Annotated in this window: 49 protein-coding genes and 1 pseudogene; 16 read left to right on the top strand and 34 right to left on the bottom strand. The window is 71.1% G+C overall.

Annotation, left to right across the window (positions count from 1 at the left end; translation table 11 throughout):
* Positions 1-237: 237 nt before the first annotated feature.
* Complete coding sequence (gene purH / locus ACXN5W_RS18790) at positions 238-1,830, bottom strand: bifunctional phosphoribosylaminoimidazolecarboxamide formyltransferase/IMP cyclohydrolase (RefSeq protein WP_473159618.1); 1,593 nt, start codon at positions 1,828-1,830, stop codon at positions 238-240.
* A complete protein-coding gene (gene purN, locus ACXN5W_RS18785) occupies positions 1,827-2,447 on the bottom strand; it encodes a phosphoribosylglycinamide formyltransferase (protein ID WP_473159617.1) in 621 nt (206 codons plus the stop codon). Before purN ends, purH begins: the two co-directional genes overlap by 4 nt.
* Before the next feature lie 286 nt (positions 2,448-2,733).
* Here purN and ACXN5W_RS18780 point away from each other — a divergent pair, with 286 nt between their 5' ends.
* Positions 2,734-3,438 carry a DUF4190 domain-containing protein gene (locus ACXN5W_RS18780; protein ID WP_473159616.1) on the top strand — a complete coding sequence of 235 codons (705 nt, stop codon included), beginning with the start codon at positions 2,734-2,736 and terminating at the stop codon, positions 3,436-3,438.
* A 37-nt stretch (positions 3,439-3,475) separates the two neighbouring features.
* Here the strand turns inward: ACXN5W_RS18780 and ACXN5W_RS18775 are convergent, their stop codons facing one another.
* A complete protein-coding gene (locus ACXN5W_RS18775) occupies positions 3,476-4,633 on the bottom strand; it encodes a cell division protein PerM (RefSeq protein ID WP_473159615.1) in 1,158 nt (385 codons plus the stop codon).
* A 493-nt stretch (positions 4,634-5,126) separates the two neighbouring features.
* Between ACXN5W_RS18775 and ACXN5W_RS18770 the strand changes: the two genes are divergently transcribed.
* Positions 5,127-5,378, top strand: a complete 252-nt coding sequence (locus ACXN5W_RS18770; RefSeq protein ID WP_473159614.1) for a hypothetical protein — start codon at positions 5,127-5,129, stop codon at positions 5,376-5,378.
* A gap of 272 nt (positions 5,379-5,650) precedes the next feature.
* Here the strand turns inward: ACXN5W_RS18770 and sucD are convergent, their stop codons facing one another.
* The 4 genes from sucD to ACXN5W_RS18750 all read right to left on the bottom strand — a co-directional run bounded on the left by sucD (position 5,651) and on the right by ACXN5W_RS18750 (position 9,539).
* Positions 5,651-6,538, bottom strand: coding sequence for a succinate--CoA ligase subunit alpha (gene sucD, locus ACXN5W_RS18765; RefSeq protein ID WP_473159613.1), 888 nt, complete (start codon positions 6,536-6,538; stop codon positions 5,651-5,653).
* Between the two features lies 1 nt (position 6,539).
* Positions 6,540-7,718 (bottom strand): ADP-forming succinate--CoA ligase subunit beta, encoded by a 1,179-nt coding sequence (gene sucC, locus ACXN5W_RS18760; protein ID WP_473159612.1) that lies wholly within the window; start codon positions 7,716-7,718, stop codon positions 6,540-6,542.
* Between the two features lie 184 nt (positions 7,719-7,902).
* Entirely contained in the window at positions 7,903-8,775 is an 873-nt protein-coding gene (locus tag ACXN5W_RS18755) for a hypothetical protein (RefSeq protein ID WP_473159611.1), read from the bottom strand.
* Positions 8,776-9,134: 359 nt separating this feature from the next.
* Positions 9,135-9,539 (bottom strand): cobalamin B12-binding domain-containing protein, encoded by a 405-nt coding sequence (locus tag ACXN5W_RS18750; RefSeq protein ID WP_473159610.1) that lies wholly within the window; start codon positions 9,537-9,539, stop codon positions 9,135-9,137.
* A gap of 429 nt (positions 9,540-9,968) precedes the next feature.
* On the opposite strand from ACXN5W_RS18750, the gene ACXN5W_RS18745 reads away from it, so the two are divergent.
* The 3 genes from ACXN5W_RS18745 to ACXN5W_RS18735 all read left to right on the top strand — a co-directional run bounded on the left by ACXN5W_RS18745 (position 9,969) and on the right by ACXN5W_RS18735 (position 12,265).
* Complete coding sequence (locus ACXN5W_RS18745) at positions 9,969-10,676, top strand: M23 family metallopeptidase (RefSeq protein WP_473159609.1); 708 nt, start codon at positions 9,969-9,971, stop codon at positions 10,674-10,676.
* 350 nt (positions 10,677-11,026) lie between these two features.
* Positions 11,027-11,839: a M23 family metallopeptidase gene (locus tag ACXN5W_RS18740; RefSeq protein WP_473159608.1), complete on the top strand. Its 813-nt coding sequence runs from the start codon at positions 11,027-11,029 to the stop codon at positions 11,837-11,839.
* A 135-nt stretch (positions 11,840-11,974) separates the two neighbouring features.
* Complete coding sequence (locus ACXN5W_RS18735; protein WP_473159607.1) at positions 11,975-12,265, top strand: hypothetical protein; 291 nt, start codon at positions 11,975-11,977, stop codon at positions 12,263-12,265.
* A 224-nt stretch (positions 12,266-12,489) separates the two neighbouring features.
* Here the strand turns inward: ACXN5W_RS18735 and ACXN5W_RS18730 are convergent, their stop codons facing one another.
* Positions 12,490-13,074 (bottom strand): P-loop NTPase family protein, encoded by a 585-nt coding sequence (locus ACXN5W_RS18730; RefSeq protein ID WP_473159606.1) that lies wholly within the window; start codon positions 13,072-13,074, stop codon positions 12,490-12,492.
* Between the two features lie 235 nt (positions 13,075-13,309).
* Between ACXN5W_RS18730 and ACXN5W_RS18725 the strand changes: the two are divergent.
* Positions 13,310-13,441, top strand: a pseudogene (locus ACXN5W_RS18725) (hypothetical protein); the annotation flags it as partial.
* Positions 13,442-13,660: 219 nt separating this feature from the next.
* Here the strand turns inward: ACXN5W_RS18725 and ACXN5W_RS18720 are convergent.
* From ACXN5W_RS18720 to pcrA, 4 genes are all read right to left on the bottom strand, one after another.
* The gene (locus ACXN5W_RS18720) at positions 13,661-14,206 is read right to left on the bottom strand and encodes a hypothetical protein (protein WP_473159628.1); all 546 of its coding nucleotides are present in this window, start codon (positions 14,204-14,206) and stop codon (positions 13,661-13,663) included.
* Between the two features lie 509 nt (positions 14,207-14,715).
* Positions 14,716-15,240: a hypothetical protein gene (locus ACXN5W_RS18715; protein WP_473159605.1), complete on the bottom strand. Its 525-nt coding sequence runs from the start codon at positions 15,238-15,240 to the stop codon at positions 14,716-14,718.
* Between the two features lie 129 nt (positions 15,241-15,369).
* On the bottom strand, positions 15,370-15,846 hold the full coding sequence (locus ACXN5W_RS18710; protein ID WP_473159604.1) for a hypothetical protein: 477 nt from the start codon (positions 15,844-15,846) through the stop codon (positions 15,370-15,372).
* Positions 15,847-16,150: 304 nt separating this feature from the next.
* Complete coding sequence (pcrA, locus tag ACXN5W_RS18705; protein ID WP_473159603.1) at positions 16,151-18,670, bottom strand: DNA helicase PcrA; 2,520 nt, start codon at positions 18,668-18,670, stop codon at positions 16,151-16,153.
* Positions 18,671-18,914: 244 nt separating this feature from the next.
* On the opposite strand from pcrA, the gene ACXN5W_RS18700 reads away from it, so the two are divergent.
* Both ACXN5W_RS18700 and ACXN5W_RS18695 read left to right on the top strand, forming a co-directional pair.
* Entirely contained in the window at positions 18,915-20,765 is a 1,851-nt protein-coding gene (locus ACXN5W_RS18700) for a bifunctional metallophosphatase/5'-nucleotidase (RefSeq protein ID WP_473159602.1), read from the top strand.
* A 262-nt stretch (positions 20,766-21,027) separates the two neighbouring features.
* On the top strand, positions 21,028-21,447 hold the full coding sequence (locus ACXN5W_RS18695; protein ID WP_473159601.1) for a chorismate mutase: 420 nt from the start codon (positions 21,028-21,030) through the stop codon (positions 21,445-21,447).
* A 257-nt stretch (positions 21,448-21,704) separates the two neighbouring features.
* Here ACXN5W_RS18695 and ACXN5W_RS18690 read toward each other — a convergent pair whose 3' ends face one another.
* The 8 genes from ACXN5W_RS18690 to ACXN5W_RS18655 form a co-directional block, all read right to left on the bottom strand.
* Positions 21,705-22,718 carry an ABC transporter ATP-binding protein gene (locus tag ACXN5W_RS18690; protein ID WP_473159600.1) on the bottom strand — a complete coding sequence of 338 codons (1,014 nt, stop codon included), beginning with the start codon at positions 22,716-22,718 and terminating at the stop codon, positions 21,705-21,707.
* Positions 22,711-23,739, bottom strand: coding sequence for an ABC transporter ATP-binding protein (locus ACXN5W_RS18685; protein ID WP_473159627.1), 1,029 nt, complete (start codon positions 23,737-23,739; stop codon positions 22,711-22,713). The genes ACXN5W_RS18690 and ACXN5W_RS18685 overlap by 8 nt, the downstream gene beginning before the upstream one ends.
* A 26-nt stretch (positions 23,740-23,765) precedes the next feature.
* On the bottom strand, positions 23,766-24,731 hold the full coding sequence (locus tag ACXN5W_RS18680; protein WP_473159599.1) for an ABC transporter permease: 966 nt from the start codon (positions 24,729-24,731) through the stop codon (positions 23,766-23,768).
* Positions 24,724-25,650 carry an ABC transporter permease gene (locus ACXN5W_RS18675; RefSeq protein ID WP_473159598.1) on the bottom strand — a complete coding sequence of 309 codons (927 nt, stop codon included), beginning with the start codon at positions 25,648-25,650 and terminating at the stop codon, positions 24,724-24,726. Before ACXN5W_RS18675 ends, ACXN5W_RS18680 begins: the two co-directional genes overlap by 8 nt.
* A 143-nt stretch (positions 25,651-25,793) precedes the next feature.
* On the bottom strand, positions 25,794-27,440 hold the full coding sequence (locus tag ACXN5W_RS18670; protein WP_473159597.1) for a peptide ABC transporter substrate-binding protein: 1,647 nt from the start codon (positions 27,438-27,440) through the stop codon (positions 25,794-25,796).
* A 693-nt stretch (positions 27,441-28,133) separates the two neighbouring features.
* Positions 28,134-29,225: a thioester domain-containing protein gene (locus tag ACXN5W_RS18665; protein WP_473159596.1), complete on the bottom strand. Its 1,092-nt coding sequence runs from the start codon at positions 29,223-29,225 to the stop codon at positions 28,134-28,136.
* Positions 29,226-29,444: 219 nt separating this feature from the next.
* Complete coding sequence (locus ACXN5W_RS18660) at positions 29,445-30,131, bottom strand: response regulator (RefSeq protein ID WP_473159595.1); 687 nt, start codon at positions 30,129-30,131, stop codon at positions 29,445-29,447.
* Between the two features lie 2 nt (positions 30,132-30,133).
* On the bottom strand, positions 30,134-31,369 hold the full coding sequence (locus tag ACXN5W_RS18655; protein WP_473159626.1) for an ATP-binding protein: 1,236 nt from the start codon (positions 31,367-31,369) through the stop codon (positions 30,134-30,136).
* 345 nt (positions 31,370-31,714) lie between these two features.
* On the opposite strand from ACXN5W_RS18655, the gene ACXN5W_RS18650 reads away from it, so the two are divergent.
* From ACXN5W_RS18650 to ACXN5W_RS18640, 3 genes are all read left to right on the top strand, one after another.
* Positions 31,715-33,571, top strand: a complete 1,857-nt coding sequence (locus ACXN5W_RS18650; protein ID WP_473159594.1) for a PspC domain-containing protein — start codon at positions 31,715-31,717, stop codon at positions 33,569-33,571.
* A complete protein-coding gene (locus ACXN5W_RS18645; protein ID WP_473159593.1) occupies positions 33,568-33,879 on the top strand; it encodes a hypothetical protein in 312 nt (103 codons plus the stop codon). Before ACXN5W_RS18650 ends, ACXN5W_RS18645 begins: the two co-directional genes overlap by 4 nt.
* A gap of 221 nt (positions 33,880-34,100) precedes the next feature.
* Complete coding sequence (locus tag ACXN5W_RS18640; RefSeq protein WP_473159592.1) at positions 34,101-35,354, top strand: phosphatidylserine decarboxylase; 1,254 nt, start codon at positions 34,101-34,103, stop codon at positions 35,352-35,354.
* 110 nt (positions 35,355-35,464) lie between these two features.
* Here ACXN5W_RS18640 and ACXN5W_RS18635 read toward each other — a convergent pair whose 3' ends face one another.
* From ACXN5W_RS18635 to ACXN5W_RS18625, 3 genes are all read right to left on the bottom strand, one after another.
* Positions 35,465-36,394, bottom strand: coding sequence for a CDP-alcohol phosphatidyltransferase family protein (locus ACXN5W_RS18635; RefSeq protein WP_473159625.1), 930 nt, complete (start codon positions 36,392-36,394; stop codon positions 35,465-35,467).
* Positions 36,395-36,736: 342 nt separating this feature from the next.
* Positions 36,737-37,657, bottom strand: coding sequence for an NUDIX hydrolase (locus ACXN5W_RS18630; RefSeq protein WP_473159591.1), 921 nt, complete (start codon positions 37,655-37,657; stop codon positions 36,737-36,739).
* A 145-nt stretch (positions 37,658-37,802) separates the two neighbouring features.
* A complete protein-coding gene (locus tag ACXN5W_RS18625) occupies positions 37,803-38,750 on the bottom strand; it encodes an NUDIX hydrolase (protein WP_473159590.1) in 948 nt (315 codons plus the stop codon).
* Positions 38,751-38,895: 145 nt separating this feature from the next.
* On the opposite strand from ACXN5W_RS18625, the gene ACXN5W_RS18620 reads away from it, so the two are divergent.
* Positions 38,896-39,258: a PspC domain-containing protein gene (locus tag ACXN5W_RS18620; protein WP_473159589.1), complete on the top strand. Its 363-nt coding sequence runs from the start codon at positions 38,896-38,898 to the stop codon at positions 39,256-39,258.
* Between the two features lie 16 nt (positions 39,259-39,274).
* Here the strand turns inward: ACXN5W_RS18620 and guaA are convergent, their stop codons facing one another.
* Complete coding sequence (gene guaA / locus ACXN5W_RS18615; RefSeq protein WP_473159588.1) at positions 39,275-40,828, bottom strand: glutamine-hydrolyzing GMP synthase; 1,554 nt, start codon at positions 40,826-40,828, stop codon at positions 39,275-39,277.
* 54 nt (positions 40,829-40,882) lie between these two features.
* Positions 40,883-42,598: an FAD-dependent oxidoreductase gene (locus ACXN5W_RS18610; protein ID WP_473159587.1), complete on the bottom strand. Its 1,716-nt coding sequence runs from the start codon at positions 42,596-42,598 to the stop codon at positions 40,883-40,885.
* A 172-nt stretch (positions 42,599-42,770) separates the two neighbouring features.
* On the opposite strand from ACXN5W_RS18610, the gene ACXN5W_RS18605 reads away from it, so the two are divergent.
* Positions 42,771-43,871, top strand: coding sequence for an LCP family protein (locus tag ACXN5W_RS18605; RefSeq protein WP_473159586.1), 1,101 nt, complete (start codon positions 42,771-42,773; stop codon positions 43,869-43,871).
* A gap of 68 nt (positions 43,872-43,939) precedes the next feature.
* Here ACXN5W_RS18605 and ACXN5W_RS18600 read toward each other — a convergent pair whose 3' ends face one another.
* Together ACXN5W_RS18600 and ACXN5W_RS18595 are read right to left on the bottom strand one after the other, a co-directional pair.
* Positions 43,940-44,206, bottom strand: coding sequence for a hypothetical protein (locus ACXN5W_RS18600; protein ID WP_473159585.1), 267 nt, complete (start codon positions 44,204-44,206; stop codon positions 43,940-43,942).
* Positions 44,207-44,379: 173 nt separating this feature from the next.
* Positions 44,380-45,354 carry a trypsin-like serine peptidase gene (locus tag ACXN5W_RS18595; RefSeq protein WP_473159584.1) on the bottom strand — a complete coding sequence of 325 codons (975 nt, stop codon included), beginning with the start codon at positions 45,352-45,354 and terminating at the stop codon, positions 44,380-44,382.
* 372 nt (positions 45,355-45,726) lie between these two features.
* Here ACXN5W_RS18595 and ACXN5W_RS18590 point away from each other — a divergent pair, with 372 nt between their 5' ends.
* Complete coding sequence (locus ACXN5W_RS18590; RefSeq protein WP_473159583.1) at positions 45,727-46,464, top strand: VOC family protein; 738 nt, start codon at positions 45,727-45,729, stop codon at positions 46,462-46,464.
* A 71-nt stretch (positions 46,465-46,535) separates the two neighbouring features.
* Here ACXN5W_RS18590 and ACXN5W_RS18585 read toward each other — a convergent pair whose 3' ends face one another.
* The 3 genes from ACXN5W_RS18585 to guaB all read right to left on the bottom strand — a co-directional run bounded on the left by ACXN5W_RS18585 (position 46,536) and on the right by guaB (position 50,744).
* A complete protein-coding gene (locus tag ACXN5W_RS18585; protein WP_473159582.1) occupies positions 46,536-47,948 on the bottom strand; it encodes a M1 family metallopeptidase in 1,413 nt (470 codons plus the stop codon).
* A gap of 19 nt (positions 47,949-47,967) precedes the next feature.
* On the bottom strand, positions 47,968-49,086 hold the full coding sequence (locus tag ACXN5W_RS18580) for a GuaB3 family IMP dehydrogenase-related protein (RefSeq protein ID WP_473159581.1): 1,119 nt from the start codon (positions 49,084-49,086) through the stop codon (positions 47,968-47,970).
* A gap of 110 nt (positions 49,087-49,196) precedes the next feature.
* Positions 49,197-50,744, bottom strand: coding sequence for an IMP dehydrogenase (guaB, locus tag ACXN5W_RS18575; RefSeq protein ID WP_473159624.1), 1,548 nt, complete (start codon positions 50,742-50,744; stop codon positions 49,197-49,199).
* A 280-nt stretch (positions 50,745-51,024) separates the two neighbouring features.
* On the opposite strand from guaB, the gene ACXN5W_RS18570 reads away from it, so the two are divergent.
* Entirely contained in the window at positions 51,025-51,423 is a 399-nt protein-coding gene (locus ACXN5W_RS18570; RefSeq protein WP_473159580.1) for a DUF5319 domain-containing protein, read from the top strand.
* A gap of 26 nt (positions 51,424-51,449) precedes the next feature.
* Here the strand turns inward: ACXN5W_RS18570 and ACXN5W_RS18565 are convergent, their stop codons facing one another.
* The gene (locus tag ACXN5W_RS18565) at positions 51,450-52,433 is read right to left on the bottom strand and encodes a LuxR C-terminal-related transcriptional regulator (RefSeq protein WP_473159579.1); all 984 of its coding nucleotides are present in this window, start codon (positions 52,431-52,433) and stop codon (positions 51,450-51,452) included.
* Positions 52,434-52,929: 496 nt separating this feature from the next.
* Between ACXN5W_RS18565 and ACXN5W_RS18560 the strand changes: the two genes are divergently transcribed.
* Positions 52,930-53,319, top strand: coding sequence for a WhiB family transcriptional regulator (locus ACXN5W_RS18560; RefSeq protein WP_473159578.1), 390 nt, complete (start codon positions 52,930-52,932; stop codon positions 53,317-53,319).
* 126 nt (positions 53,320-53,445) lie between these two features.
* Here ACXN5W_RS18560 and ACXN5W_RS18555 read toward each other — a convergent pair whose 3' ends face one another.
* The 3 genes from ACXN5W_RS18555 to groES all read right to left on the bottom strand — a co-directional run bounded on the left by ACXN5W_RS18555 (position 53,446) and on the right by groES (position 57,267).
* Positions 53,446-54,996, bottom strand: a complete 1,551-nt coding sequence (locus tag ACXN5W_RS18555; RefSeq protein ID WP_473159577.1) for a molybdopterin-dependent oxidoreductase — start codon at positions 54,994-54,996, stop codon at positions 53,446-53,448.
* A 211-nt stretch (positions 54,997-55,207) separates the two neighbouring features.
* Positions 55,208-56,848 (bottom strand): chaperonin GroEL, encoded by a 1,641-nt coding sequence (gene groL / locus ACXN5W_RS18550; RefSeq protein WP_473159576.1) that lies wholly within the window; start codon positions 56,846-56,848, stop codon positions 55,208-55,210.
* A gap of 104 nt (positions 56,849-56,952) precedes the next feature.
* On the bottom strand, positions 56,953-57,267 hold the full coding sequence (gene groES / locus ACXN5W_RS18545; protein WP_473159575.1) for a co-chaperone GroES: 315 nt from the start codon (positions 57,265-57,267) through the stop codon (positions 56,953-56,955).
* Positions 57,268-57,671 lie beyond the last annotated feature (404 nt).

Below are 57,671 nucleotides of genomic sequence, written 5' to 3'. Positions count from 1 at the left end.
CGACCGCGTCAGGCAGGCACCGACGATGGCACCAGAAATACCGGGCCGCCTGCCGCGTCGGGTGTTGGACGTCCGGCGGGATGTACGCCAGCCACCTCTACCCGATCGGACGAGGTGGCTGGCGTACATCTCAATGGCAGGGACCCTGCACGCAGCCCCGCCCGGGACGACGCCCCAACCGACGTGGCCCGAACCCGAAGGAACCCCGCACGGCGGCCGGCGGCCCGGGCGGTGGGGTCAGTGGAAGAAGTGCCGGGTGCCGGTGAGGTACATGGTGACGCCGGCCTCGGCGGCGGCGGCGATGACCGCCTCGTCCCGGATCGAGCCACCCGGCTGCACGACCGCCCGCACGCCGGCGTCGATGAGCACCTGGAGCCCGTCGGGGAACGGGAAGTAGGCGTCGGAGGCGCCGACCGAGCCGCGCGCCCGGTCGGCACCGGCGCGCGAGACGGCCAGGTGCGCCGAGTCGACCCGGTTGACCTGCCCCATCCCCACTCCCACGGTGGCCTCGTCCCGGGCCAGCAGGATGGCGTTGCTCTTCACCGAGCGGATCGCCCGCCACGCGAAGACCAGGTCGCGCAGCGTCGCCTCGTCGGCCGCCTCCCCGGCGACCAGCCGCCAGGCGGCCGGGTCGTCGCCGGGCGCGTCCACCCGGTCGGCCAGTTGTACCAGCACACCGCCGCTGACCAGCCGCCACTCGGCGGGCTGCGGTGCCCAGGTGGGCGCCCTCAGCACGCGCAGGTTCTTCCTGCCGGACAGCACCTCCAGCGCGTCCGGGGCGTAGTCCGGCGCCACGATGACCTCGGTGAAGATCTCGGCCACCTGCTTGGCCAGCTCGACCGTGACCGCGCCGTTCACCGCGATCACCCCGCCGTACGCGGAGACGGGGTCGCAGGCGTGCGCCTTGCGGTGCGCGTCGGCGACGTCGGCGCCCACCGCGATGCCGCACGGGTTGGCGTGCTTGATCACCGCGACGGCCGGCGCGTCCGGGCCGAAGTCGTGCACCGCTCGCCACGCGGCGTCGGCGTCCACGTAGTTGTTGTAGGACATCTCCTTGCCGTGCAACTGTTCCGCCTGGGCCAGCCCGGCCGGGGCCCCGGCGTCGGTGTACAGGGCCGCCTCCTGATGCGGGTTCTCGCCGTACCGCAGGGTGGTCCGCCGCCGCAGCGCCAGTCCGGTGCTGGCCGGCCACTCGGGTGCGGCGTCGTCGAGCGCGACGGAGCACCAGTTCGCCACGGCCACGTCGTACTCGGCGATGTCGGCGAAGGCCCGGGCCGCGAGCCCGCGCCGCTCCGCCGCGGTGAAGCCACCGGCGTCGAGGGCACGCTGGATCATCGGGTACGCCGACACCGCCGTGACCACGGCCACGGACGGGTGGTTCTTGGCGGCTGCCCGGACCATGGCCGGCCCACCGATGTCGATCTGTTCGACGCACTCGTCCAGGCTGGCGCCGGAGTTGACCGTCTCGGTGAACGGGTAGAGGTTGGAGACCAGCAGGTCGAACGGCTGGATACCCAGCTCGGCGAGCTGCTTGACGTGCTCCGGGCGGCGCAGGTCGGCCAGCAGTCCCGCGTGGACCCGCGGGTGCAGGGTCTTGACCCGGCCGTCGAGGCACTCGGGGAAGTCCGTGACCACCTCGACGGGCGTCACGGGCACGCCGGCCCGCTCGATGGTGGCGGCGGTGCTGCCGGTCGAGACGATCTCCACGCCGGCGGCGTGCAGTGCGGTCGCCAGCTCGACCAGCCCGGTCTTGTCGTACACGCTGACCAGCGCCCGCCGGATGGGCCGGCGGTCGCTGTTGGCGCTGGTCGCGGCGCTGCGCTCGCTCACGGAATGGTGACCTTTCTTCCGGTGATCGTCCAACCCTCGCGGACCAGGCGGCCGACCTGCTCGACCAGTTGGCGCCGCTCGGCTTCCTTGATGCGTTCGGTCAGGCTCTCCTCGTCGTCGTCGTCGAGCACCGGGACCGCCACCTGGGCGACGATCGGTCCGGTGTCAACGCCGGCGTCCACGAAGAACAACGTCGCGCCCGCCACCTTGACGCCGTAGCCGAGGGCGTCCCGCGGGCCGTGGATGCCGGGGAACGCGGGCAGCAGCGAGTTGTGGGTGTTCAGGTACCGGTCGCCGAAGGCGGCCAGGAAGTGCGCGCCGACGAGCTTCAGGAATCCGGCGGAGATCACCAGATCGGGCTCGTACGCCGCGACGTGCGCGGTGAGCGCCCGGTCCCACTCATCGCGGGTCGGGTACGCCGGCACCCGGTCGACGAAGGTCGGCACCCCGGCGTCGGCGGCCCGGTCGAGGCCCTTGACCCCGTCCCGGTCCGCGCCCACCGCCACGACCCGGGCCCCGTAGCCGGGATCGGTGGTCGCGTCGAGGAGCGCCTGCAGGTTACTGCCGGAGCCCGAGACGAGGACGACGAGCCGGGCTGCCGGCGCGGGCGCAGTCACGCCAGCACCCTATCGGGCCGGTGTGGGCGAGCCGAACGTGACCGGCTGATGGCGTCCAACGGGTAGGCTGCCGGTCTCTCCACCGCATCGATCCGCTGGGTCCGCGCGCCATCGCCGACGCGCTGGGTCCCCGCGCGCGATCATCGATGCGCGACTGACCGGTGCCCGGTGCGGCGCGTTCGTCCGGCCGCCCGCCGGTTGACGGTGTCGTGGCCGCGCGCTGCTCGGCGGCGGACCACACCGATCGTCTACCGTGACCACGTCCCCTCTTCGTGAAGGAGCCGACATGCAGCCCGGCTATCCCGGCCAGGATCCGTACGGCCAGCAGCCGCCGCAGGACCCGTCTGCGCCCCAGTACCAGGACCCGTACGCGCAGCCGCCCGCGCCGCAGCCGCCGTACGGGCAGCCGGCCTACGGGCAGCCCCCCACCTCCGGCCAGCCCTACGGCCAGCCTCCCACCTCCGGGCAGCCCTACGGCCAGCCGGGCTACGGCGAGCAGCCGGCGTCCGGGCAGCCGTACGGCCAGCCCCCCACCTCCGGCCAGCCGTACGGGCAGCCGGGCTACGGCGGACAACCGCCCACCTCCGGCCAGCCGTACGGGCAGCCGGCGTACGGGGCTCCGCAGTACTCCGACCCGTACGCGCAGCAGCCCGGCCAGCCGTACGGCGCGGGGCCGGGCCAGCCGGCGTTCGGGCAACCGGCGTTCGGTCAGCCGGCGCAGGGGCCCAACAACACGCTCGGGCTGATCGGCATGATCCTCGGCATCGCCGGCATCCCGCTGGTGTGCTGCTTCTTCCTCGGGATCCCGGCCGGCATCGCCGGCATCGTCCTCGGTTTCCTGGGCAAGCAGAAGGCCGACCAGGGGCTGGCGACGAACCGCGGTCAGGCCATGACCGGCATCATCTGCGGCGCGGTGGCCGTGGTCCTGGGCATCCTCGCCATCATCGGCCGGGTCGCCCTGGGCAGCAGCAGCTTCATGAACAACTACTGAGCCGTAGTCGATCGATCATGGGGTTGGCGGAGTGGCGTCAACCCCATGATCGGCGGGTCGCCGACGGGCGGACCCGGGACGCGAAGAACGTCCGGGTGAGCGCCACGCCCAGCACGGCGCCCAGGGCCAGCACTGCGGCGGCCACGACGGAAACCTGCCAGGCCACCGGTCCCAGCTCGGCGAGCCGGCCGCCGCCGAGCGACCCTCCCGAGGCCACCGCCGCCAACCCGACCAGCGCGCCGGCCACCGGTCCGGCCAGGGCGGCGGCGGCGAGCAGCGGCCCCCATGACAGGTCGGCGGGTTCCTTACCGGCCGCGCGCACCACGCGGCGGACCAGCAGGGTTCCGGCCGCCGCGCCGGCCAGCAGCGGCACGGCCAGCAGCAGCGCCCCCAACCCGCCCACCGGACCGGTCGGCAGTCCGGCCAGCAGCGGTACGGCGGGCAGCCCGCCGACGGTGACCTCGGTGGCCCGCACCACGGTGCCGGTGCCGACCGCGAACCCGGGGCCGAGCAGGTAACTCGCCGCCCACACCGCCGCGTTGGGCGCGTAGGCCACGCTGATCAGGGTGATCCCGGCCTGGCCGGCGACCCCGGTTCGGTACGCGCCGATCATCTCGCCCGCGTCCCCGCCGCCGGTCGCCACCGCCAGGCCCGCCGCGCCCGCGCCCGCGCCCACCAGCAGCAGCGCCGCGACCACCCCGGTGCGCAGCGCGTCCCGCAGCACCGGCGGCACCCGGGACAGCAGCCCGGCCAGCACTCCCGTCCCGGACAGCGCGCCCAGCAGTGCGGCCACCGCGCCGAACACCCCCAGCGTGAGCCCGGACCGGACCGGCGAGACCGCCGGGCCGGAACCGCCGAGTCCCAGCGCGGCCAGCGTGCCGAGCAATCCGTATCCGATGCCCACCGCCAGCGCCACCAGCAGCGCCTGCCGTCCCGTGCCGTGGTGCCGCGCGCCGATCGCCCGGGTCACGTGCACCCCGGCCCGGACCACCCGCCAGGCCGCCAGCCCGGCGATGGTCAGTGGCACCAGGGCGACCGGGCCGGCCGTGGTCGGCAGGGGCACCCCGTGGCCGAGCAGCCAGGCCGCGAGTCCGGCCCGAGCCGCGCCGCCGGGGGTGGTGACCGGACCGCCGAAGCGGGCCAGCCCCATCCCGATCGCCACCGGCAGGTACGACAGCAGCGCCGCCCAGATCACCGCGACCCCGGCGGCGACCGGCAGCGGGGCACGTCGGCGTCCGGACCTCGAGCGCTGCCGGGGTGGCCGCCGTCCCGATCCGCCGGAGTCGCGGGTGGATGCTTCCCGGGTACGGCCGTCCCCGGGACGATCCTCCGGGCCGGCGCGATCCGAGGTCGACGTGCCGGCCTGGCCCGAGGGCGGCCTGCCGGCCTGGCCCGACGGTGGCCTGCCGGTCCGGCCCGACGGGGGCGCGCCGGACCGGCCGCGATCCGTCCTGGGCCGGTCGCGATCCGTCACGGGACGGTCATCGCCGGGCTCGACGGCGCGGTCGGGCTGCTCGGGAGGGACGGAGGACATCGTGATCTACTCTGGCACGCCCGGCGGGTCCGCTGGGGGCGACACCACCGCCCGCGTCCCAGTTGTACGACATGGGACAGCGGCGGGGGCGTCCGCACGCTAGCCTCTGCCCCAAACTGCGATCATGCATCGCTCGCTTTAACCAGGAGAACAAATGACGGCACCATACCCGCCGGAAAGCGCCCCCGCCGCCGGCAACGATCGCACCACCCTCTGGGGCGTGCTCGGGATCGTGCTGGGACTCTGCTGCGGCCCCCTCGGCATCGTCTTCGGCTGGTTGTCGATCCGGGACGCCAAGACGTTCGGCAAGTCGCCCGTGCTCGGCTACATCGGCATCGTGATCGGCGTCCTCAACATCATCGGCGGCATCATCCGGGTCGCCACGGGGCACACCGGCCTGTCCTGACCGCCGGCGGCCCTCCGCGACCCTGACCGTCGGCGGCCATCGGCGCCATTGGCGGCAGCGCCGCACGGTGGTCCGGTCGCACGGTGGTCCGGGTCGGACGATGGCACAGGATGCGCACGTGGCCGGGCCGGCCGGTGACACAGGGCCGCACGCGGTCCGGGTCGCACAGTTGGTTTGCCCGGACCGGCCGGCCTCGGACGCACCAACGGGAACGGATCAAAAAGCCGGGGGCAGGCGAACCGCCTGCCCCCGGCTCCGTTTCGTCGCCCGGCTCAACTGCCGGACATGATCTCCCGCATCAGCTTGGCCGTCTCGGTGGGAGTCTTGCCCACCTTCACGCCCACAGCCTCCAACGCCTCCTTCTTGGCGTCCGCCGTACCGGCCGAACCCGAGATGATGGCGCCGGCGTGCCCCATGGTCTTGCCGGGCGGGGCGGTGAAGCCGGCGATGTAGCCGACCACCGGCTTGGTGACGTTGTTCTTGATGAACTCGGCCGCCCGCTCCTCGGCGTCGCCGCCGATCTCGCCGATCATCACGATCGCGTCGGTCTCCGGGTCGTCCTGGAAGGCGCGCAGCGCGTCGATGTGGGTGGTGCCGATGATCGGGTCACCGCCGATGCCGACGCAGGTGGAGAAGCCGATGTCGCGCAGCTCGTACATCATCTGGTAGGTCAGCGTGCCGCTCTTGCTGACCAGACCGATCCGGCCGGCGCCGGTGATGTCGGCCGGGATGATGCCGGCGTTCGACTCACCCGGCGAGGCGATGCCGGGGCAGTTCGGGCCGATGATCCGGGTGCGCTCACCCTGGGCCACGTTGTACGCCCACAGGGCGGCGGTGTCGTGCACCGGGACGCCCTCGGTGATCACCACGGCCAGCGGAATCCCCGCGTCGATCGCCTCGACCACAGCGGCCTTGGTGAACTGCGGCGGTACGAAGATGACCGTCGCGTCGGCGCCGGTCTCCTTCATGGCGTCGGCGACACCCGCGAAGACCGGCAGTTCGGTGCCGTCGAAGTCGACGGTCTGCCCGGCCTTGCGCGGGTTGACCCCGCCGACCACGTTGGTGCCGGCGGCCAGCATCCGGCGGGTGTGCTTGGAGCCCTCGGAGCCGGTCATCCCCTGGACGATGACCTTCGAGTCCTTGGTCAGCCAGATTGCCATCTCAGACCCCCGCAGCCGCGAGCTCGGCGGCGCGTTCGGCCGCTCCATCCATGGTGTCCACCCGCTGCACCAGCGGGTTGTTGGCCTGTTCCAGGATCGCCCGGCCCGCCTCGGCGTTGTTGCCGTCCAGCCGGACAACCAGCGGCTTGGTGACCTGCTCGCCGCGCTGTTCCAGCAGGGCCAGCGCCTGGATGATGCCGTTGGCGACCTCGTCGCAGGCGGTGATGCCGCCGAAGACGTTCACGAAGACGCTCCGGACCGACGGGTCGGACAGCACGATCTCCAGACCGTTCGCCATCACGGCCGCGCTGGCGCCACCGCCGATGTCGAGGAAGTTGGCCGGCTTCACCCCGCCGTGCGCCTCGCCCGCGTACGCCACCACGTCGAGGGTGGACATGACCAGCCCGGCGCCGTTACCGATGATCCCGACCTCGCCGTCGAGCTTGACGTAGTTGAGGTCCTTCTCCTTGGCCCGCTGCTCCAGCGGGTCGACCGACGCCTGGTCGACCAGTGCCTCGTGGTCGGGGTGCCGGAAACCGGCGTTGGCGTCCAGGGTGATCTTGGCGTCCAGCAGCAGGACCTTGCCGTCCGCCGTCTTGGCCAGCGGGTTCACCTCGACCAGGGTCGCGTCCTCGGCGACGAACGCCTGCCAGAGGCCCACCGCGATCTCGACGATCTGGTCGGCCACCTCGGCCGGGAACCCGGCGGCGGTGACGATCTGGCGGGCCGTCGCCTCGTCCACGCCGGTGTTGGCGTCGATCGGGGTCTTGACGACCTTGTCCGGCGTCTCGGCGGCGACCTGCTCGATGTCCATCCCGCCGGCGACGCTGGCGATGCACAGGAAGGTGCGGTTCGCCCGGTCCAGCAGGTACGAGAAGTAGTACTCCTCGGCGATGTCGGCGGTCACCGTGATCATGACCTTGTGGACCGTGTGGCCCTTGATGTCCATGCCGAGGATGTCGGTGCTGCGGGCCACCGCCTCGTCCGGACCGTCGGCCAGCTTCACGCCGCCGGCCTTGCCCCGGCCACCGACCTTCACCTGCGCCTTGACGACCACTCGACCGCCGAGGCGTTCGGCGATCGCGCGGGCCTCCTCCGGGGTCGTGGCGACGCCGCCCGCGAGCACGGGCAAGCCGTGCCGCTCGAACAGGTCCCGCCCCTGGTACTCGTACAGGTCCACGTTTGCGCGTCCCGTCCCGTCTCCGCGGCGCGCCGTCGCGCCGCCACCAGCGTGAGAAAAACAGTTTGACGCCTGTTACCGCGATAAACAGGCCATTGGCCGCAGCCTAGCGAGATGGCCGGGACGAGCAACCGAGCGGGTACGTCCTGTGCGGTAATCCACAGCGGTCGGCGACCGCCACCGGTCACTCGACCCGGCAGCGACCGGCAGCGAAGTAGCTGATGGCCTGCATGATCTCCGCCTCGGGCCGGTCGCCGAAGTTGAGCGTGGCGGTGAAGCCGGTTCCGAACACGGCCTTCTGGATGCCGGCGTCCAGGGCGGTGAACGCGCCGAGCCCGCCGGCCGCCCGCTCGTCCCAGGGACGCACGCAGACCATCTTCTCCAGCGCCCACCGTCGCCGGTAGATCCGCTCGATCGCGCCCCAGGGCAGCCAGATCGCCTGGCCCCGGGTGGGCCGGGTCTTGATCCACAGCCCGTCCGGCCCGGCGGCCAGCACCGGACCGCCGGAGCTGATCAGCCAGAGCTGGACACCCAGCAGCGCCAGGATCGGCACGGTCAGGCAGGCGAGGATGCCCAGGACGGCACCCGCGGCGGAGGCGTCGCCGGTCGCGATCGCCATGGGCACGAAGATCAGGAAGAGCACTCCCAGGACCGGGCTCACCACCACCAGCGCGCGTTTGAGCAGGTTCGGCCGGACGACGAAGGGCTGGCCCTCCGGGATCCGCTTGTGGACCGCCCGGGGCGGCGGCGGGGGATAACTCCCGGGCTGGCGGTAGTTCCCCGATGCCCCGTAGTTCCCCGGCGCCGGATGACCGCCGGGCTGACCGTAACCCGCCGGGGGCGGATACCCGCCGGAAGCCGGATAGCCACCTTGCGGCGGCACGGGATGGACATAGGGCTGGCCGTGGCCGGCCGGTGCGCCGTACCCGCCGGGCGGCGGCGGAGGCGGTCCGCCGGGCACGGCGTACCCCGGGGGTGGCGGCGCGGGGGTCCCGCCCTGCGGGGGCGGACCGGCGGAGTCGCCGGGGGGCGTGGGCGGCTGCGCGGGGTAGGTCATGGGTGGACTCCGGGGGGCGGGCAGCGGGGTGACCGGCAGCGGACGGCTGCGCGGGCGGGGCCCGGCCCAGGGTACGGCTTCGGCGCCCGTCCACTCAGCCCCCGCCGGAGATCTTCCGGTGGCCGCGTAACCCCCAACCCGGGTCGTCGTTGAGTCAGGTGTCGGAGCGCTGATCGAGCGTGATGGCGGGAGCGGCCGATGCCCTGTCGGTCGAGGGGTGGCGGCGGGGCATCGTGCATAGAGAGGCCGGACGTGTGAGGGGTGCGTCCGGCCTCTCCCCCTGCCCGAAAGTTGTCGGCGCCGCGCGCCTCAGCAGGGCCCGACGCCACGCGCCTCAGCAGTTCCCGGCGCCACGCGCCTCAGCCGACCGGCTGCCCGAGGTTCGCCCGAACCCATTCCACGATGGACTGGGTGGTGGCACCGGGAGTGAATATCTTGGCCACGCCCAGCCGTTCCAGCTCGGGGATGTCGGCCTCGGGAATGATGCCGCCGCCGAACACCACCAGATCCTCGGCGTCCCGCTCGGCCAGCAGCTCGATGACCCGCTTGAACAGCGTCATGTGCGCGCCGGAGAGCACGGACAGGCCCACCGCGTCGGCGTCCTCCTGGATCGCCGCCTCGACGATCTGCTCCGGCGTCTGGTGGAGCCCGGTGTAGATCACTTCCATGCCCGCGTCCCGCAGGGCACGCGCGACCACCTTGGCGCCGCGATCGTGCCCGTCCAGGCCCGGCTTCGCGACGACTACCCGGATCCGAGAGCTCATCAACGCAACACCTTCCAGGACGTTCGCGGCAGCTACCTGAACGAACGGTAACTCGCCGGCCTGGAGGCCGGGAAGTCGGGCGGCCGAGCGACGCCGTTCGGGTGGAACCCTGATCCCGATCCCCTAGGGGCTTGACCCGAGGGCATTTCAAGGTGGGCCGTTCGGATGACCCCCCGTCCCACATGAGGTTACTCTGCGCCACTAACGACCCCATCTCCAAATAGTTATGATAGGTGTCATATCCACGCAGAATGCCGCACAGCGCGTCAGGAAATCCGCGCTGCAACTTGTGACTCGCCTAGGGGTTGGCTACCGTGTCTGGCGGTCGTCATCTGGTATCCGATCGGTTTGGCGGCCCGGTCAACCGGCTACAGGACGGCGAACACCGGAGCCGGTCTGAGACCGCAACGTCCGATACGGAGGGTGTGCGTGCGTCAGCGCTTGTCGTCTGAGCCCGATCGATATCGCGGCCGTCGTCGCGTGCCCACCCCGCCGCGCAACCGCTACGCGGTTGTCGTCACCGGCGCCTTCGTCGGCGCCGGCATCGTCGCGCTCGGAGCCGGCGCGCTGCCGGACGCGAAGAGCGCCGATCCCGCGGTCCTGGCCGGCCTCAAGCAGGCCGCCGCCGCCCAGGGAGACCTGTCGGATCGCGCCGACGACGCCTCGCGGGCGTCCCGGGCGAACGACCGCGCGGCCCTGACCGACAGCACCACCGCGCAGGACAGCTGGAAACTTCCGCTCGCCGACTACGACCTGATCGCCGGTTACGGCGAGCGGTTCGGCGAGATGCACGCGGGCGTCGACCTCGCCGCCCCGGAGGGCACGCCGTACCTCGCGGTTCACGCGGGCACGGTCACCAAGGCCGGCTGGTACGGCGGCTACGGGTACGCCGTGATCGTGCGACACGCCGACGGCACCGAGGCCATCTACGGGCACTCCTCCCAGCTGCTGGTCCACGAGGGCCAGCAGGTGACAGCCGGCCAGCGGATCGGCCTGGTCGGCAACACCGGCCACTCGTACGGCTCGCACCTGCACCTTGAGGTACACGTCAACGGCGCCCCCACCGATCCGCTCCCGTGGCTGAACGACCGCGGCGTCGACCTCAAGCTCAAGACCGAGAGCCTGTTCGCCGAGTAGGGCCGACCGAGCCCGCCACAATCCTCGAAATCGCCGTCCGGATCGCCTGATCCGGGCGGCTTTTTCGTGCTCACCTTTGAGCATCCCTGGACGATGTGTCTCCGGTCACAGTCCCAGCCATGTCGCCCACCACATCCGCGCCCCGAGCCGGACCGGTCAGTCGGCCGACGACCCGGACATACCCCCGCCCGTCTTGATCGTCGCGCATCGATGAAACCGACCCCGGCTGTTCCGGCGTATCCGCTGTTCACAAGCATGTTCGGCGATTCGCATCCCCCATCCGACACGCGCTCACCTCCGCCAAAACCCGGCTCCGGCCGCGCTCAGCTGGAAAGAAGGCAGGTTCTCCCGTGCATCCCGGCAACCCGTCCGAGACTCCGACCGACGGCCGTGGCCCCGGTACCCCCGGCCGCTCCGGCCCGGCGCACCGGCGTCCCGGCCAGCCTCGCCGGCCCCGTCGCGGCGTTCTGGCACTGACCACCCTGGCCTTCGTCGCCGCCGTGACGGCGGTCGGGTTCACCGCCGTGCGCAGCGCCGCGCCGGACACCGCCAGCAGCGCGGTGGGCAGCCGGCTCGACGAGCGGGCGGCGGCGGCTGACCGCGCCGACCGCGCCGACCGGGAACCGATCCTCACCGCCACCCCGAGCGGGCCGGCCGGCTCGCCCAGCCCGAGCGGATCGGTCGCCCCGACCACCACGCCGAGCCGGAAGCAGACGCCCGCCCCGAAGCGGTCGGCGCGGAAGGCCAGCCCGAAGCCCGCGCCGGCCTGGGTCAGCCCGATGCCGGGCGCCGAGATCACCTCGTGCTTCGGTGAGCGCTGGGGCACCCTGCACGCCGGCATCGACCTCGCCGAGCCGGAGGGCACCGCCATCCACGCCGCGGCCGCCGGCACCGTGGTCAACGCGGGCTGGGAGTTCACCGGGTACGGCATCTCGGTCGTGATCGACCACGGCAACGGCTACCTGACCCACTACGCGCACCAGAGCCGCACCGTGGTCACCGTCGGCCAGAAGGTCAAGCCGGGACAGGTCATCGGCTACGAGGGCGCCACGGGCGACGCCACGGGCCCGCACCTGCACTTCGAGGTCCACGCCGGCGAGTTGTGGAACCAGATCGACCCGGCCCCGTTCATGCGCCAACGCGGAGTCAACCTCGGCTGCTGATGTGCCTGTAGGTTCTCATTAGATCTTTCGGTTTCTCAAGATTATGTCGGTGTAGATGTCGATTCCGACATGTCGTTGGGAATCCGTCGGCGCGGTGCGGTGGTACGAGGGAATCGTTCCGCGAGGATTCTAACCGTGCCCGCCGCGCTCCGTAGTCGTATTGCGTCCGTTGGGGTGATCTATCGCCCGTTCGGCGGTGAGGTGGTCGAGACCACGTTGGAGCGGGTCTCGGTGGAGGAGTTGATGGCGGCCGGGCCGGTGCGGGAGTTTCGCTGGCACCGCTATGCGCCGATGGTTCCCACCAGCCGCGGGCAACGCCTGCTTGACCACCTCGCTCGGCCGGACATCCGCGAACTACTGCGCCGCTACGCCGACGCCAACGCCCGCCCCAAATGCGGACCATACAGGCGTTCCGCCCAGCAGTAACGCACCCGATAACCGCAACGGATACGCCGCCGCTAACCGCCGCGCGGACAGTCAACCCTGCGCTCCACAACCTTCTCGCCGGAACACGACCAGGCCAAGATCATGAGGCCAAGCAGGCTCCGACACTTTCAGCGCGAACCTACATCCGCGACGAGCAGTTCTCACGATTCTGTCGGCGCCCTCCGCCACCTGCGGGAGGTCGCCCACCAGGCCGGCGGACATGCTCAGAATGTCGGTTCCTGCACCTCGGTGAAAGCCCGGAGTGCCCATTGCTTCACCTGTCGACGGCCGCGCAACCGGACCACCACGACCTCCGGGTCGCGCTGCTGGAGAAGGAGAGTGACGCGCTGGCCCGGGCCACCCTGCGTTCGCCACGCCCATCGGATCACGTGGTCGGAGTCGGTCAAGACGGTCCGCAGCGGCGGCTCGATGTTGCCGTTCCACAGGACCTCGCGCCGCCACCTGCGGACCATGGTGCGCGCGATGACTTGCCGCATCACCAAGTGCCGGGGGTGGTCAAGCCACACGACCAGATCGGCCCTGCCATAGAGAATGTCGCCAAGCTTGGCCGTGTACTGCCATTCGGTCACCCAGCGCGGCTGAGCGGCAAACCGCTCTACCTCGTCTACAAAAGTCGGGCGAGGTGCCCAGTTCTCGCCGTGATGCAATGCGTCGAGCTCCATCCGCGGGAGCTGCCATGCCGTGGCGATCAACGAGGCCAGGCTCGTCTTGCCCGCACCGGAGGTGCCTGCGACCAAGACACGGCTTGGCCGCCAGAGGAGCGGATCACGCCAGCTCAGCAGTGGCATGGACGCACACTACGAGGCTCGGCCAGATTTCACCACCTCGCTCGGCCAGACATCCACGAACTGCTGCACTGCTACGCCGACGCCAACGCCCGCCCCTACAGCGCTGTAGGCCCTCATTAGAAGTGGCGGTTTCTCACTGATCTAGCGGTCTACCTGGCGGTTCCGCCAAGTCGCTGAGAAGTGACGGCGAGTCGGAAGGAGTAGGTATTGCTGGCTGTCCGTAAATGATCCGGTCATGTCTACTTCTTTCGAGGAGCGCCGCTTCCAAGCCCTGACCGCCCATCCGAGCGTCAACGCCGCCGCCCAAACACTCGGCCTTCACCACCAGAACCTCTTCCACCAGCTCGACCAACTCGAAGCCGACATCGGCCAGCCATTCATCGACCGAACCAACAACCGCTACCACGCCATGACACCGACACAAGCCCGCCGACACCTGCTCGAACAGCTCCGCCAACCAAGCATCCGCCGACTCCTCGACCGCTGCGCCCCGCCTCACAAAAGCCGGAAGGAGGACAAAACCGTTAAGTCCGATGGAGAACTCACATCACGCTCGGTCAACCAACCAGGCGGAAGGCCTGACCCCTCACTCGCCGAGTCCACGGCGCCGAAGCTCAGAACGGATGTCCGCCGCCGACGACCTCAGCCCCGAAATCGGCATGGAGATGCGCAGTTGATCACCCTTGCACTTACGCAACGGACGACGGCCACCGCGGTCAAGTCGCGTCACCCGCGATTCGTCAGCGGAACCTACGACAACATCCAGCATCGCGACAGGCCACACCCACCGGACACGGGCACTGGTCACGGCCGCATAGGGCACCACGACCACATCGCGCCGCTCAGCAGCCAGATCGACCCAGTCGCCGCCGAACCTCAACCAAGCCGGGCGCGCGCGGGAGAACAGCAGAGAAAACATGGCGAAGAAAATCGTATAGATAGTCACAAAAAAGGCACCGCTTGCAATGACGAGGTTGCCTGGCCTGCCGACGAGTGCCGAGAACAGTAGAGACGCGGAGAGCCACCCGACTACAGCCCCAACGAAGCCGATCGCGGCCGCCGCTGCCACGTAGCGCCACGACGACCACCCAAACACCACATCATCCGGCACGGGGGCATCGCCGATCACCATCAGCTGATCATGGCAGCCGCTGCTGCGCCGATACCAGACCGGATGGTCGACCTAACCGCCATGACTCACGACCGGATGACCACGACCGCACGCCCAAGGTCATCAAGAAAGCGCCGGACCTATGAGAAGAACAGCCCGCCAACCGCCGGAGCCCGCGATCTGGGACCCCAGGTCAGCAACCAACACGACCGCCAGGCCAGATGAGAACCCACAATGGGCCGGTGTAGGTTCTCGTCCTCGGTGACGATTCTTGCGATCCTGGTGGGTTCGGTGGCGGATCCGCCAAGATCGTCCGAACCGGTACGGCATGGCGTCGAACCTGGTCGATGTCAAGGTAGCAGGCTGTGGGCCATGTCGAACGATGGCACGGCTGGGCTTGGTCGGCCGGTCATGGTGCGGTTTCGCGGTGCTGGTGATGTGTTCGCGGAGTCGACCCTGGATCGTGGGTTGCTGGGTTCGCTGATCGGTGGCCCCGGTTCGGGACTTCCGCTGGCTTGAAGGGTCCAGCCTCAACCTGATGGCTCGACCAGGATCTGTCGCGTCCACTCCAGCAGCCGCGTCACCACGAAGACGCCGACAGCGCCGATCTCGGGCGGCCGTCCGTCGTATTCCACCGATGACCAGCAGTCCTCGAACTGGACGGCATACTCGCGGTTGCTGGTGAAGATGGCGGTCACGGTGGCGGTGACCGACGAACCAACCGGATACCGCCGGGAAATGGCCGCCCATTCCTCGCCCGTCCAGTTTGAAACTCGATATCGCTTCGACCGCATTCCGGCGTCCAGGGGGAACAGTCGAACCTGACCCGACCGATGCTGCAGCACCTGGAAGAAGCCCTCGCGGCCAACCAACGGCCACCGGTCCGGGTCCTCCGGCAAGAGCAGGACATCGACGAAACCCGCCGGTTCCTCGCCGAGGTCCACAAAGACCCCGGTGCGGCCCGGCCCCCACGGCACCGCACTCACGCGGCCGCACACCCGCTCACCTCGTGGAAAGCGACACCGCGCCCGGGACAACGCATCAGCCTCGACCACCGGCCTGATCCTTCCACACAACGCCCGCTCCGGAAGCGCTGCGGTGACGCCTGCGCCAACCCTCGTGGCGACGATCCAGCCCGAGCCGCCTCGCTGGCCGCGGGTGGACAAGCGTGCCGGGAATGGCGGCTAGTGAGGTGGATTGATCTGACCGAGATTGCTTCCGCCGACATAGACGCCGGGCGGGACAGTGCGTCCAGGTTTCTGTGGCGGGGCATCTTCAGGCGGCGGTGAAGGCGCTCCGACCTCCCGCCCGCCGCCGCCGAACAGCCAGCCGATCGCGATTCCGGCCAGGCCACTGACGGGTGCCGCGAACTGGGCAACACTCTCGCCCGAAACGCCTTTCATTACTCCAGCTATGATGACACCGAACAATGCGACTATCAGGAGGATCGCAACGAGGTACCTGAGGTTCTCCGTCCTGGCCTGGTGATTGAACGACTTCGACTGAAGTTTGGCACTGCTCTCGAACTTGTCCCGGTCGTTGATTATCGCAATCGTTCTGTTTATGGCCTCCGCCCGATCGACTTCGCCGCTTGCAGCAGCCTGCTGGGCGGCGAGGACCAGGTTCTGCATCTGTTCCGGTGTCAGCTGCGGCTGGGTCATCGCAAGCTTCCCCGCACACCCGCTCGGCGGTAGCTACGAGAGCCGAGCGGAGCGCTGGATGGTCGATCGCTTCGCAAGGTGGGTCGGCCCCCACCCGCCAGCCACCCATCGGCCCACCGGGTCGAAACGATGGCTCCCGCCCCGACGGCCAGGCTCATCGGCAGGCAGCCGACCGGCGAGGCGGCAGCGGCGGAGCCGAGGGTGCGTCCACGCATGCCGGCAGATCGTAGTGACCGCTCATGATTCCGGAACCACACAGACCGGAAGCTGACAGGTCGGGCGGGGTTGCTTTCCGACCGTCAGGTCAGAGCTTCTCGATGGGGGCGTGCCGGAGCACCAGCCACATCGTCTGGTCGCCGAAGTCGATCTGCGCCCGGGTGCTCGGACCGTGGCCCTCCACGGCCAGCACCCGGCCGAGGCCGTACCGCTGGTGGTTGACCCGGTCCCCGGCCGCCACCTTCGGGGCCTGCGGCAGCTCGCTGGCGGTGCTCAGCCGGCTGGCGTCCACACCCAACCGCTGGGCGAGCTGGGCCGCCTTCGGCGTACCTCCGGTGAAGCCGCCGCCGCGACCGACCGCGCCCCGGTCCGCGGCGCCCGACCGACCACCCACGCCGCCGCCGGTGCCGGACCAGGAGGTGTACGCGGCCTCCAGCCGCTCCCAGCGGACCAGGTCGGGTGGCAGCTCCTCCAGGAACCGGGAGGGCGGGTTGTAGGAGGGCTGGCCCCACGCCGACCGGGTGACCGAGCGGGACAGGTAGAGCCGCTGGCGGGCCCGGGTGATGCCGACGTACGCCAGCCGCCGCTCCTCCTCCAGCTCCCGGGTGTCGCCCAGCGAGCGCAGGTGCGGGAAGACCCCGTCCTCCAGTCCGGTGAGGAACACCACCGGGAACTCCAGCCCCTTGGCGGTGTGCAGGGTCATCAGGGTGACCACGCCCGGGTAGGGCAGGTCGTCGTCCTCGGCGCCGCCCGGCGTCGAGTCAGGCGAGACCGGAATCTGGTCGGCGTCGGCCACCAGCGCCACCTGTTCCAGGAAGCCCGCCAGGCTGGCGCCCGGACCGTCCTCCTCGGCCTGCGCCTCGACCCGCTCGGTGTACTCCCGGGCCACGCTCACGAGCTCCTGGAGGTTCTCCACCCGGCCGGCATCCTGCGGGTCGAGGCTCTCCTCCAGCTCGGTGAGGTAACCCGAGCGGGTCAGCACGGCCTCCAGGACGTCCTCCGGCGGCGCGGTGGCGGCCAGCTCGCGTACCTCGTCGAGCAGCGCCACGAAGTCGCCGATGCCGTTGGCGGCGCGGGTCGAGATCCCGGGGGCGTCCCCGGCCCGGCGCAGCGCGGCGCCGAACGAGATCCGGTCCCGGTTGGACAGTGCCTCGACACACGCCTCGGCCCGGTCGCCGATGCCCCGGCGCGGGGTGTTGAGGATCCGCCGGATGCTCACCGTGTCGTCGTCGTTCACCACGGCCCGCAGGTAGGCCAGCGCGTCGCGGACCTCCTTGCGCTCGTAGAACCGGACTCCGCCGACGACCTTGTACGGCAGGCCGACCCGGATGAAGACCTCCTCGAAGACCCGGGACTGGGCGTTGGTGCGGTAGAACACCGCGACGTCGCCCGGCCGGGTCTGGTCGGCGTCGACCAGCCGGTCGATCTCCCGGGCCACCCAGTCCGCCTCGGCGTGCTCGGTGTCCGCGACGTACCCGACGATCTGCTCGCCCGCACCCTCCTCGCTCCACAGCCGCTTGGGCTTGCGGGAGGTGTTGTTGTCGATGACCGCGTTGGCGGCGTTCAGGATCGTCTGGGTGGAGCGGTAGTTCTGCTCCAGCAGGATGGTGCGGGCGTCGGTGAAGTCGCGCTCGAACTCCAGGATGTTGCGGATCGTGGCGCCCCGGAAGGCGTAGATCGACTGGTCGGCGTCGCCCACCACGCACAGCTCGCCCGGTGGCAGGCCGCTCGGGTCGTCGGCGCTGCCGACCAGCTCCTTCACCAGCGCGTACTGGGCGTGGTTGGTGTCCTGGTACTCGTCGACCATGACGTGCCGGAACCGGCGCCGGTAGCTCTCGGCGACGTGCGGGTGGGCCCGGAGCAGGTTGACCGTGGTCATGATCAGGTCGTCGAAGTCCAGCGCGTGCGCCTCGGCCAGTCGCCGCTGGTAGAGCGGGTACGCCTCGGCGACCGCCCGCTCGTTCGGCCCCTTGGCGCGGGCGGCGAAATCCTCGGGGTCGACCAGCTCGTTCTTCAGGTTGGACACCTGCGCGGCCAGTGCCCGGGCCGGGTAGCGCTTGGGATCGAGATCCAGCTCCCGGGCCACCATCTGCATCAGCCGGCGCGAGTCGTCCGCGTCGTAGATCGAGAAGGTGGACTTCAACCCGGCGTGCTCGTGCTCGGCCCGCAGGATCCGCACGCAGGCGCTGTGGAAGGTCGACACCCACATCAGCCGGGCGCGCGGCCCCACCAGGGCGGCCACCCGGTCCTTCATCTCCCCGGCGGCCTTGTTGGTGAAGGTGATCGCGATGATCTCGCCGGGGTGTACGTCCCGGGCGGCCAGCAGGTACGCGATGCGGTGGGTCAGCACCCGGGTCTTGCCCGAGCCCGCCCCCGCCACGATCAGCAGCGGGCTGCCGGAATGGGTGACCGCGTCGCGCTGCGGGCCGTTGAGCCCGGCCAGCAGGGCGGCGGCGTCCAGGCGCACGGCGCCGGGGCGGGTCGGGACCGCCGCGCCGGACGGCCAGGGGCCGGCGGGGGCCGGTTGCCCGGACGACCGGGGGTCGGTGGTGGCCGGCCCCCCGGACGGCCGGGGGGTGCTGGGTGGGGGTTCGAAGAGAGCACGCATCGCCTCGCGAGTCTATGCCCGCAGTCGGACATCCCCCGACGCCCCAACCGCCCCGAGGTAAGGAAGGGCCCCCCGTTATCGCTTCCGGTAGAGCAAGGGCCCCCCATTAACATCGACGCCGCTGGTCATCCCACACCGATCGGCCACGAAGTCGTCACCCGTCTGGTCTGGCGCGTTCGGGCCCGGTCGAGAACGATGACCGGGGAGTTGAAGATCCCTCCCCAGATCCGATTGGACCCACACCATGAGTTTCCCGCGCCCGCGCGGACGGGCGGTGCTGCGCCACCTCGCGGCCCCCGCTCTCGCGCTCGCCGTCCTCGGCGCCGCGCCGTTGGCCACCGGTGGCACCCCCCGGACCACGCCCACTCCGGTTGGGGCGTACGCCCCGGTCTCCGTCTCCTACGGATCGCCGCTCGGCCAGCCGGTCAAGGGGCAGTTCCTCAGCTACAACGACTTCCACGGCGCCATCGACCCGCCGGGCGGCAGCGGCGCGACGGTCAACGGCACCCCCGCCGGTGGCGTCGAATACCTGGCCACCTGGTTGAAGCGGCTGCGCGCCGAGGCCACCGCCGAGGGCCGGGTCACCACCACGGTGGGCGCGGGTGACCTGATCGGCGCCAGTCCCCTGGTCAGCGCCGCCTTCCACGACGAGCCGACGATCGAGCTGATGAACCAGATCGGGTTGCAGGTCAGCTCCGTCGGCAACCACGAGTTCGACGAGGGCGTCACCGAGCTGCTGCGGATGCAGCGCGGCGGGTGCCACCCGACCGACGGCTGCCAGGACGGCGACGGGTTCGCCGGGGCCAAGTTCCACTACCTGGCCGCCAACACGATCGACCGGAAGACCGGCCTGCCGATCCTGCCCCCGATCGACATCAAGTTCATCGACGGCGTACCGGTGGGCTTCGTGGGCGTGACCCTGGAGGGCACCGCCGGGATCGTCAACCCGGCCGGCATCACCAACGTACGGTTCGCCGACGAGGTCGAGACCGCCAACAAGTGGGGTGGCCTGCTGCGGCTGTTCGGCGTCAAGGCCCAGGTGCTGCTGGTCCACGAGGGTGGCTCCCAGGCCGCGCCGCCGAACCCGATCGGCATCTCGGACTGCGCCAACTTCTCCGGCCCGATCGTCGACATCGTCAAGGGGCTGAACCCCGAGTTCGGCCTGGTGGTCTCCGGGCACACCCACAAGTGGTACTCCTGCAAGCTGCCCAACTCCTCGGGCGCGGACAGCGTGGTCACCAGCGCCGGCACCAACGGCCAGCTGATCACCGACATCGACTACACGCTGGACCGGCGGACCGGCCGGTTCACCGACATCGCCGCGCACAACGTCATCGTCGAGAACGGCGTCCGCAACCCGGACGGCAGCTACCAGAAGACCCCGGCCGGGACGTACGTGCTCAACCCCGAGCTGGTCGATCCGGCCGCCAAGCAGCTCGCCGACAAGTACCGCACCGCCGTCGCGCCGATCGCCAACCGGATCGTCGGCTCGATCGCCGGGGACATCGTCCGCGACGTCCAGCCGAACCAGGAGAGCCCGCTCGGCGACGTGATCGCCGATGCCCAGCTGGCCTGGACGAAGAACGACGGCGCCCAGCTCGCGCTGATGAATCCCGGCGGCATCCGGGCCTCCCTGACGTACGGGAACTCCGCCGGGGGCGAGGCGCCGGGCCAGGTCACCTACGGCGAGGCGTTCACCGTCCAGCCGTTCAACAACCTGGTGGTCACCCAGACCCTCACCGGGGCGCAGCTCAGGAACGTCCTGGAGCAGCAGTTCGTCGGGTACGGCGGACAGACCCAGCAGAAGGTCCTGCAGGTGTCGGCCGGCTTCACCTACTCGTACGACGGCACCCGGGCGGCCGGTGACCGGGTCAGCAACCTGGCCCTGAACGGTTCCCCGATCGACCCGGCGGCCAGCTACCGGGTCACCACCAACGACTTCCTGGCCAACGGGGGTGACGGTTTCACCCTCCTGCGGGACGGCACCGGCCGGACCACCGCGCCCGGTTTCGACGTGGATGCCCTGGTCGGCTACCTGGGCGGCAATTCTCCGGTGGCCCCCGGACCGGCCAACCGGATCACCCGGTTGGGCTGAGCCGCGCCGCGCCCCGGCCGGGCACCTCGGCCGGGGCGCGTCCTATTACGTGGAACAGGTTGCGCCCGGCCCGACGGAGTAGGCATACTCGACGACGTGACAAGGCAGGTGCGCAGCTACTTTTACTACGGCTCCGGGAGTCCGGCAGCCGTAGGTCGCGCCTGATCACAGACCTACGAAAAGCCCCGGGCTCCCAGAGCCCGGGGCTTTTCGCTTCGGGAAATCGGGAACTCCGGCGGCCCGACCGCTTCAAGGAGCAGCCATGCCTACGCACCTCGCCGACCAGGCATCCGGTTCCACCTCGCCTGTCCGGACCGTACCGGCTGATCCGGCCGGCCCGGCCGAGTCCGCCAGCACCGTCGGCGGACCAGCCGTACTGACGCCCGGTGGCCCCCAGGCCGCCGGAGCAGCCTCCGGAACCGGCAGCGCGTCGCCGGTGGCGGCCGAGCGCATCACCGCGCTGCGGGACCGGATCGACGAGATCGACAACGCCCTCATCGCGCTCTGGCAGGAACGCGCGGAACTGTCCCGGCAGGTCGGCGCCACCCGGGTGGCCTCGGGCGGCACGCGGCTGGTCCTGGCCCGCGAACGTCAGATCCTGGACCGCTTCCGGGACGCGCTGGGCGCCGACGGTACCCAGCTGGGCCTGCTGCTGCTGCGCGCCGGTCGCGGCCCGCTCTGAGCGGCCCCGACAGCCAACGGAGCCGGGTGGCGCCAGCCAACCGGCCCGCTGCTGAGCGACCGTCAGGGCACCGCACCAGCCCCCGAACGTTGCACAGGGTCTGTCCGGGTGGACAGACCCTGTGCAACGGAGTCGGCGGTATCCGTCGCCGGTGACCCGCCGCGCCGGTCCGGCGCGGGCCCGACAGCCGGTCCAGCCCGCCCGACAGCCGGTCCGGACGGCGGCGACACCGCCGCCGCAGCCGTGGCTGAGGACGGTCAGGCGTCGTGGCTGGCGACGATCTCCCGCTTCTCGGCGAAGTGGCACGCGCTGGGGTGGTCGGTGTCCCGGCGCTGGACGAGCGCCGGCTCCTCCTGGGCGCAGATCTCCTGCGCCTTCCAGCACCGGGTCCGGAACCGGCAGCCCGAGGGCGGGTTGGCCGGCGAGGGTACGTCCCCGGTCAGCCGGATGATCGCCTTGTGCTCCCGGCTCCTCGGGTCCGGCACCGGCACCGCGGACAGCAGTGCCTGGGTGTACGGGTGGGTCGGCCGCTCGTAGATCTCGTCCTCGGTGCCGATCTCGGCGATCTTGCCGAGGTACATCACGGCCACCCGGTCCGACAGGTGCCGGACCACGGACAGGTCGTGCGCGATGAAGACGTACGACAGTCCCAGCTCGCCCTGCAACTTCTCCAGCAGGTTCATCACCTGCGCCTGGATCGACACGTCGAGCGCGCTGACCGGCTCGTCACAGATGATGATCTCCGGCCGCAGGGCGAGCGCGCGGGCGATGCCGATCCGCTGCCGCTGCCCGCCGGAGAACTGGTGCGGGTACCGGTTGATGTGCTCGGGGTTCAGCCCGACCAGGTCCAGCAGTTCCTGGACCCGCCGGCGCCGGCTGCCGCGCGGGGCCACCTCGGAGTGGATCTCGAACGGCTCCCCGATCAGGTCGCCCACCGTCATCCGCGGGTTCAGCGAGGTGTACGGGTCCTGCATGACCAGCTGGATCTGGCGACGCAGCCGGCGCAGCTGGCCGCCCTTCATCGAGGTGATGCTGCGGCCCTTGTAGAGCACCTGTCCACCGGTCGGCGGCTCCAGGCTCATCAGCAGCCGGGACAGGGTCGACTTGCCACAGCCGGACTCACCGACGATGCCCAGTGTCTCGCCCTGGTGCAGGTCGAAGGAGACGCCGTCGACGGCCCGTACCTGTCCGATGGTCTTCCGGAACACCACACCCCGGGTCACGGGATAGTGCTTGACCAGGTTGCGTACCTCGAGGATCTTCTCAGCCACGGTTAACCAGCTCCTCGGCGAAGTGGCAGGCGCTGGCCCGGGTGGGACCGAGCGTCAGCAGCGGGGGCACCTTCTCCCGGCAGACCGGCTGCGCCATCGGGCAGCGCGGGTGGAACGGGCAGCCCGTGGGGATCCGCATGAGGTTCGGCGGCAGCCCCTTGATCGTCCGTAGCTGCTGGCCCTTCTCGTCGATCCGGGGGATCGACTCGAGCAGGCCAACGGTGTACGGGTGGGCCGGGTTGGCGTACAGCTCGTGGACGTCCGCCTCCTCGACGATCCGCCCCGCGTACATCACCGCGATCCGGTCCGCGACGTCGGCGACCACGCCGAGGTCGTGGGTGATCAGGATCAGACCCATCCGGCGTTCCCGCTGCAACTCCGCCAGCAGGTCCATGATCTGGGCCTGCACGGTGACGTCCAGCGCGGTGGTGGGCTCGTCGGCGATCAGCACCTCGGGATCCAGCGCCAGCGACATGGCGATCATGACGCGCTGGCGCATACCGCCGGAGAACTGGTGCGGGTACTCGTTCACCCGCTGCCGGGCGTTCGGGATCTTGACGAGGTCGAGCATCTCGATGGCGCGCTTCTTGGCGGCGCCGCGACCCATCCCCTGCCGGACCCGGAACTGCTCGGCGATCTGGAACCCGACGGTGAAGACGGGGTTCAGCGCCGAGAGCGAGTCCTGGAAGACCATGGCGATGCCGTCGCCGCGGATGCGGCGGCGCTGCTCGCCGGACATCTTCAGCATGTCCCGGCCGTGGAAGCGGATCGAGCCGCCGGTGACGAACCCGGGTGGCGAGTCGAGGATGCCCATGATGGTCTGGGCGGTCACGCTCTTGCCGGAACCCGACTCGCCGAGCACGGCGAGGGTCTCCCCCGCGTCGACGTGGTAGGTCACCCCGTTGATGACCTTGGCGACACCGTCCCGGGTGCGGAACTCCACCCGGAGGTCCTCGACCTCCAGCAGCCGGCCGGACGGACGCCCCGGACCCTCGGCACCCGGTCGGGACCGCTGGGACACAGTTATCTCGGACAACGAACTCTCTCCTAGCGGAGCTTGGGGTCGAGCGCCTCGCGTACGGCCTCGCCGAGCGTGACGAAGCTGAGGACCGCGACGACGAGGAACGAGGCCGGGAAGAACAACAGGAACGGCGAGACCCGGATCCAGGTACGGGCTTCGCTGATCATGACGCCCCAGGACACCACCGGCGGCTGTAGGCCGACGCCCAGGAAGGACAGCGTCGCCTCGACGCCGATGAACGTGCCGATCAGGATCGTCGAGTAGACCAGCACCGGTGCCAGGCAGTTGGGCAGCAGGTGCTTGAAGATGATGCGGCTGTTGCTCGCCCCCATCGCCCGGGCCGCCAGGATGTAGTCGGCCTGCTTGGTGGCCAGCACCGAGGACCGCATGATCCGCATCGACACCGGCCAACTCAGCAGGACCAGCGAGGCGATGACCAGCGCCATGATCTTGAACGTCCCGCTGTCCGAACCCGGCGCGTTGAACGTGCTGAGGATCACGATGGCCCCGAGCACGAACGGCAGGCCGAAGAAGACCTCCCCGATCCGGGACAGCAGCGCGTCGACCCAGCCGCCGCGGAAACCGGCGAGCATGCCGATGGTCCCGCCGACCAGCACCGTACCGAGTGTCGACAGCACCGAGACGATGATCGAGGCACGGGCGCCGTAGATCGTCCGGGCGAACTCGTCGTGGCCCTGGACGTCGTACCCGAACCAGGCGGCGCCGCTGGGCTCGACCCGGCTGCGGTTGAGGTCGCTGGCGTTCGGGTCGATCGAGGTGAACAGCGACGGGAAGGCGGCCATCAGCAGGAACAGCAGGATGAAGGTGGCCGAGATCCAGAACAGCGGCTTGCGGCGCATGTCCCGCCAGGCGTCGCCGAGCAGGCCGCGTGGCTTGTCCTGCCGGCTGGTGTCGAGCGGCGCGCCGCCGACGACGGCGGGCTGGTCGGCCGGCGGGGTGGTCACCATCGAGCCGGTCGTCGGGTCACTCATAGCGGATCCTCGGGTCGAGGGCGGCGTACAGCAGGTCGATCAGGAGGTTCGCCAGCAGGAAGACGATCACCAGGATCACGACGATGGAGACCACCGTCGCGTTCTCCTTGGTGAAGATGGCGCGGTAGACCTGGCCGCCGATTCCGTTGATGTTGAAGATGCCCTCGGTGACGATCGAGCCACCCATCAGGCCACCGATGTCGGTGCCCAGGAACGTCAGCACCGGAATCATCGAGTTACGCAGCAGGTGGACCCCGACGACGCGACGCATGGGCAGGCCCTTCGCGATCGCCGTCCGCACGTAGTCGGCCCGCCGGTTCTCGGCGATGCTGGTGCGGGCGAGTCGGGCGATGTACGCCATCGACGTGCTGCCGAGCACGAACCCCGGGATGATGAGCTGGGAGAACGGCGCGCCGGACGAGACGGTCGGCTTCACCAGCCCCCACTGCACGCCGAACAGCCACTGCAGCACGAAGCCGGTGACGAAGGTCGGCAGCGCGATCAGGAACAGCGTGGACACCAGCACCAGGTTGTCGGCGAAGCCGTTGCGGCGAAGACCCGTGAGTACGCCGGCGGTGATGCCGATCAGCGCCTCGACGAGGATCGCGACCAGGGCCAGCTTCAGGGTGTTGGGGTACGCCTGAGCGATGATGTCGTTGACCGAGCGACCGCTGTACGTGGTGCCGAAGTCCCCCTGCAGCAGCGCCTTCATGTAGTTGCCGTACTGCAGAAACACGTTCTGGTCCAGGTGGTACTTGTGGGTCATCATCTGGACGTAGCTGTCCGGGCACGGGCGTTCGCCGCACTTACCCGCGAAGGGGTCGCCGGGCACCCACCAGATCAGCACGTAGATCATGAAGGTGGTCACGATGAAGACCGGGACTAGTTGGAGAAGCCGTCTCAACAGGTAACGGCCCATGGGTGGTCCTCCAGAAAGAACGCGCCGGCTGCCCGGCACGAGATGGCGAGACGGTGTCGAGGACGCGGATCACGCGCCCTCGACAGCGGGACCGTCCCGGTCCGGCCTTCCGTTCGAAAGGCCGGACCGGCACGTTGAGCCGCCTAGCTGAGCTCGACCGTGGACAGATCGATCGGACCCTTGGAGGTGGTCTCGGCGTGCTTGATCTTCTCGGAGTAGCCCGACTGCTGGTTGTAGAAGTACACCGGGATCGACGGGACGTCCTGGTCGACCACGGCGATCGCCTGGGCGAACTTCTCGTGCGCCGCCTCGACGCTCGGCGCCGCCACACCCTCGCGGTAGAGCGTGTCCACCTGGGTGTTGCTGTACTGGCCGTTGTTCGAGCTGCCGTTGGTCACGAACAGCGGGCCGAGCCAGTTCTCCACGTCCGGGTAGTCCTGCTGCCAGGCCGCCCGGTACGGACCGTCCATCTTGTGCGCGTTGATCTGCTGGCGGAACTGCGCGTTGGTGGCGATCGGGACGGCCTTGGCGTCGATGCCCAGCGTGGTGGACACGCTGTTGGCCACGGCGTCCATCCAGTCCTTGTGGTCCCGGTCACCGTTGTAATAGAACTTCATGGTTCCGGTCCAGCCACCGGCCTGGGCCAGGAGGTTCTTGGCCTGGTCCTTGTTGTACTCGCAGACCGTGCAGTTGCCGTCCTTGGCACCGGCGGTCAGCGGGTTGGCCCAGCTGTTGGCCGGCTTCTTGGACCCGGAGAACACCTTGTCGGTGATCAGTGCCCGGTCGACGGCCAGCGAAACCGCCTTGCGGAGGTTCACGTTCTTGAACTTCTGGTCGTAGAACGGAAAGTCGATCTTCGCGGAGGTCGGCACCGGAACGTTGATGGTGCGGTCGGCGAGGTCGGTCTTCCACTTGTCACCGGCGAGCGCCGAGACCGGCACCTGCTGCAGGAAGTCCAGGTTGCCCGACACCAGGTCCTGGTACGCGGAGTCCGAGCTGTTGTACAGCTTGTAGGTGACGTCCTTGACCTTGACCTTGTTGTCGAGCTGGTAGTCGTCGAACCGGGTCAGCTTGATGTCGGCGTTGTGCTGCCAGGAGACGAACTTCAGCGGACCGTTGCCGATCGGGTGGTTGCCGAAGTCGTCCGGCTTGACCCCGGGCTTGAAGAAGGCGTCCGGCATCGGGTAGAACGCGCTGTAGCCGAGCTTGACCGGGAAGATCGAGAAGGGCGACGACAACGTGACCTCGAAGGTGTAGTCGTTGACGACCTTGAGGCCCTTCATCTTGTCGGTCTTCGGCTTATCGGCCTTCTTCGGGCCGTCCGCGTCCGGGTCCTCGGTGTGGACATCGGCGTAGCCGTCGATGTCGCTGTAGAACGACGCGCTCTTGGCGCCGTTCGGCGAGTAGGCGCCCCAGTTCCAGGCGTCAACGAAGTTGTGCGCCTTGACCTCGGTGCCGTCGTGGAACTTCAGGCCCTGCTTGATCTTGATGGTGTAGACCTTGGAGTCGCCCGTCTGGATCGAGTCGGCGACCAGGTTGACCGGCGCCCCACCGTCGTTCGGGTAACGGACCAGGCCGGCCCACAGGTTGTCGATGACGTTGCCGCCACCGGTCTCGTTCGTGTTGGCCGGGACCAGCGGAGACTCCGGCTCGACGTTGTCGAGCGTGATGGAGCCGCTCGCGGTGCCGCCGCCGGCGTCATCGCTGCCGCCCCCGCTGCCACAGCCTGCCGCGGTGAGTACGAGGGCCGCGCCCAGCGCGACCGCACCCACTCGCTTCGAGACCCTCATTCTCGCCAAGCCTCCTCAATTCCTTCTACCTGGGTTTCCGTCACGCTCCGCACATGCGGGCAGGACGCGCCGACGGTCCACACGCGGTTCGCGGACGCCGGGAAAGGCTGTCACGGAAGAAGCCGGCACCCAGACGCACCGGCGATCCGTTCGGCTCACCCGTCACTCGAAGGCCGGCGCCGAAAAGCCCCGGATCTGCGACGACGGGCAAAGGTTAGCCGTAGCGGTCCGGGCCAGCGAAGGCGGCTCACTCGAGGGGCGGGGCAAGCGGTGCAACTGTGACACCGGCACGCCTCGTACCGAAAGCCGTGTTACCGGAACGTTAGTCGCCCGCCGCCCCTTCGAGATTCCCAGGCTGCTCATTACCTCATCCAGAGCATCCTGGCCAGCGGTTTTTCCAGCACCCTCGGTCGACCCGAGGAAACGTAATATCAATCACCATCAGCTTTTTACCCCCGCGATGACACTCAACGAGATGACTTGCTCACCTGACGTGTTCAACCCGGCGGATCGCGTGGGCCGTAACGGATCGTGCCCGTCGCAACGGGGCACGTTCACCGCGACCGGCGGAGCCAGTTACGGAACGTGTCCACAACGACGCCCGTCATCATTACGGAGCGTGTTCGCCGCCGGCCCACAATGGACGGTGCCCTCGACGCCGTGGCGTCGAGGGCACCGTGAGGGGTACGCGGATCAGACGGTGAACCGCACCCGGCGACGGCGGACGATCAGCACCGCCACCGCACCGGCGGCCAACAGCACCAGGCCGATCCCGACGACGACACCGGTGGACGAGCCGGTGACCGGCAACGCCGGGCCCCCGGCGCCGGCACCCGGCGCGCTGGCGCTCGCGCTCGGCGTGGCCGCCGCCACGAAGCTGGCCTGGGCCTTCGCCGTGACCTGCTCACCCGTGGTGCCACCGAGGATCAGCTTCTGCGCCTTGCCACCGGTGTAGAGGAAGACCCGGCCGAAGGAGACCGATCCGGAACCGGTCGCGGTCACCGAGACCGTGCCAGCGCCCTCGCTGGTCAGCCAGAACTTCTCTCCGTTGGCGGTGCTGGTGATCGCCTTTCCGTCGGCGTCGACCGCCTGGCCACCCTCGACGGTCAGCTTGATCTCGCCGGCCGGACCGGTGACGGTGAACGGGCCGGCCTTCGACCCGACGGCCACCTCGGTCACCTTGCCGGGCTGGATGGTCAGCGCCGGCTTGGGCTCCGGCACGTCGGTGGCGTTGGCCACCAGGTACTTCTGGATGCTGCTGATCACCTGGTACTGCGGCTCGGTGAGATTCCCGCTGGCGACGTACTCGCCCAACTCGACGCCGTCACTGAAGTGCCACACGGCGGTCTGGGTGCCGAAGTACAGCAGCTTCTTCTCGGTCTTGTCGTCGGTGCCCGCCGGCAGGGTGGCGTGGGCCGCCGCGAGCAGCGCGTCGGCGTCCGCGTTCGGGTAACCGTGCGTCAACACCCACTGCACCTTGCCGAGATTCTGCACCTCGGAGGCGTCCCAGGTGCCCTCGGTGTACTCCTTACCCAACGCGATGTTGGTGTGGAAGTCGATGCAGAACGCGGTTACCGACTCGCCGTCGACCTTCAGGTTGAAGGCCGACGTGGTCATCTTCTTGCCATCGAGCTTCAGGGTGACCGAGCTGCCACCCACCGTGGATGGCACACCGGTGGCGGGCGGCTCGGCGGCGGCCGGGCCGGTGGCGCCGAAGGTCAGCGCGGCACCGGCGATCGCGGCCAGGGCGGTTCGGCCCCAGCGCGCGGGGGTGCTTCCGAACATCAGGATGACTACCTCTCCCCAGGGGTCCGCCCCACCTCGTGGGCGGGGCGGCAGGACGCAGCGTCGGCAGAGGCCGGGACGGCGGCGAAGTCGAGCCGAACGGTCGGCCATTCCGCGACGCGAAGGGGATTTCAGCACAGATAGCGTCGTCTGTCAGTAGTGAACTGCCACACTAGTCACATCTGTACCATTGGTACCATCGCTTGAGTTGGGAAAAGTTCACACCAGCCGACGGTCGGCGGCCCACCGGGACAACTCGTACCGGTTGGACATCTGCAGCTTCCGGAGCACGTTCGAGACGTGCGTCTCCACGGTCTTGATGGAGATGAACAGCTCCTTGGCGATCTCCTTGTAGGCGTATCCCCGGGCCAGCAGCCGCAGCACCTCACGCTCCCGGTTGGTCAGCTGGTCCAGCTCCGGGTCGGCGACCGGGGCGTCCGGTCGGGCCGCGAAGGCGTCCAGGACGAACCCGGCGAGCCGCGGGCTGAACACGGCGTCACCATCGGCCACCCGGCGGATCGCGGCGGCCAACTCGTCCGGGGAGATCGTCTTCGTGACATACCCCCGGGCGCCCGCCCTGATCAGCCCGATGACGTCCTCGGCGGCGTCCGAAACACTCAGCGCCAGAAACTTCACCTGGGGATGGCTCCGCCGGACGGCGTCCAGCACCGCGCGACCACCGCCATCCGGCATGTGTACGTCGAGCAGCACCACGTCGGGCGTCGTCGTGCCGATCCGGGTGACCGCCTCCGCCACGCTGCTGGCCTCCCCGATCACCTCGACGTGCGCGCCGAGTTCGGCGCGTACCCCGGCCCGGAACATGGCATGGTCGTCGACGAGGAACACCCGCAACGGACGGTCCGGGATCTGCTCCCCGGCCGCCGGCTCCATAGGCCGCTCGCTCATGGTCATTTGTCCTTTCCTGTGGCGGTACGGTCGCCGGGCGTTGGCAGTGTCAGCCGGATCTCCGTACCCGCGCCCGGCTCGCTGCGGACCTCCGCCCGCCCGCCGTGCCGGTCCATCCGCCCGATGATGGAACCACGGACCCCGTGCCGGTGATCCCCCACGGTCGCCGGGTCGAAGCCGGCGCCCCGGTCCCGGACGAAAACGCTGATCTGTTCCGGTTCGACCTCGGCGTAGAGCGACACCGTCTGCACCTTGGCGTGCCGGGCGGCGTTCACCAGCGCCTCGCGGGCGGCCGCGACCAGCGCGTCGACCCGCTCGTCGGTCTCCCGGTCACCCACGACGACCGCCTCGACGCTGATCGCGTAGGTGTCCTCCACCTCGGCCGCGGCCTGTTCCAGCGCGGCCGCCAGCCGCTCGTTGGGCGAGGCGGTGGGCTTGTACAGCCAGTTCCGCAGCGACCGCTCCTGACCCCGGGCCAACCGCTGCACGGTCTTCACGTCGCTGGCGTTGCGCAGGATCAGGGCGAGCGTGTGCAGCACCTGGTCGTGGACCATCGCGGCCAGCTCGGCCCGTTCCTGCTCACGGATCCGGCCCTCCCGCTCGGCCCGCAACTGGTTGTAGGTCCGCCAGAGCACCGGGGCGGCCACCACGCCGACCCCGGCCAGGCCGACCAGCGCGAAGATCACCCCGTACAGGACGGCGTCGAAGTTCTGCTGCGGTGAGTAGACCGCCGCGATGCCGATGATCCCCACCGCGACCAGCACCCCGCCGCCGATGAAGCGCAGCACGAACGCGCGCCGGTCGCTCTCCTCGACGACCGCACCCAACCACGGCACCGCGCCGTTCCACTGCCGGCGCCGTTCGGGTGCCGACTGGTGCCAGATGACGCCCGCGCCGATCGCGATGATCGCCACCAGCCAGCCCGCGGTGCTGGCCACCCCGACCGAGTCGAACAGCAGCACCTGGATCATGATCATGCCGAGCCCGATGGCCACGAACGGCAGCAGTTGAACGAGATCCCGGCGCGGCGTCGGCTCCGCGGCGCCCGGCCGCAGTGGCACGACCGCCCAGAAGGCCGCGTACAGCAGCAGCCCGAGCCCGCTGAACCCGAGCAGCACCACGAAGGCGATCCGGACCCGCAGCACCGAGATGCCCAGGTGCTGGGCGATCCCGGCGGCGACGCCGGCCACCATGCGATGGTCGCGCACCCGGTAGAGCCGGGGCGACTCGGTGACGATGCTGATCGGTAGCTCCCTGGTCGTGGTGGGGCCGGTCCCGCTGGAACCGGTCGTCGTGGAACCGTTGCCGCTGGACCCCGGTCTGGTGCTGCTGAACCGGTCCGGTGCTGCTGAACCGGTCCGGAAACCGGCGGGGCCGGCCGCGATGCGTTGGTCGGGCCGGCAGGGGCCCAGAACGTCGACCACCACCGGGAACGTCGACCACCACCGGTCACGTCGATCGTCACACGCCGGACGGGCGGCCACCACGGGGACGCCCCGGACTTTGCCCGCCGGGCAATCTCAGGGTCCCGTCAGGGTCGACTCCGGAGGTCACCGGGGCGGCCGGCGGGCCACTATCGGAGCATGACCGACCAACCCGCCGAGCCACGCCGGGACGGGACGCCGGAGGAGACGCCGGGCGCCCCGTCGGCCCCGGCCAGTCCCCCGTCCGCCGAGCGAAGCGAGCCGAGCTTCGGCGGAGCCGACGAGCCGACCCTGCGCGACGTCCACGACCCCGTCGGACCGACGGACGATGAGACCACCGCGCTGATCGCGCCAGCACCGGCCGCCACGCCCTCGGCCACCCCACCGTCACCAACCGCCCCGCTACCAACCGCCGGGGTGCCGCCCACCGCCGCGCCACAACCGGAGCGCGGTGCCGGCACCCTGCCGCCGCCGGCCGCTCCGCCGGGTGGCGCGACGCCACCGCCGGCCGCTCCACCCGGCAGCGCGACGCCACCGCCGGGCGGCGGGGCGGGTCATCCGGGCGGCACGGCCGGATACCCGGGTTCCGGTGCCGAACCGCCCCCGACCGGACCGGGCTGGGAGGCACCCCGACAGCAGGCCGGGCCGCCACCCACGGGCGCCAGCTTCAGTTCCCGGTACGGCCTGGTCCGGCCCCGCGAGGGGCGGTACCTGGCCGGAGTCTGCGCCGCCATCGGCCGGGCCACCAACACCGACCCGGTGCTCTGGCGCGTACTGCTGGCGGTTCTGGGGTTTTTCGGGGGGATCGGGATCCTGGTCTACCTGGCCGCCTGGCTGACCATCCCGGCGGAGGGGGACACCGCCTCACCTGTGGAATCCGTGCTCGGCCGTGGTCGGTCCAGCATGCAGCCGATCACCGTGCTCGTGCTCGGGGTACTGGTTGCGGTGATGTTCGGGCTGATCGTGACGGACCGGTTCCGCGCGGTGCTGCTCGGCGCGGCGATCGTCATCGGGGGCGCGCTCCTGCTCAACCGCAACGGTGGTCGCCGGCTGGGTCAACCGGCCGGGCCGCCCGCCGCACCGGGGGCGCAACCCGGCGCCGGTTGGCCGGGTCAGGGGGGACCCGGCCAACCGGTGGTTCCGCCGCCGGGCGGCGCACCGGGCGAGACCGCCACGGCGTGGTTGAGCCCACCGGCGCCGCCGGTCGCCACCTACCCCGGGCCGACCGGCCATCCGGGTACCGCCGAGTTCCCGGCGGCCACCCCGCTCGGTCCGACGCTGGACCGCGGGTACCGGCCTCCGTTCGCCCCGCGCGGCCCGTACGCGCCGCACGGTCCGGATGCCACCGCGGTGGCCCCGCCGTACCCACCACCCGGCCCGGCACCACGCCCGCCGAAGCCGCCCCGGGAACGTTCCCCGCTCGGCGCCGCCACGTTCTCGCTGGTCTTCGTGGCCATCGGCATCGTCACGGTGCTCGACCTCACCAACGCGGTCCCGGTGACCACCTCGGGCTACTTCGCCGCGGCCCTCGTGACCATCGGACTGGGCCTGCTGGTGGGCGCCTGGTTCGGCCGGGCCCGCTGGCTCATCGCGCTCGGCCTGGTCGCCACCGCGGCGCTCGGCATCACCACGCTGGCCGAGTCGTCCACGATCGACAGCGACCAGGAGGGGCAGGTGACCTGGACTCCGACCAACTACTCCGAGTTGGCGGACCGGTACGCCAACTCCTTCGGCGACGCGACCCTGGACCTGCGACAGGTGGACTTCACCGGTCAGGACGCGCCGGTGGCGGTACGGATCCGGTTCGGTCACCTGCGGGTGCTCGTGCCAGCCAACGTCGACGTGACGGCGACCGCCGACATCAACGCCGGTGAGGCGCGGGTGTTCAACACCCGATGGAGTGGGGTCAACGACCAGAGCCGATCGGTGACCGACCTCGGCCCGGACGGTGCCGGCGGCGGGAAGCTGCGGCTGGACGTCCGTGTCGACGCGGGAGACGTGGAGGTGATCCGATGAAGGCACACCGGACCGACGGGGTTTCGCTGATCTTCGGCGCGCTCTTCCTGATCATCACTGTCTGGTGGCTGGTGGCCCAGATCCTCGATCTGGCGCTGCCGGCGGTGGGTTGGTTCGTGGCCGGCGGGCTCATCCTGCTGGGTCTGCTGGGTCTGCTCGCCGCGCTCCGTTCGGGCAGCCCGGCCACCGGTCGCCCGGAGCCGTCCGGACAGCCGCTGCCGTCCGGCGAGCAGCGCCTGACCGACGAGCAGCGCCCGACCAGCGGCGTTCCGGAGACCGGCGGGCCGGGCGGCGGGCGGCGGCCCTGAGCGGTCGGCGTGGCACCCCCGGCGCGGCCGGGCGGCGGGCGGCGGCCTGAACAGTCGGCGTGGCACCCGGCGCGGCCGGACGGCGGGCGACCGGCCCCACGCGGTCGGTGTGCCACTCCGACCTCGCGCCTATGCTGGCCGATGGAGGTTCCCGGCCCGGCCCGCCGCGCCGGGTCCGCCCGCGTCCGATCGCCCGCACCTCCCAGAGGAGTTCGCCCGAGATGACCCAGTACCCCGTCGCGCCAGGCGGTCAGCCCGCCGGGGCGGTGCCCGTCGGTGAGCGCGCCGCCCGCGCCCTGACCGCCGAGTTCGCCCGGCACCAAGGTCCGAAGAGCGGCCTGGTGGTGGGGGCGGGTCCCGACTCCGCCGTGCTGGCGGCGGCGCTGGACGGGCTGTTGCCGGGCGACACGCTCACGGTCGTTCCCGCCGAGCCGACCGGCGCCGCCGGCCTGCGCGAGCAGGTCGCGGCCCGGGGCGAATGGGTCACCGAGCGGATCCGGGTGGTCGATTCGCTGGCCGAGGCGGAACCGGTCGACATGGTGGTGGCAGCCGAGCCGTTCACCGGAACGGCCGACGAGGCCCGGGCCGCCATCGACGGCCTGGTGAAGTACCTCGCCGAGGGTGGCGTGCTCAGCGTCGTCGCTCCGGCTCCGCCCGGCCGGACCGCCGGCGCCGCCGCCGAACTCGACCGGCAGGCGGTGCTCTTCGGCGTGAGCAGCGACCTCGTGCTGCGGAACCGGCCACCACTGCGGGTGCACCGGTTGCGCTACACCCCGGCTTCGGTGTCCACGGCGGCCCGGCTGGCGCCCGCGTACCGCACCTCCAGTGTGCCGCTGACCCGCGGCATGCACATCGACTCGAACGGGGTGGTCGCCGGTGGCATCGCGGTGGGGCTCGCCGCGCTGGCCCGGCTGACCCGGCCGAAGTCCCGGCTCTGGCTGCTGCCGGCCCTGGCCGCTCCCGTGGTCGCGGCCTTCTTCCGGGACCCGGAGCGGGCCGTGCCCGAGGACCCGTCCGCCGTGGTGGCCGCGGCCGACGGGCAGGTGTTGTCGGTCCAGCGGCTCCAGGACGAGCGGTTCGGTTCGGGCGAGTTCCTGCGGATCGCGGTCTTCCTCTCCGTGCTGGACGTCCACGTGAACCGGTCGCCGGTGGCCGGCAAGGTGGTCGACTACTTCGTGGCCGACGGCGGCTTCGCCGCCGCGATGCGCCCGGACGCCGAGCACAACGTCGCCGCGTACACGGTGCTGGACACCGACCACGGCACGGTGGTGGTGGCGCAGCGTACCGGCCTGATCGCCCGGCGGATCGTCCAGCGTGCGCCGGTCGGCGCCCTGCTGGCCCGAGGGGAACGATTCGGCCTGATCCGGTTCGGCTCCCGGACCGACGTCTACCTGCCGGCGAACGCCGCCGAACCGCTGGTCGGGCCGGGCGACCGGGTGATCGGCGGAGCCAGCGTCATCGCCCGCTGGATCTGAACCGCCGAGGAACCTGACCCCCGAGGAACTGAAACGCCGAACGGGCGTTCCCGCCGAAGCGGGAACGCCCGTTTCCACAGTCACCCGCGGTGCGGCTGGCGGTCAGAAGCTCACGCGGTACGCCGCTGGCGCAGCCACAGCAGTGGCCCGCTGACCAGATAGGCCAGCACCGCCAGGGCGAACGTCACCCGCACGTCGATCAGGGCGCCGACCACCGGCACCAGCCACAGCCACGGCGGCAGCTTGACCAGCCGGGCCAGCTTGGCGTACGGGAAACTCGACACCATGGTGAAGGCGAGCGCGCCGACACCGGCGACCTGGACGAGCCCGGCGACCGGCAGCCCGATCAGGACGGCCAGGGCCAGTACCGCGGCCGCCATGGTGGTGGGCACCCCGCAGAAGAAGCGGCCGTCCTTGGGCGAGACGTTGAACCGGGCGAGGCGAACGGCCGCGCACGCGGCGACCAGGGCACAGGCAACCGCCGCAGCCGGGGTGGAGACGGTGCCGGCCAGCGAGGCGTAGACCACGACCGGAGCGGCGAGACCGAACGAACACATGTCGGCCAGCGAGTCCATCTGGGCGCCGAACGGGCTGGCCACGCCGAGTCGCCGGGCCAGCGCGCCGTCCAACCCGTCGAAGGCCACGCACGCGATCAGGCACAGCGCCGCGATCCGCACGTCGTCGTGCATGGCCAGCATGATGGCGGTGATGCCCAGCATCAGGCTGGCCAGGGTGCAGGCGTTGACCAGCGCGAACCGCAGCCGGCGGGCGAGCGTACGCTCCCCCGGCAGCAACGGGATGGTCATCCCGGTGCCGGACTCGTCCACCGCCGTTGTCGGGCCGACGGCCGGGCTGACCGGCAGCACCGCGTCGAGGGACGACTCGGCCAGCCGGCTGCGCGAGTACCGGCCGGCAAGGCGGTGGCCCTCGCTGTGGTAGTGCTCCGACCGGACGAGACCGGCGACGCCACCCGGTTGGTGGCCGCGCCGCCCGACCCGGACCAGCAGCACCTGGCGGGCGAGCGTCCCGCTCCGCCGCAGACCACCCGCCCAGCGGCGTCCTGCGGGACCCGGGCTGTCCGCCGTACGACGCCGGCGCCAAGGGGCTCTCGGCACGTTTCCTCCATCACCGAACGCCTCATCCGCCCGCCGCGGGCGGCCGTCCGGCTGTCTCCTACCGGGCCCATGACCCGGTAACCGATTTGGGCGGCCTACACCATCGCACAAACCACGGACGATGGCGATAGCTGGCTAGCGGCGCATTTCTCCCGCAAGGCCGTGACCCGGGCAAACCTTTCAGTCTGCGCATAACGGCACATCATCGGATCACGCCCGATCGGTCAGTTTACCGGAGCCATCCAAACCGGTCAGTGGTGGCGGGCGTTATGACAGGTATTGCCTGGTTATCCGGCTGGTCACCCCGGTCAGCGGCAGCTCGGCGAGATCCTCCCGGGCGAACCAACCGGCCGCCGCCGTCGACCCCCCGGCCGCCTCGGTCACCCTGGCCTCCGTGGGCGCGTCAACCGACACCCGGTAGACCACCCGGACCGTGTGCCAGTCCACCGGGTAGCCCTCCGGTCCCAGCGCGGCGGGATTGTGCGACGAGTCCACGTCGAGCAGGCCGGTCAGCCCACCCACCTGCCCGGCCTCCTCCGCCAGCTCCCGCAACAGCCCGGTGGCCGGCTGCTCACCGTGGTCGGTGCCCCCACCGGGCAGGTGCCACCGGCCGGCCCCGGGATAGCCCTCGGCGATCCTGGTCAGCAACACCCGGCCGGTCGGATCGGTGACCAACCCGTACGCCCCGAAGCGTTGACCCCGCCGGGGCACGGCCGGAGCCAGCGTACGGCGCGGGCGGGCACCCGCCCCGGGATGCCTCCGCGACGACAGCGGCGTGACCGGCTGCCCCAGCAGGTCTGCGGTGAACGGCATCAGCGGCAGCCCGGACAGCTCCGCCGAGCCGACCCACCGGACGAGATCGGTGGTGCCCACGGCCTCGGTCCGCAGCGTCCCGGACACCGGCCGGACCTCGAAGACGATCCGGTCCAGGTGCCACTCCACGTCGAGATCCGGCACCTGCCGCACCTCGGCCACCGCGGCCAGCAGGCGGACGGGCTCGACGGTCAGCCCGGTTTCCTCGGCGAACTCGCGGACCAGAGCCGTCACCGGGTGCTCGCCGTGCTCCAGGCCACCGCCCGGGATCTGCCACACGCCGGGCAGATCGCTGTGCGCCGAGGCGCGGGCCAGCAGCACAGCCGACCCGTTCCGGCACAGCCCGTACGCCCCGATCCGCCGCCGCCGTTCCACCCGAACCCTCCGTCCGCCCTGGGCCGCCCCCAGGTCAACACATCATCGGCGAACCCGGAGGGTCAAGGCAGCTCGGACCCCCCAGGTTCGCCGAAGTTGCGTTGAGCCACCCGCCCGGCGCGGACCGGCGGCGCGGACGGGTCGGTCAGCGCAGGCCGGCGGCGCGGACGGCTTCGGCGGTGACCTCGGTCAGCAGGTCAGCGGGCAGCGCGGCCAGCTCGGCGGCGCCGAACCAGCGAGCGTCACAGGTGGAACCACCCACGTCGCGTACGGTCAGCGGCGCCGGATCGTCGATCACCACGCGGTAGAAGGCGCGCACCCCGTGCCAGTCGATCGGGTACCCCTCGGGACCCAGCGATGCCGCGTCCCGATGGCTGGCGACGCCCAGCAGCTCGACCAACCGGCCCTGCTGCCCGGTCTCCTCCACGAGCTCGCGGATGAGCGCCGTGCCGGGCTGCTCGCCGTAGTCGGTGCCGCCGCCGGGCAGGTGCCAGCGCCCGGCCCCCGGGTAACCGTCCGCGATCCGGGTCAGCAGCACCCGGCCGACCGGGTCGGTGGCCACCGCGTACGCGGCGAACCGTTGGGCCCGGTGCAGCCCGTCCGGACCGGGCACGGCGTTGAACGACGGGAAGTCCGGCACCTCGTCCGGGCAGCGGTCGATGGGCGCCGACGGCAGTCCCAGGGCGCGGGCGGTGAACGGCCGCAACGGCAACTGGGCCGCCTCGTCCAGGGTCACCCAGCGGGCCAGGTCGGTCGGCTGCCCGATCCGGTCACAGAGGCTGCCGCCCCGGACCGACACCTGGTAGAGCAACCGGTCCGTGTGGATGGTCACCCCCCGGTGCGGCATGGACCGCATGTCGGCGAGTACGTCCCGCAGGTTGGCCACGCTGACCGACAGGCCGGTCTCGGCGGCTGTCTCCCGGACCACGGTGTGGTGCGGGTCCTCACCATGGTCCACGGCACCGCCGGGCAGCGACCAGACCCCCGGCGTGCCGGACCGGGGCGAGGCCCGGACCAGCAGAACCTTTCCCTCGCCGTTGACGCAGACTCCGTACGCCGCAATCCTGCGAAGCGGCTCCAGCGCGATCGTCACGAGTCTGAATTCTCCTCGGACGTCATGTCTCGACCGTGAACTGAGTCGGATTCCTGACACTAGACTCGCCCCTCAGGGGTCGGTCAGGGTATTGATCCGGGCGCTTCCCGAGGCGGTTCGCCCCGTCGGCGGGGACCGTTGGGGCATGACCTATCCACCCCAGTCACAGGCTCCGTACCGGCAACTCCGCCGACCGACCACCGACCGCATGATCGCCGGGGTGGCCAGTGGCCTCGGCCGCTACTTCGGGGTGGACCCGACCCTGGTCCGGGTGTGCTTCGCGGTCGCCGGCCTGCTCACCGCGGGCGTCGCGCTGCTCGCGTACCCGATCATGTGGTTCCTGATGCCCGAGGAGCCGCCGGACGCGCCCGCCTGGCCGCACGCCACGGGCACCGCGCCCGCCTGGCCGCACGCCACGGGCACCGCGCCGGGTCGGGGGGTGCCGCGCGGGGCCTACCCGCCGGTCGACCCGGCACTCCGGCCGCCGGCGCCGCCCACCGCCGGGTGAGGCGCCGGTACCCCGGTCACTCCCACTCGATGGTGCCCGGCGGCTTGCTGGTGATGTCCAGGACCACCCGGTTCACCTCCGGTACCTCGTTGGTGATCCGGGTCGAGATCCGAGCCAGCACGTCGTAGGGCAACCGGGACCAGTCGGCGGTCATGGCATCCTCGCTGGAGACCGGCCGCAACACCACCGGATGCCCGTAGGTGCGGCCGTCGCCCTGCACCCCGACGCTGCGCACGTCGGCCAGCAGCACCACCGGGAACTGCCAGACGTCCCGGTCGAGGCCCGCCGCGGTCAGCTCCTCCCGGGCGATCAGGTCGGCCGCGCGGAGCACCGCCAGCCGCTCCCGGTCGACCGCGCCGATCATCCGGATCGCCAGCCCGGGACCCGGGAACGGGTGCCGCCAGACCATCGCCTCGGGCAGCCCGAGCGCCAGGCCGAGGGCCCGCACCTCGTCCTTGAACAGCGTACGCAGCGGCTCGACCAGCGAGAATCGAAGATCCTCGGGCAGCCCGCCAACGTTGTGATGCGACTTGATGTTGGCCGTGCCGGTGCCCCCGCCGGACTCCACGACATCCGGGTAGAGGGTGCCCTGCACCAGGAACTCGACGTCACCGTGCGCGGCGATCTCCCGGGCGGCCGCCTCGAAGACCCGGATGAACTCCCGGCCGATGATCTTCCGCTTCAGTTCGGGGTCGCTCACCCCGGCCAGCGCGCCCAGGAACCGGTCCGCCGCGTCGACCACCTTGAGCTTGATCCCGGTGGCGGCCACGTAGTCCTTCTCGACCTGCTCCGCCTCGCCGGCCCGCAGCAGGCCGTGGTCGACGAACACGCAGGTGAGCTGGTCACCGACGGCCTCATGGACCAGCGCCGCGGCCACCGCCGAGTCCACCCCGCCGCTCAGGCCGCAGATGACCTCCTTGTCGCCCACCTGCGCCCGGATCCGCGCCACCTGCTCGTCGATGATGTTCTCCGGCGTCCAGGTCGGCTCGATCCCCGCGATGTCGTACAGGAACCGGCGCAACATCTCCTGGCCGTGCGCGGTGTGCCCCACCTCCGGGTGGAACTGCACGCCGGCCCGCCGACCGGCAAGGTCCTCGAACGCCGCCACCGGGGCACCGGCCGACTCGGCGGTCACCACGAACCCGGCGGGTGCCTCGGTCACGCTGTCCCCGTGGCTCATCCACACCGGAAGCTCGGCCGGCAGGTCCCGCAGCAGCGTGCCGGCGTCGGCGCGGGCCCGCAGCGGGGTGCCGCCGTACTCCCGGCTGCCGGTGTGGGCCACCGTGCCACCGAGCGCCTGGGCCATCGCCTGGAAGCCGTAGCAGATCCCGAACACCGGCACCCCGGCGTCGAGCATCCCGGCGTCGATGCCGGGCGCGCCGGGGGCGTACACGCTGGCCGGCCCGCCGGACAGGATGATCGCCGCCGGGTCCTTGGCCAGCATCTCGGCCACCGGCATCGAGTGCGGGACGATCTCCGAGTAGACCCTCGCCTCCCGGACGCGGCGGGCGATCAGCTGGGCGTACTGGGCTCCGAAGTCCACCACCAGAACCGGGCGCGGGGTACTCATGGACCCGGAGTTTACCGACAGTCACCGACGACCCGGGGTCCGGCCGGCCCTTCCCTACCAGCGGAGGGCGCCGGGGGCGTCGGCCGGAACGGCCGGGTGCCGCGGCGGGACCGGCGCCACCCGCCGGTACGCCGAGCCGAGCGCCGGTCGCGGGTCCGGCTCGCCCCTGTTCGGCCAGCACGACAGGGCCCGCTCGGCCTGGGCGGTGATGGTGAGCGACGGGTTGACGCCCAGGTTGGCCGAGACCGCGGCGCCGTCCACCACGTGCAACCCGGGGTGCCCGAACACCCGGTGGTACGGGTCGACCACGCCGGTCTCCGGGTCGGTGCCGATGGCCGCGCCGCCGAGGATGTGCGCGGTCATCGGGATGTCGAACGGCTCGGTCACCGCGCCACCGGGTACGCCGTCGATCTCCTCGGCGAGCAGCCGCGCCGCCCGGTGCCCCTCGGGAATCCAGGTCGGACTGGGGGTGCCGTGCCCCTGGGTGGCCACCAACCGCCGCCGGCCGGACCAGCCCCGCTGGTAGTGGGTGGTCAACGAGTTGTCGACCGACTGCATGACCAGTGCGATCACCGTACGCCGGGACCAGTCCCGGACCGACAGCATCCGCACCGCCAGCCGGGGTTGGCGCAGCACGCTGCCGAACCACCGGCGGAGCCGGCCGGGACCGCCGTCGACCAGCAGCGACTGGAGCAGTCCCATCAGGTTCGAGCCCCGCCCGTACCGGACCGGCTCGATGTGTGTCTGCGGGTCGGGGTGGAAACTGCTGGTGATCGCCACGCCCTCGGTGAAGTCGAGACCCCGGGACCGGGCCGCCGTCCTCGGCACCGAGGCCCCGAGGATGGCCTCCGAGTTGGTCCGGGTCAGCGCGCCCAACCGGGGGGACAGCCGGGGCAGCGCCCCGGTCGCCCGCATCCGGTGCAGCAGGCGTTGGGTGCCGAGCGCGCCGGCCGCGAACACCACCTGGTCGGCGTGGATCGTCCGGCGGTGCCGACGCGGCCAGGCACCCGTGCGGACCGTCTCGACGGTGTATCCCGGTCCGCCGGGGGCCGGCCGCACCGCCGTGACCGTGGTCAGCGGAAGCACCTCGACGCCGAGTCGTTCGGCCAGCCAGAGGTAGTTCTTGACCAGGGTGTTCTTGGCGCCGTGCCGGCAGCCGGTCATGCACGCGCCGCAGTGCAGGCAGCCGGTCCGCGCCGGCCCGGCGCCGCCGAAGTACGGATCGGGGACCACCTCGCCCGGTCGCCCGCCGAGGTGCACCCCGACCGGCGTGGCGTGGAAGGTGCCACCCACCCCCATCCGGTCGGCCACCGCCCGCATCGCCCGGTCCGCGCCGGTGACCAGCGGGTACGTCGTGCCGCCGAGCATCCGTTTCGCCTGGTCATAGTGGGGGGCCAGCTCCGAGCGCCAGTCGGTGATGTCCCGCCACTGCGGATCGGTGTAGAAGGCGTCCAGCGGCTCGTATAGGGTGTTGGCGTAGACCAGCGAACCTCCGCCGACCCCGGCGCCGGAGAGCACCAGCACCCGGGCACCCTCGGCGGTCGCGCGTCCCCCGGCGGAGCGGAGCAGGGTGATCCGCTGGATCCCGTAGCAGCCCAGCGCCGGTGCCCACAGGAACCGGCGGGCGTCCCACGAGGTCTTCGGGAACTCGTCGTCGGCGAACCGGCGGCCCGCCTCGACCAGGCCCACCGTGTAGCCCTTCTCGGCCAGCCTCAACGCGGCGACGCTGCCGCCGAAGCCGGAACCGATGACCAGCACGTCGTACTGCATGTCGCCATCATTACCGACAAGTAGCTTCCTGGCTACGTCCCGACTCCGCCGACTCGGCGTGGCCGGCCGGAACCACCTGGCCGGGGATGCGAGCAACCTTCCGGTATTCCAGCGCGTCTAGCCGGTGCGGGGAGCCCGTGGATCCGGTCGGACGACGTCGAAGGTGGTCGGCATGGCGAGTTGGTGGCGGAACGGACCGCGACGGACCACCGCGGCGTTGCTGGTGACCGTGCTGGCCGCGCCCGGCCTCGGCGGCTGCGGGCACGGCCGCCGGCCGGCCGCCGGCCCCTCGACCCCGGCGCCCAGTCCGACGCTGTCCGCCAGCCCGAGCCCGAGCCCGACCCCCGCGCTCGGCGCCGGGATCACCGGGCCGCTCACCATCCTGCTGGCCGGGGTGGACACCCGGGTCAGCGTGCCCGGCTGGGTGCCGCACTCGGACGCCGTACTCGTCATGTGGCTGCCACCCAGCCTGGACCACGCCTACCTCTTCTCGCTCCCCCGCGACCTCGTGGTGAACATCCCGGCGTTCCCCAAGGCCAAGTTTCCGGGGGAACACACCAAGCTGACCCACGCGATGAGCTACGGCAGCCGGGTGCCCGGCAAGCCCGAGAAGCCGGACGTCCGGCAGGGCTACGACCTGCTGTCGACCACGGTGCGCCGGTACACCGGGCTCCCCCGGATCGACGCGGGTGCCGTGCTCACGTTCGGCGGACTGACCCGGCTGGTGGACGCCGTCGGCGGCGTCGACCTGACCATCGACCAGCGGGTCGCGTCGATCCACCGCAGGCCCGACGGCCGGATGCGGACCCGGGTCGGTACGCACTATGTCGGTCCGCAGATGGTGTACCAGCCCGGCCGCCGGCACCTGGTGGGCTGGCAGGCGCTGGACTACGCACGGCAGCGGTACACGGCGGGCGGCGACTACACCCGGCAACGCCACCAGCAGCAACTCATCCGGGCCATCATCGGCAAGGTGCTCGACGCGGGCCTGGCCCGCGACCCGGACCGGCTGGGTCAGGTCGTCAAGGCCCTGGGCAACACCCTCACGTACGTCGACGGCGGTCAGCGGATCGTCGACTTCGCCGGCGCGCTCGGCAGCCTGCCGACCGACGCCATCACCCTGGTGGACCTGCCCGGGCACGGCGTGGGCAGCGGCAGCGGGTACCGGGGCGAGGAGCTGGAACCGATCGCCGGAAAGTTCCTGACCGCGCTGCGGACCGGCCAGGTGGACAAGTTCCTGGCCGCCCACCCGAAGCTGGTGAGCCATCGCTGAGCCACCGGTGCCTCAGCCGTCGGGCTTGGCGGTTCCGGGTCAGCAGCCTGGGCTGGTGGTGCCGGGTCTCAGCAGCTTGGGCTGGTGGTTCCGTCCGGCTGTGGGGCGCCTCGCGCCGAGCGCATCCGTTCCGGGGTCCAGTAGTCGCTTCCCGCGGTTGAGGTGCCGGTCGGCCCGACCGCGATCGAGGTGCTGACCGGCCCGGCCGCGTTCCCACCCGCGGCCGGGCACCCCCCGGCCGGGTCGGAACGCACGGCGAGCAGCCGCACCGCCACCGGCACGCCGACGGCGACGACCAGGGCCAGCAGACCCACCACCACCCATCGGCGCCGCATCGGGACCTCCTCGCGCCTCACGACCGTCTCGCGTACCCCAGGACTGTTCCGGACCGGCCTGCCTTGGACGCACCGCGACTCTTGGACGCACCGCGCCGGCCGCTCGTTCCCGCCGCCCCGGCGACCGGGTGGGCCGGGGCGTGGTCAGCCCCGGCCCGGTCGGTGGTGGGACGCTACATGTTCTGCACCGTGTTGAAGAGGCTGCCGGCCGTGTCGTCGCTGAAGTACGGGCTCTGCCACTTGTAGACCTGGGTGCGATCGTTGTTGTGCCAGAACATCCAGCTGTTGACGCCGTTCAGATAGGCCCAGAAGGTGGCGCCGTAATTGTCGAGCCACGGACCACCGCTCGCACCGCCGGTCATGTTGCACCCCAACATCGGGAAACCGCCGTCGTTGCTCGTGGTGCCGTAACAGTAGTACAGGCCGCTACCGTTGAACGGTGGGTCGGCGGGATAGCCGAACATGTACTCGTACCGGCCGTAGCCGTAGTTCCATTCGATTCCCTGGCCACCGACCGCGTCCACGATTCGTTGACCATTCTTGTTCTGCATGACAACTGCGGCGACGTCGTACGCGCGGTTTCCGTCGTTGATCCAGCCGTTCTTGGTCCACAGCTGGTAGGCGTTCCAGGTGCCGTACGGCGAGCCGCCGTGGTAGTCGGGGACGAAGGCCCAGCGGTTGACGTCGAACCAGCCCCGGCCCGACCCGCCACCGTGTACGCAGTGCCCGGCGGTGAACACCAGCCGCTTGCCGTTGCTGTTGACCGTACTGCCCGAACACGAGTGGTTCTCGCCGTGGTCGTCGACGAAGAAGACCCGGCCGGACATGGTGTGGATGCTCGCGTCGAGAACGGTGGCACCGACCGGGCTCACACCGTCCAGCTTGACGTGCCCGCCACCGCTGCGCGGCAGTACGGCCGGGGTCGTGGACGGCGCCGCCGGGGTGTCGACCGGCGTCGCGGCGGCCATCCGCTCGGGGGTCCAGTACTGCTCGGCCCGCCCACCGGCGAGGGCCGCGGCCCGGGACGATCCGGCATTCCTGGCGGCCGTCTCGGCCGCCGTAGTGGGCGCGGCGTTCGCCGGGCTCGACAGCGTCAGTCCGGCGATGACCGCACACGCGGTCAGCACTGTGATGCGCTTACGCGACATCCTTTACCCTCCCCAGTTCCGGTACGGGTTCGGTACCCGCTGCCCGTCGACAAAGGTCATTACCGGCGACTCAAAATTGATCCGCGGCGCCCGATCTTCCAGGACCGCGGCCGGGACAGGTGTCGACAATGGCCAGTCTTCGGGGTGAACCGTAGCGGGACAAGCGAGATGTCACCCTCGCGACAGCCGTCGATATTCGAATTACCTGATCAGGGAATTCGCTTTCAAGACCGATTCGAACAGATCTTCCGCAAACCGGTCTTCGGCGACCGACCCGGTCACGCCCGGACGATGCGACCGGTCCAGGGGGACCGCCGCTGACCTGCCAGTTCGGGTCCACCGCCACTCGACGCAGGCCCTAGCATCGTCAGCATGGCAACGCGGCTCGTTCAGATCAACATGAAGGCTCACGACGACTCCGCCCTGGGCGGTTTCTGGGCGGAGGTGCTCGGCTGGGAGGTCTCCAGCGAGGGACCCGGCGTGACCAACCTCGAACCCGTGGGCTTCGTCTACCCCGACCCCGTCGCCGTCTGCCTCGACCTCGTCGTCTCTCCGGAACCGAAGACGGTGAAGAACCGGGTACACGTCGACCTCGCCACCACCTCGGCGGCACATCAGGCCGAACTGGTCACCCGGCTGATGGATCTCGGCGCGACACGCGCCGACATCGGCCAGGGTGATGTCCCCTGGACGGTAATGGCCGATCCGGAGGGCAACGAGTTCTGCGTGCTGGACTGGCACGACCCGATCCAGGACACCGGACCGATCGCCTCGGTGGTGGTCGACTGCGCGGATCCGCGAGCCATGGTCCGCTTCTGGGGCGAAGCCATGGACTGGACCGTGCACAAGGTGACCGACGACAACGCGGTGCTGCGCTCCGCCAGGGGCGTCGGCCCGTACCTGCAGTTCCTCCGCACCCCCGACGTGAAATCCGGGTGGAACCGCGTCCATCTCGACATCCGGCCGTACCCGGGTGACGACCCGGAGGCCGAGGCGGCCAGGTTGCGGGCTCTCGGCGCCACCGACATCGACCTGAGCCCGAACGAGGTCCCGTGGACGGTCCTCGCCGACCCGGAAGGCAACGAGTTCTGCCTCCTCGCCCCAGCCTGACCCGGGCCATCGTCACCCGCTCACCACGACTGTTCGGGGCGGGTGGCGAGCCCAGCCCGGGAGGGGCGGCCTCAGCCCGGGATGGGGGGCGCGGACCTTCCGGTCAGCCAGTCGGTGAAGAAGCGGTCCAGCGACTTACCGGAGATCCGCTCGGCGAGCGCCCGGAAATCCGCCGTGGTTCCGTTGCCGTTGCGGCGTTCGGTCGTCCAGGCGCGCAGGATCGCGAAGAACTTCTCATCCCCGACGGTCAGCCGCAGCGCGTGTACGACCAGGGCGCCGCGCTGGTAGACCCCCGGCCCGAACATGTCCTTGCGCCCGGGATCCAGCGTCGGCCTGGTCCAGTCGGTCTTGGCGTACTGGGCGGTGAAGCTCTGCCGGACGGTCCGCTCACCGGTGTGCTCCGCCCACAGCCACTCGGCGTAGCTGGCGAAGCCCTCGTTGAGCCAGATGTCGCTCCACCGGGCCACCGAGACGCTGTCCCCGAACCACTGGTGCGCCAGCTCGTGCGCGACCACGCCCTCGTTCACCCGGGTGAAGAAGGCTTTGCCGTACACCGGCCGGGACTGGGTCTCCAGCGCGTACCGGATCCGGTCGTCGGTCACCACGATCCCGCCGTACGAGTCGAACGGGTACGGACCGAACTGGCTGCCCAGAAAGTCGATGATCCGGCCGGTGGCGGCCAGCGAACGGGCCGCGGGCCCGTCGGCGGGCTGACCTTCCGGTACGGCGATGACCATCGGACGGCCGGCGTGGGTGGTCCGGCTCACCCGGTACCTGCCGATCACCAGGGTGGACAGGTAGCTGGCCATCGGGGCCCGCTCCGACCAGCGCCAGGTGGTCCAGCCGGCGCCGGCCGGGGCGCTGCCACCGGGCACCCCGTTGCTCAACGCCACCAGGCCGTCGGGCACGGTCGCCTCGATCTCGTACGTCGCCTTGTCCAGCGGGTGGTCGTTGACCGGAAACCAGGTGCTGGCCGATTCGGGCTCGCCGAGCGCGATCGCGCCGTCGGAGGTGGACAGGAAGCCGTTGTCGCCGAGCTCCGGACTGCGGATCGGGGCGGGCACCCCCGAGTAGCGGATCTCCGTGGTGAACCGGCTGTCCCTGGCCAGCCCGGCGGACGGGGTGATCACCAGCTCGTTGCCGTCCCGGGCGCTGGTCGCGGGCGTCCCGTTCACCGTTGTCGACTCCACGGTCAGGCCGACGAGGTCGAGGTTGAACCGGGACAGCGGCGCGGTGGCGGTCGCGGTGATGGTGGCCACGCCGGTCAGCCGCTTGCTGCCCGGGTCGTACCGGACCTTGAGCGCATAGCTCGCCACGTCGTACCCGCCGTTGCCGTACGACGGGAAGTAGGCGTCGCCGAGTCCAGCGGCGCCGGGCCCGAAGCTCGCGGCGGCGGCGGCCGACCGGGCCGGCTTGACCGGCCGGTCGCCACAACCCGCCACACCGACGAGCAGGACGAGCCCGGCCGCGGCAACGGTACGCATCGTGCTCAGCGGTTCGTGCTCAGCGGTCCAGAACCAGCCCGACCCGCTGGAACTCCTTGAGGTCCCGGTACCCGCACTTGGCCATCGCCCGGCGCAGGCCACCGAACAGGTTGAGCCGGCCGTCCGGCTGGTCGGCGGGGCCGAACAGCAGCTTCTCCATGTCCCCGACCGGCTCGTGCGCCACCCCGAAGGCGCCTCGGGGCAGCGAGGGGTGGCTGGCGGCCGAGTGCCACCAGGCACCCCCGGCCGGCGCCTCGGCGGCCAGCGACAGCGGTTCGCCCAGCATCACGGCGTCGGCGCCGCAGCCGAGCGCCTTGGCGATGTCCCCCGAGGTCCGCAGGTCACCGTCGGCGATCAGGTGGACGTACCGGCCGCCCGTCTCGTCCAGGTAGTCCCGGCGGGCCGCCGCGGCGTCGGCGATGGCGGTGGCCATCGGCACCCGGATCCCCAGCACCGACTCGGTGGTGGACCACTCGTCACCGCCGACCCCGACGATCACGCCGGCCGCTCCGGTACGCATCAGGTGCAGCGCGGTCTTGTAGTCGGTGCAGCCGCCGGCCACCACCGGCAGGTCCAGGTCGGCGATGAACTCCTTGAGGTTCAGCGGCTCGTCGGTGGTGGAGACGTGCTCGGCGGAGACCAGCGTGCCCTGGATGACCAGGATGTCGACGCCGGCGTCCAGGATCACCGGCGCCAGCGTCAGGGTGTGCTGCGGTGACACCCGCACCGCCACCGTGCCGCCGTCGGTACGCAGTTCCCGGACCCGCTCGGCGATCAGCTCGGGCCGGATCGGCTCGGCGTAGATCTCCTGGAGGCGCCGGGTGGTGCGGGCGTCCTCACCGAGCGCGGCCAGCTCCTCGAAGAGCTTGGTCGGGTCCTCGTAGCGGGTCCACAGCCCTTCGACGTTGAGCACGCCGAGGCCACCGAGCCGGCTCAGCGTGGCCGCCGACGCCGGGCTCATGGTGGCGTCCGAGGGGTGGCCGAGGCACGGGATGGCGAACTCGTAGGCGTCGAGCTGCCAGGCCGTGCTCACGTCGTCGACGTCCCGGGTCCGGCGGCTGGGCACGATGGCGATGTCGTCCAGGTGGTAGCCGCGCTGCGCCGTCTTACCCAGTCCGATCTCGACCACGTCACGCATGGGGAACTCCACTCATCGAAGGGGTGGCCGGCGCCTCGTCTTCGCGGCCGGGCGGTGGGACCGGGAGAGTCGGGAACCCCGCGGCGACCGGCGGGGTTTCCCGAGAGTCTCTACCGGCTGTGGTAGTTGGGTGCCTCGACGGTCATCTGGATGTCGTGCGGGTGGCTCTCCTTGAGGCCGGCCGCCGTGATCCGGATCAACTGGCCACGCCGGTGCAGGTCGGGAACGGTTTCCGCGCCCGCGTACCCCATGGCCAACCGCAACCCGCCGACGAGCTGGTGGGCGACCCGGGACAGCGGGCCGCGGTAGGGTACCTGCCCCTCGACGCCCTCCGGTACCAGCTTCTCCTCGTTGGACACGTCCTGCTGGAAGTAGCGGTCCTTGGAGTACGACCGGGCCTGTCCCCGGGACTGCATCGCACCGAGCGACCCCATCCCGCGGTACGCCTTGAACTGCTTGCCGTTGATGAACATCAGCTCACCCGGGCTCTCCTCGCAGCCGGCGAGGAGGCTGCCCAGCATCACCGTGTCGGCACCGGCCACCATCGCCTTGGCGATGTCCCCCGAGTACTGGATGCCACCGTCGCCGATCACCGGCACTCCGGCCGGCCGGCAGGCCCGGGAGGCCTCCATGATCGCGGTGATCTGCGGCACACCGACCCCGGCGACGACCCGGGTGGTGCAGATCGCGCCCGGCCCGACCCCCACCTTGACCCCGTCGGCGCCGGCGTCGACCAGGGCCTTCGCGCCCGCGTACGTCGCCACGTTGCCGCCGATGACGTCCACGGCGGTGTCCCGCTTGAGCGCCCGGACCATGTCCAGCACCGCCCGCTGGTGCCCGTGCGCGGTGTCCACGATCAGCACGTCCACCCCGGCGTCGACCAGGGTGCGGGCCCGCTTGTACGACTCGTCGCCGACCCCGACCGCGGCGGCCACCCGAAGCCGGCCCGCGCCGTCCTTGGTGGCCAGCGGGTACTGCTCGCTCTTGGTGAAGTCCTTGACCGTGATCAACCCGCGCAGCCGGCCCGCCTCGTCCACCAGCGGCAGCTTCTCCACCTTGTGCTGGCGGAGCAGCTCCAGCGCCGCGTCCTTGGTGACCCCCACCGACGCGGTGACCAGCGGCATCCGGGTCATGATCTCGTGTACCGGGGTGGCCGGGTCGGTGACGAACCGCATGTCGCGGTTGGTGACGATGCCCACGAGCTGGCCGTCGCGGTCCACCACCGGAACGCCGGAGATCCGGTACTTGCCGCACAGGTCGTCGACCTCGCGCAGCGTGTCGTCGGGGCTGGCGGTCACCGGGTTGGTGATCATGCCCGACTCGGAGCGCTTGACCAGATCCACCTGGATCGCCTGGTCCTCCTCCGACAGGTTGCGGTGCAGCACGCCGATGCCGCCCTGGCGGGCCATCGCGATCGCCATCCGGGCCTCGGTCACGGTGTCCATCGGGCTGGAGACCAGCGGGATGGTGAGTTCGACGCCACGACTGAGCCGGGTAACGGTGTTGACCCGGCTGGGCACCACATCCGACTCACCGGGTTGCAGCAGTACGTCGTCGAACGTCAGACCCAGCGGCACCACCCGCGCGGAGCCGGCCGGAAGCTCGGGCACCTGGCCACCGATCTGCCGGTGGTCGTCGCCCTGCGGTGAGTTGTCCACGAGTTGTCCCCTGAAGCTGGTCGACGGTGCCTGGGTTCCCACGCGCCGGAGCGTCCGACGGCGCGGACACGTCGCCGGCTCGCCGGCCGAAGGCCGGGGGCGCGCTGGATTCGCGGCGACCGGAGGTCGCGTTGGGGTTCATCGTACCCAGACCGCCCGGACCGCTCACCGGACCGCTCACCGACCCGGCGCCGGATCGCCGGGCGGACCGACACCGAACCGTCCCACCGGGCCGCCGCGGGGCGAGCGGGGCGGCCGTCAATGCAGCTACGGTGGAGGGGTGCACGACGAGCCCATCGACCCGTTCAACGGCGACCCGGCCGACCCCGCCGCGGGCCTTGACGACCCGGTCGACGACGGCGCGCTCGATCCGCTGACCGAGATCGAGCGGCAGGACGTGTTGGAGGACCTCGCGGACCTCGAGGTCTACCAGGCATTACTCGGCCCCACGGGGGTTCGTGGACTCGTGATCGAGTGTGAGGACTGCCGGGAGCCGCACTACTTCGACTGGGACCTGCTGCGCGGCAACCTGCGCCACCTGCTCGACTCGGGGCGGCCCCGGGTGCACGAACCGGCCTACGATCCGGATCCGGACCACTACGTGACCTGGGAGTACGCCCGCGGTTACGCCGACGGCGTACACGACACGCTCAGCGAGGCCGAGGAAGAGGCCAGCTGACGCCGGTCAGGCCCAACCGACGCTGGTCAGGCCACCAGGCCGGCGCGGAACCCGGCCGCCACCGCGTGGGCCCGGTCCCGGGCACCGAGCTTGCGGAACAGGCGCCGGGCGTGCGTCTTGACGGTGTCCTCGGAGACGAACAGTTCCCGACCGATCTCCGCGTTGCTCTTGCCGTCGGCCATGCCGATCAGCACCTGCATCTCCCGTTCGGTGAGTGTCACCCGGCGGGCCGGCCCCCGAGAGTGGCTGGCGTTGCCCTCGCCCCGGCGGGCCCGGCCGTAGCGGGCCTCCGGCGGCGTGTTGCCGACGCGCGCGTCGTCCGCGCCCGGATCGTCGTCGGCGCCCCGCCCGTCCGGACCGTCCTCGCCCCGTTGCACCGGTACCACCGTCGGCCCGGAGTGGTCGGGATGGGTGCCGGCGGCCGTCTCGGCGTCGGTCGCCGGTCGGCCGTGGCCGGCCGGCCGGGTGGCGTCGGGCAGGTTGCCGGTCAACCTTCCGGTGGTGGCCGGGCCGGTGATCCGGGCACCGGGATGCGCGCCCGGATCGCCGGGATGCGCGGTGCCCGCCGCGCCGTCCGGTGCGACCCGGGCCGCACCGGGCAACGCACCACCGGGACGCGGCGGGGCCGCCCGGCCACCCCGACCGGGCACGCTGAGCAGCAGCATCGCCTTGGCCACGGCACCCACCAGGTCCTGGTCGCCGGCGGAGACCAGCCCACGGGCGCCGGCCGCGATGGCCGCCGCCGCCACCCCCGGCTCCTCCGAACCGAACAACACCACCGCGGCGCCCGGTGACCGGGCCAGCACCCGCCGGGTGAAGCCGGCGCTGTCCGGACGGGTCAGGGCGGTATCCGCCAGCACCACGTCGGCGGGCCGCTCCGCGAGCCGCAGCATCACCTCCGGGCCCGAGACGGCGGTCCGGACGGCGGCACCCAACCCGAGGCGGGCCGCGGCCGCGGCGACGTTCTGCGCCGCGAGCGGGGTCCGGACACAAACCAGGACGGTACGCACGAGTGGCCTCCTTCCTCAGTGAGGAGAACACGACAAGCAGTGATCATGACGAGTTTCCGCAGTAGAACGAGCGAAGTTTCTGCCCGGATCCGGCCGTTCAGCCGAGCCGCGTCGTTCGTTCCGTCTGCCGGCGCGGGTCCGGTCCGCCGGTGCCGGCACCGACGACGCGCCCACTTCGGGGGGGAGCCTTCACCGGGCGGTTCGCCCGAGGGTCCGGCGCGCCACCGGCCCGGAATGCTGCCGGGCCACCGCCCGAGAGACGCCCGGTCCGGCGTACCGCCGGAGGACCCACTGTGACGGCGGGGTCACCGCGGGCCGACCGGCAAACCGGTCGACGCGAACGGCTGCGGGTTTTTGATCGTCCGACGTGTGAGTTGGACGCGCATGGGGTATCGCGATGGTCAGGTCGGAAACCGGAGCGCCTGCGCGGCCCGCCGCCCGGATCCGCACCTGCTGGTGGACGGTCATCGCGGTGCCGCGCGGGAGGAGGGGGCTGATGTCGAACGTTCGCAGATTGCCCGGACCCATCGTCGATCTCTGGGAATGGCAGCGGCTCGGTGCCTGCCGAGGCCGCGACAGTGCCCAGTTCTTCCATCCCGACGGGGAACGCGGGTCCTCCCGCAACCGTCGGGAGATGAGCGCCAAGGCTGTCTGCGCCGCCTGCCCGGTCCGTGCGGAGTGCGCCGCACACGCCCTGTCGGTACGTGAGCCGTACGGTGTGTGGGGCGGGTTCAGCGAGTCCGAACGGCTCCGGCTGCTCGCCGTGGGTTGGGAGGACCTCGCCGACCGCCGCCGCAACCGGGTCGACATCGCCCGGCTGGAGGCGCGCCTCGGCCGGCCGCACAAGAGCACCGTCCCCGCGCAGCGCCAGGCGCCCGCCGCCTGAGCCGCACCCGTCGACATCGTTCGGGCGCGGTTCCTGGGATCCCGGGAACCGCGCCCGAAGCCTGTCAGCGGACCGTGACCGGGAATCAGCGCACCATGACCGGGTTCAGCAGACCGTGGCCGAGGCTCAGCGGACCGTGACCGAGACCGTGTGCCAGCCGGTGGCGCCGTTCGGGGCCACCGGCGCCGGCTCCCCGGTCTGCACCTCGCCGGTCGCGTCCGTGGCCCGCACCTGAAGGGTGTGCTCGCCCGGCGTCGCCGGCCACTGCCACATCCACTGCACCCAGGTGTCCGCCGAGACGGTCGGGGCCAGCGTCGCGGATTGCCACGGGCCGTTGTCGACGCGGACCTCGACCGCCCGGATGCCCCGGTGCTGCGCCCAGGCCACGCCCGCGACCGGGATCGTCCCGGCGGTCAACCGGTCACGCTGGCGCGGGGTGTCGATCCGGGACTGCGTCTTGATGGGTCCCTGCGCCGACCAGCCCCGGGGTACCCAGTAGGCGTCGAAGTCGGCGAACGAGGTGAGTTCCAGCTCGGTCACCCACTTGCACGCCGACACGTAGCCGTACAGGCCGGGCACCACCATCCGGACCGGGAAGCCGTGCTCGATCGGCAGCGGCTCGCCGTTCATCCCGACGGCCAGCAGCGCGTCCCGGCCGTCCAGCAGCACCGAGGTCGGGGTGCCGCAGGTCCAACCGTCGACCGAGCGGCCCACCACCTGGTCGGCCCCGTCCAGCGGGTCGGCCTCGGCGAGCAGGTCCGCGACGCGTACCCCCAGCCAGCGTGCGTTGCCGATGAGGTCGCCGCCGACCTCGTTGGAGACGCAGGCCAGGGTGATGTCCCGTTCCACCATCGGGCGGGCCAGCAGCTGGGCGAAGTCCAGCGTGAGCGGGTTGCGGACCCGACCGTGGACGCGCAGCCGCCACTGCGCGGGATCGACCTGCGGGACGGCCAACGCGGTGTCGATCCGGTAGAAGGCGAAGTTCGGCGTGGTGTAGCGGGCGAGTCGCGGCAGCGACAGGTCGGCGCCGGCCGGCACCGGCGGGGCCGGGGTGGCCGGGGTGGGCAGCTGCACGGTGGCCCGGGCGGCGGAGACGCTGCGGCGGGTGGCGAGCCAACGCCCGGCGTACCCGGTGACGACAGCGGCGCCGAGCGCGGCGCCGGCGCCGGTCAGGAACCGCCGCCGGCCGGCCTGCCACTCCGCGACGGCGTGCTCGTCGGCCGGCTCGGCCGGAGCGACCGGGATCTCCAGCGGCCCGGCGAGAAGCAGCCAGAGCGCGCCCACGCCCAGGGCCGCGCCGACCAGGGTGGGCAACGCCGCCGCCGGGCCGGCGCCGGGCCGGGTCACCGCGGCGGCCACGCCGAGCGCCGCGAACGCGGCGATGCCGGCCGGCCCGATCCAGAACCGCCGCCGGGCGAGCAGCCCGATCACCGCCGCGAAGCAGCCGAGCAGGATCGCGGTGCCGGTGAGCAGCGCCAGCTTGTCGTGTACCCCGAAGATGTCGATGGCGAACTGTTTGACCGGCGCGGGTACGGCGTCCACCACGACGCCGCCGACCGCGACCAGCGGGGCGGACCGGGCTCCGGTGAGCACCGCCACCGGTTCGGCGGCGCCCAGCGCCACCGCCGCGGCGGCGACCCCGGCCAACGCCGCGAAGAGACGCGATCTACTACGCACCGACCCAGTCTCACCGATCCCGCCCCCACCCCGACACCCACGTCACCATTCGGTAACCACTACCCCCCGGCACCGCCCCACTCCGTTGATCATGAAGTTAGCGGGGTCCAGGAAGATCAAATCGACCGTTAACCTCATGATCAACGCAGAACGGGGCGGGCGCCGACGTGGTGTCGGTGCCCGCCCCCGGATCGGTGTGCGGGAACTCGGGTCAGAAACCCGGGCCGTGCTGGTGGCCGTGACCGTGGCCGTGGCCACCGGCGGCGGCCGGCTCCGACTCAGCCGGCTTCTCCACTACCAGGCTCTCGGTGGTGAGCAGCAGACCCGCGATCGAGGCGGCGTTCAGCACCGCGTTGCGGGTCACCTTCACCGGGTCGATGATGCCGGAGGCGACCAGATCGACGTACTCGCCCTTCGCCGCGTCGAGGCCACTGCCCCACTCGCCGGCAACGACCTTCTGCACCACGACGTAGCCGTCGTGACCCGCGTTCTGGGCGATCCACCGCAGCGGCTCGACCAGCGCCTTACGGACGATGGAGACGCCGGTCTTCTCATCCCCGGTCAAGCCCAGGTCGTCGTCCAGCACCGAGACGATGTGCGCGAGCGCGGCGCCACCACCGGGCACCGTACCCTCCTCGACCGCGGCCTTGGTCGCCGAGATGGCGTCCTCGATGCGGTGCTTGCGCTCCTTCATCTCGACCTCGGTGGCGGCGCCGGCCTTGATCACCGCGATGCCGCCGGAGAGCTTCGCCAGCCGCTCGGCCAGCTTCTCCCGGTCCCAGTCGGAGTCCGAAGCCTCGATCTCCTTGCGGATCTGGCTGACCCGGTCGGCCACCTCGCTGCTCTGGCCCTTGCCGTCGATGATGGTGGTGTTCTCCTTGTCCACCACCACCCGACGCGCGCCGCCGAGCACCTCAAGGCCCACCTGGTCCAGCTTGTAGCCCAGCTCCGGGGCGACCAGCTCGGAACCGGTGAGGATCGCCATGTCCTGCAACATGGCCTTGCGACGGTCGCCGAACCCGGGCGCCTTGACCGCGCAGACCTTGAGGGTCTTGCGGATCGAGTTGACCACCAGGGTGGCCAGCGCCTGACCCTCGACGTCCTCGGCCACGATCAGCAGCGGCTTGCTGTCGGAGAGGATCTTCTCCAGCAGCGGCAGCAGCTCCTCGATCGCCGAGATCTTCTGGGTCGTGATCAGGATGTACGGGTCGTCGAGCACCGCCTCCTGACCCTCGGTGTCGGTCACGAAGTTCGGCGAGATGAAGCCCTTGTCGAACTGCAGACCCTCGGTGACCTCCAGCTCGGTGGCGAGCGTGGAGCCCTCCTCGACGGTGATGACACCGTCCCGGCCGACCCGCTCCATGGCCTCGGCGATCATCTCGCCGATGGTGGCGTCCTGCGCGGAGATCGTCGCGACGTGCGCGACGGACTCCTTGCCGCCCACCTCCACGGCCCTGCCGAGCAGGGCCTCGGAGACCTTGTTGGCCGCCGCGTCGATGCCGCGCTTGAGGCTGGTCGGGTTGGCCCCGGCGGCCACGTTGCGCAGGCCCTCCCGGACCAGGGCCTGGGCCAGCACGGTCGCGGTGGTGGTCCCGTCGCCGGCGACGTCGTTGGTCTTGGTCGCCACCTCCTTGACCAGCTGCGCGCCGAGGTTCTCGTACGGGTTGGTGAGCTCGATCTCCTTGGCGATGGTCACGCCATCGTTGGTGATCGTGGGCACACCGAATTTCTTGTCCAGAACGACGTTGCGCCCGCGGGGGCCGAGGGTGACCTTGACCGTGTCAGCGAGAGCGTTGACACCGTGCTCCAGCAGGTGCCGGGCGTCGTCCGAGAAGCTCAGGATCTTCGCCATTGATGTCCCTTCAAGGCGACACAGCCCCGGCCCGGCGAGCCGGTCCGGGGCTGGTCACTTGGATGAGGTTGCTTGGAGTGGTCGGCGATCGTCGCCGGCGACTCTTACTTCTCGATGACTGCGAGGACATCGCGGGCGGAGAGCACCAGGTACTCCTCGCCGGCGTACTTGACCTCGGTGCCGCCGTACTTCGAGTAGAGGACGGTCTCGCCGACCTTGACGTCAACCGGGATCCGGTTGCCGGAGTCGTCGACCCGACCCGGGCCGACGGCGAGGACGGTGCCCTCCTGCGGCTTCTCCTTGGCGGTGTCGGGGATCACGATGCCCGACGCCGTGGTCGTCTCAGCCTCGTTCGCCTGGACCAGAATCCGGTCCTCGAGCGGCTTGATCGCAACCTTGGTCGCGGTAGTCACGGGCATACCCTCCTGGGGTATCAGGTTCCTGTGCCGGTCGGCGACCGACCAGCGTCAATCTCTGCCACATGTCCACCGGGCGGGTCCGTCGTCGCGGGTGCCGGTCCGCCTGGCGTTGTCGCTCGCGGGCTGACCCGCGGGCTGGCACCCTCAGTCGGAGAGTGCTAATCGCAGGTTATTCCGGTGGCTAGCACTCCGTCAAGGAGAGTGCCAATCCGGGCGGGTCCGGGGTGTGGCTGCTGGGCCCCGGGGGTGGGGGTGTGGCTGCTGGGCCCCGGGGTGGGGGTGGGGCTGCTGGGCCCCGGGGTGGGGGGGGGGGGGGGGGGGGGGGGGGGGGAGGGGGAGTGGGGGGGGCGTGGGCGGAGGTGGTGTGACCCCCCCAGTCCAAACCCACGGAAGCACCGGACTTC

This window comes from Plantactinospora sp. A48 (assembly GCF_055793945.1).
Note: the sequence above shows the minus strand (reverse complement) of the source record. Positions and strands in the feature narration are given on the sequence as shown.

Excerpts from the sequence above, each read along its gene's own strand:
- ACXN5W_RS18595 (WP_473159584.1), bottom strand. The coding sequence starts at position 45,354 with ATGTCGCGTAAGCGCATCACAGTGCTGACCGCGTGTGCGGTCATCGCC.
- ACXN5W_RS18680 (WP_473159599.1), bottom strand. The coding sequence starts at position 24,731 with ATGAGTGACCCGACGACCGGCTCGATGGTGACCACCCCGCCGGCCGAC.
- ACXN5W_RS18770 (WP_473159614.1), top strand. The coding sequence starts at position 5,127 with ATGACGGCACCATACCCGCCGGAAAGCGCCCCCGCCGCCGGCAACGAT.
- ACXN5W_RS18590 (WP_473159583.1), top strand. The coding sequence starts at position 45,727 with ATGGCAACGCGGCTCGTTCAGATCAACATGAAGGCTCACGACGACTCC.
- ACXN5W_RS18650 (WP_473159594.1), top strand. The coding sequence starts at position 31,715 with ATGACCGACCAACCCGCCGAGCCACGCCGGGACGGGACGCCGGAGGAG.
- ACXN5W_RS18620 (WP_473159589.1), top strand. The coding sequence starts at position 38,896 with ATGACCTATCCACCCCAGTCACAGGCTCCGTACCGGCAACTCCGCCGA.
- ACXN5W_RS18710 (WP_473159604.1), bottom strand. The coding sequence starts at position 15,846 with ATGACCCAGCCGCAGCTGACACCGGAACAGATGCAGAACCTGGTCCTC.
- ACXN5W_RS18580 (WP_473159581.1), bottom strand. The coding sequence starts at position 49,086 with ATGCGTGACGTGGTCGAGATCGGACTGGGTAAGACGGCGCAGCGCGGC.
- ACXN5W_RS18645 (WP_473159593.1), top strand. The coding sequence starts at position 33,568 with ATGAAGGCACACCGGACCGACGGGGTTTCGCTGATCTTCGGCGCGCTC.
- ACXN5W_RS18610 (WP_473159587.1), bottom strand. The coding sequence starts at position 42,598 with ATGCAGTACGACGTGCTGGTCATCGGTTCCGGCTTCGGCGGCAGCGTC.
- ACXN5W_RS18660 (WP_473159595.1), bottom strand. The coding sequence starts at position 30,131 with ATGAGCGAGCGGCCTATGGAGCCGGCGGCCGGGGAGCAGATCCCGGAC.
- groL (WP_473159576.1), bottom strand. The coding sequence starts at position 56,848 with ATGGCGAAGATCCTGAGCTTCTCGGACGACGCCCGGCACCTGCTGGAG.
- ACXN5W_RS18720 (WP_473159628.1), bottom strand. The coding sequence starts at position 14,206 with ATGGTGATCGGCGATGCCCCCGTGCCGGATGATGTGGTGTTTGGGTGG.
- ACXN5W_RS18640 (WP_473159592.1), top strand. The coding sequence starts at position 34,101 with ATGACCCAGTACCCCGTCGCGCCAGGCGGTCAGCCCGCCGGGGCGGTG.
- ACXN5W_RS18730 (WP_473159606.1), bottom strand. The coding sequence starts at position 13,074 with ATGCCACTGCTGAGCTGGCGTGATCCGCTCCTCTGGCGGCCAAGCCGT.
- ACXN5W_RS18665 (WP_473159596.1), bottom strand. The coding sequence starts at position 29,225 with ATGTTCGGAAGCACCCCCGCGCGCTGGGGCCGAACCGCCCTGGCCGCG.
- ACXN5W_RS18605 (WP_473159586.1), top strand. The coding sequence starts at position 42,771 with ATGGCGAGTTGGTGGCGGAACGGACCGCGACGGACCACCGCGGCGTTG.
- ACXN5W_RS18750 (WP_473159610.1), bottom strand. The coding sequence starts at position 9,539 with ATGAGCTCTCGGATCCGGGTAGTCGTCGCGAAGCCGGGCCTGGACGGG.
- ACXN5W_RS18675 (WP_473159598.1), bottom strand. The coding sequence starts at position 25,650 with ATGGGCCGTTACCTGTTGAGACGGCTTCTCCAACTAGTCCCGGTCTTC.
- sucD (WP_473159613.1), bottom strand. The coding sequence starts at position 6,538 with ATGGCAATCTGGCTGACCAAGGACTCGAAGGTCATCGTCCAGGGGATG.
- ACXN5W_RS18780 (WP_473159616.1), top strand. The coding sequence starts at position 2,734 with ATGCAGCCCGGCTATCCCGGCCAGGATCCGTACGGCCAGCAGCCGCCG.
- ACXN5W_RS18585 (WP_473159582.1), bottom strand. The coding sequence starts at position 47,948 with ATGCGTACCGTTGCCGCGGCCGGGCTCGTCCTGCTCGTCGGTGTGGCG.
- guaA (WP_473159588.1), bottom strand. The coding sequence starts at position 40,828 with ATGAGTACCCCGCGCCCGGTTCTGGTGGTGGACTTCGGAGCCCAGTAC.
- ACXN5W_RS18600 (WP_473159585.1), bottom strand. The coding sequence starts at position 44,206 with ATGCGGCGCCGATGGGTGGTGGTGGGTCTGCTGGCCCTGGTCGTCGCC.
- ACXN5W_RS18700 (WP_473159602.1), top strand. The coding sequence starts at position 18,915 with ATGAGTTTCCCGCGCCCGCGCGGACGGGCGGTGCTGCGCCACCTCGCG.
- ACXN5W_RS18560 (WP_473159578.1), top strand. The coding sequence starts at position 52,930 with ATGTCGAACGTTCGCAGATTGCCCGGACCCATCGTCGATCTCTGGGAA.
- ACXN5W_RS18670 (WP_473159597.1), bottom strand. The coding sequence starts at position 27,440 with ATGAGGGTCTCGAAGCGAGTGGGTGCGGTCGCGCTGGGCGCGGCCCTC.
- ACXN5W_RS18695 (WP_473159601.1), top strand. The coding sequence starts at position 21,028 with ATGCCTACGCACCTCGCCGACCAGGCATCCGGTTCCACCTCGCCTGTC.
- pcrA (WP_473159603.1), bottom strand. The coding sequence starts at position 18,670 with ATGCGTGCTCTCTTCGAACCCCCACCCAGCACCCCCCGGCCGTCCGGG.
- groES (WP_473159575.1), bottom strand. The coding sequence starts at position 57,267 with ATGCCCGTGACTACCGCGACCAAGGTTGCGATCAAGCCGCTCGAGGAC.
- ACXN5W_RS18755 (WP_473159611.1), bottom strand. The coding sequence starts at position 8,775 with ATGACCTACCCCGCGCAGCCGCCCACGCCCCCCGGCGACTCCGCCGGT.